Here is a 44993-nt window from a genome sequence, read left to right as displayed (position 1 = left end):
TTGCCATGCTCAGCCGCCCCATCTGCGCCCCCGCTCGTCCCCGATTCAGGGGAGCAATTTACGTGAGGCAACGGCTCAGCATCCGGTAACAATTAAGGCGAGGCAATGCGACTTCCTACCCAGATTGCCGCGCTACACGACACGGATAGCCGTGGAGGGAAAGGCAAAATGAGAGCCGTCGACCTGACGGGAGGCATAGAACTTGGTGCGGATTTGCTTAAGATGAGGCGTTCGGTTGCGATCTGTTTGCTTGTGGGGCGCTGTCATCGCACTCCTTCGGCGCATGTTGTAGGCAGTGTTTGGCTTGGAAAGAGATCTTGTGGAGCGATCACGGTCCATCGGCGCCTACCTAGCGGAACGCTTGCCCCACTTGGCGACGGTCTACCCCGAAATATTAAAGTCCAGCGCAGCTGCAGCCTTTGTCAGGCCACCTACGATGACACTCCGCACCATGGCCTCTCGCCCCTTCGGCGTCAAAGGCGCATCCTTATGGGTGCCCATCGATCCTCCGGGAGTGGGCTAGTCTAAAGCTTTGACAACTTTGCTCCCCCGTTTAGGGCCGGCTGGACAACCTACCGAAAGCTCACAGTAATGGTTTCACAGACATCCTACTCGAACCGGCTGACACCCAGGCGGCTCCTCTAAAAGCGCGCGTATGCGCGCAGCGATCAGCCGTGCTTCCCTGGGCCGCAGGTTGGGCTTGATGCAATCGAGTATTGCTAGCATCGCCCGAACTTCGTCGATGTTCAATGTCGCGACCATGCGATCTGATAGTCCCAGCGACTTATTGGCGGCACGGACCTGATTGGTTGCAACCATGGCAAGCGCTTGCGACCGCAGGGACGCGATATGCCGCTCGAATGTATGCATTTGTTGGCCTGTAGCTCCCTGTGGGCATGGTGTCGCAAGCGCTGGTGGCCAACCCCGTCACAAAGACTAGGGCTGGCCACCTTTGCTCCCAAGAGGCTCAAATTTCTCAAGGGCTACCAAGTAATATCTTCGAGAAGTAACATAGGGCACCTACCAAAATCGGTCGGTCCCGACCTCATCGGCGACTCTTTAAGCTGGGTCTTTGCCTCGAAGAAACTGGAGACACCAGCATGTCCAGACACCTGCGCGTTGCATAAGCAAGAATGATAAGCCAAACGCACATGAGAAACGCAAGAATGTTGGCGGAGTAAATCCAGGCGGAGCGCGATAGAAGCAGTCGTTGGATAGATAAGCCGAGACCTCGAAAGCCGCGACGCGGAGTACTGAGTTGAAGAATCCGGGAGGTTGTCGGCGCTGTCGTCGCCACACAGGGGCGAAGACAGTTGCATCATGACAACAGCGGACGGAATTCAGCCAGGCAATCTCCTTTCCCTTCCTGAGTGTTGCTGATGATTACCGGAATCAGTGCGGGCGCTCGACGTCGTTTGGTTTTGCTGGAGCAGATGCTGTCCCGTAAGCGCTTAGCCGGAGCCCTTGGTTCGGGATCGGGATAGCTGTGCGAAGAAGGCTCCGGGTTGGACGGAGGTTTGAGATGGGATTGGACAGCAAAAAGGACGTCCATTTAGACGGCCCGTCGGCGGGGTCGGTGAGCCGGTTGGAAGTTCTTGAAGGACCGTCGGGGCGCCGCGTGCGTTCGGAAGCGGAGAGAGCTCGGATCGTCGCCGAGAGTCTGTTGCCCGGTGCCCAGGTGGCCGAGGTGGCGCGCAAGCACGGAGCGACGCGCTGGCAGATCTACGATTGGCGACGGCGGCTTCGGCAACGAGGCGTGTTGCCGCCGTGCGAGGCGTCGCATCCGACATTCGCGCCGCTGGTCGTGGAAGGTGCGTTGGAGGAGCGTCACGTTCCGGCGATCAAGCTTGAGATTGCGATCGGTGATGTCGTTCTGCGGACGGATACGGCCATAGATGGCGAGCAGCTGTGCCGGGTGATCCGCGCGGTGCGAGCGTCACGATGATCGCGGCCGGTGCTGATCTGAAGATTTACGTTGCAACGCGGCCGATCGACTTCCGCTGTGGCCACGATGGGCTTGCGGCGAAGGTGCAGGAGATGCTTCGTCTCGATCCGTTCAGCGGGGCAGCCTTCATGTTCCGATCGAAACGAGCGGACCGGATCAAGATTTTGGTGTGGGACCGAACGGGCCTGGTGTTGGTTCACAAGCGCCTCGAAGGTTGCAAGTTCGTTTGGCCGACGATCGCGGACGGCGTGATGCGGATGTCGCCGGCGATGTTCGCGGCCTTGTTCGAGGGGCTGGATTGGAGGTTGGTCCGCCCGGAAGAAGCACGGCGCCCGCAGGTCGCTGGATAACTGCGGCAGAATGACTCGGCAGCTATTTTGAGCGTGGCACGCGCGGCGGCGATGTGCTCGAAATAGCACATGAGCATCGCGGCGCTGCGCGACGAAAACGAACGCCTCAAGGCGCCTTTGGCGCAAACGCAGGCGGCCTTGAGCGAGCATCAGGGGGCGCTGGCGGCGTCGGAGGAAGCCCGACGCCGGCTGGAGGTCATTCTCGGCGAATTGCGACGCGAGAAGTTCGGCGCGAAGTCCGAGAAGCTGCGGCCAGATCAGTATCACTTACCGCTGGAAGACGTGGAGATCGCGCAAGGCATCCTGGACGCGGCGCAGGAGAGAGCCGAGGCTGTGATCAACGGCCGATCGCGGAACGTGCCGGATCAAGGTCCTCATCGCAATCGCAGCTGCTTGCTGCCCATTTGCCGCAAGTGGAACGGATCATCGAGCCTGCGAGCACGCTCTGTCCGTGCGGTTGCGGCGCTATGGCGAAGATCGGCGAGGACGTCAGCAAACGCCTCGACGTGATCCCGGCGCAATGGCGGGTGTTGGTCACGCGCCGCCCGAAATACATCTGTCGCCGCTGCGCGGGCCCCGTCGTGCAGGCGCACGCACCGGAGCACGTCGTGCCCGGCGGGCTGCCGACCGAAGCGGCCATCGCGCACGTGATCGTCTCCAAATTTGGCGACCATACGCCATTTTACCGGCAGGCCGAGATCTATGCGCGCCAGGGTATCCGGCTTGATCGGGCGACGCTGGGCAACTGGTCCGGCCGCGCCTGCTTCCATCTTCAGCCCATCACGGACCACATGCGCCGCCACCTGGCCATGGCGGATCGGCTGTTCATGGATGAGACCAAGGCGCCGGTACTCGATCCCGGGCGCGGCCAAACGAAGAAGGGCTACTTCTGGGCGATTGCCTCAGACGACCGCGGCCACAGCGGCCCAAGTCCGCCGATCGTGCTGTTCCGATATGCCCCCGGCCGCAGCGGTGCCTTTGCGGAGCAGTTCCTGGATGCCTTTTGCGGACGCTTCCTGCAATGCGATGCTTATGACGGTTATGACCGGCTGACCGAAGTCGTTCGACCGCAAGGGCCGTGGACGCTCGTGCATTGCTGGAGCCATTTGCGCCGGCGCTTCGTCAAATTGGTGCGCAACAGAAAGTCTCCGATCGCCGAGGCGGCTGTTCGGCACATCGCGCAGCTTTACGCTATCGAAGCCATGGTGCGCGGCTCGTCGCCGGACAGCCGGTTGGCCGTGCGCAAGGAGCACTCGCTGCCCCTCATCGCGGCTTTAAAACCGTGGTTTGAGAAGCAGCTTTCCATGATCTCCAGCGGCTCAACGCTCGCCGAGGACATCCGCTATGCGCTCAATCACTGGCAGGGGCTGACCCGCTTCCTCGAAGACGGGCGTCTCGAACTCGACACCAACCCGGTCGAGAACGCCATCCGGCCGGTCTGCCTAACCAGAAAAAATGCGCTCTTCGCGGGCCATGAAATCGGGGCAGAAAACTGGGCTATGCTGGCGTCGATAGTCGCTACCTGCAAGCTCAACAGCGTCAACCCGGCTGCCTACATCGCTGAAACACTCGAGGCGATCATCGACGGTCATCCCCAGAGCAAGATCGATGATCTCATGCCGTGGCGATTCCGCAAAACGTCAAGCCAGCCTCAATCGGGTCACGGCTAAGCGCTTACGCTGTCCCTCCTCGCCCGCACTGCCAGTCGAACGGGCGGCACACGTTGCTGCACTCGACGATCGACCTCTATGCGCTGCAGCCGACCGTCCAGCATCTGACGCGGTCATCCCTGCATCGCCTCCAGCGCCACGGCATCAGCCGATTGCCGGACGCCGAAGGTGGCAAGCCCTCGAAGAAGTTCAAGGCTTATCCAATCGGCTATTTCCACATCGATATGGCCGAGCTCCAGGCCGCTAAAGGCATGCTCTACCTTGCGTCGCAATCGATCGCACCAGTTCGCCTTTGTGCAGCTGGTCAGAAAGACGGGAAGGACCTCAGCCTCGAGCTTTCTCGAAGCTCTGATCGCGGCCGTCCCCTAGAAGATCCACAGGGTGTTCACCGACAATGGGATCCAGTTCACCTTCCCGCGCGCTATGCGGACGGATATGTTCGATTTGCGATCCCAGGAAAACGGGAACGAACATCGGCTGACCAAGATCAAGCAACCTTGGACCAATGGCCAGCTCGAGCGCATGAACCGCACGATCAAGGAAGCGACCGTCGAACGCAACCATTACGATCGACAACGATCAGCTCGAAGCTCACCTTGCCGACTTTGTCACTGCTTACAATTGCGTCCGGCGCTGAAGACCCTGAAGGGCCTCCCACGCTACGAATAAATCTGCAAAAGCCGGACTTCCCAGCCAAAGCGATTCAAATTCAACCCGCTCCAGCAAATGCCGGGACTAACACCTAGACTTCTGGCCAGGCCCGGAGTTTCCACTCAGGCATTCGCTAGATGGAGAGAGCCTGCGCTTCCAGCGGTATCAACTCCGCGCAAGCAAAGCCATTGGCTCCTCTCTTTTTCTTCGACTGAGCATCCGATTGCACGACGAGCTCATAGCGACCGTTGCAGTTAGTTTTCTTCCGAGGAGGATGCTCAAAATGATCAGTGCCCCCCACCTCTTGTCGACTGGCCCCAGCGCAGGTGCGTGCACCTCGTTGAGCTGCGCGATGGCCTAAAAGTTCGATCGTGCGGGAAGCCAATCGCAACTTTTCCTTGCAGACGACTTCAGACAAGGCGATCTTACGTCTCGCGCGAGTACTTGCCCGTGTGGCCGCGAGGGAAGATCATGAAAGACAGCTCATCGATCGAAGCGATAAGGAAAAGAGCGACGATCTATGCTCGATTCTCAACCGATCTACAGAGCGAGAGATCGATTGAGGATCAGCTTTCACTTTGTCAGAGCTATGCCGAGCGCGAATGCTTAACTGTTGTCAGTACCCACGAAGATCGGGCTCGTTCAGGTGGGTCTGTCATGGGCCGCGAAGGCCTTCTGCGGATGTTGGACCAAGCGCGGGAGAGATCCTTTGACGTGGTGATCGTCGAAGCGCTCGATCGCCTCTCTCGCGACATGGAAGATCTCGCTGGCATTCATAAGCGGCTGTCATTTCTCGGGATCGAGATCCGGGCGGTCCACGAGGGCGTCGTTAACACGGTGCTGGTCGGCCTTCGCGGCTTGGTCGGACAACTCTATCGAGAGGACAACGCTCACAAGGTGCGTCGTGGCCAAGCGGGGCGCGTCAAGCAAGGTTTGGCCGGAGGCGGCCTGACATACGGTTATGCCGCGGTCGCCGGAAAAAGCGGCGAACGGGTCATAATTGAGGCGGAGGCGCAAGTGATCCGACGCATCTTTCAGGAATACGTAAGCGGTCGAACGCCTCGCGAAATCGCGCACGATCTCAACAAAGAGAGGGTATCACCTCCGCGAGGGCGCGCATGGAATGCTTCAACCATCAACGGTAACCTTGAGAGGGGTGCGGGAATTCTGCAGAACGAGCTCTATGTTGGGCGCCTCGTCTGGAACAAGGTTAGGATGGTGAAAGATCCGGACTCGGGAAAGCGCCTGTCACGACCGAATCCCAAGAGCGACTGGCAGGTAGCCGAAGTGTCGCATCTTGCAATTGTCAGTCCAGAGCTGTTCACAGCTGCCCAGCAACGCAAAGCCGAGCGCAGTCAAGGTCATCCCAGCCACCAACGTCGGCCTCGTCGGATGTTGTCTGGCCTGCTCCGTTGCGGTTCCTGCGGTTCGGGCATGGCAACGAATGGGCGCGACAAATCGGGGCGCGTGCGTATTCGCTGCTCGGCAGCGACAGAAAGCGGCACATGTGCTGATGGCAAAACTTTCTATTTAGACACAGTCGAGAGTGCGGTTCTCAGTGGGTTAAAGGACGAATTGCGCGCGCCGAAGGTTATTTCGGAATACGTACGCACGTATCTCGAGGAGCGGAAGCGCCTCGCGGCTTCATCAAATGCAAAACGGCAGCGCCTTGAGCAGCAGCTTGGGAAGTTAAACCGAGAAATCGAACGACTGGTGGATGCGATCGCGAAAGGACATGGCGATCCATCCGTTCTCGGGCCGCGATCGACTGCCTTAGATGCCGAACGAAAGCGGATATCTGAGGAGTTGCAGAGTGAACCGCTCGCCCCGACGGAAGTCGCGCTGCAGCCGGCAATCCTCAAACGATACGAGGAGCAACTCGGTCGGCTTGGAGAAGCGCTAGCACAAGGTGCCGGTGCAGGCGACGGAGAAGCCGCCGAAGCCATCAGAGACCTGGTAGAGAGGGTCACTGTGTTCCGCGATCCAGCGCGAGCTGGTGGTGTAGCCGTGGAGATAGCAGGCCGGCTAAATGCCCTGCTCGGGGAAAAGGTCTATCCCAACCAAGTCAAAGGATTGTGGGGAAAGGTGGTAGCGGGGGAGGGACTCGAACCCCCGACCCCAGGATTATGATTCCCGTGCTCTAACCAGCTGAGCTACCCCGCCACGAGTCGCTCGCGGTGGCCGAAACGGCCGATCTCGCGAACGCGCGGCATATAAAGAAGGGGGCGGCGGGAAGTCAAGCTAAGTGGTCGCCTTCCGCCTGCGCCAAGGCTTCGGTGCGACAAGTCGCCGAAAATATTGATTTTTCGTCGCTCCGGCCGTCTGGCCTGGCTTCTCCCGGCCATGACGGAGATTGGGGATACGGAACAGGTTATTTCGGCTTGACCGTGGGGTCGCCGCCGGGGCTGCCGGGAGGTGGGATGACGGGCATCTTGCCGTCCGTGCTCGGCGCCGGGGCATGCATTTCGGGGTCGACGCCGGCGGGCGGGCAGAGCACGCCGTCGGACTTTGCCAATTTGTCGCCGAGCGGTTCCCGCGATTGCCCTGTCGTGGTGCCGTCGGGCGCAGTGGCGCGGTTCGGGCGGTCCTGCGGTGCGCAATCGGCGGCGGCGTGTTGCGGGGATGGCGGCGCGGTCGCTTGCGGCGGCGTCGCCGGGGCGGGCGGGGCCTGCGCGATCGCGGGCGCAGAGGCTGCGATCACAAGGCCAGCCAGAATGATGTTTGATGTCGTGCGCATGGAAGGGAAACGCGCTGGACGGGCGCCCTGTTCCCTCGGCTGAACATTACGATTTGTGGTAGCGGATCAGCGAAAAGTGCCCCATTGGCGGCATTGGGCGGCGCTCGGCGAGTGTAACCCCGCCGTGTTTGGCGGCCCAGTTGACGAGGCGGTCCCACGGAAATTCGGGGCGCCAGCCGAGACGACGGGCGATGGGCGCGAACGCCAGCTCGAACAACTTTCGCGGGCCGCTTTCGGCCCCGATGTGGTTGACCAGGATCAGCTCGCCGCCGGGCCGCAGCACGCGCACGAACTCATCGAGCGTGCCTTCGGGATCGGGCACGGCGGTGATGACATATTGCGCGACGACGGCGTCGAACGCGTTGTCGGGAAAAGCGAGGTTCTTCGCGTCCATCACCGAGAGTACTTCGACATTGGAGAGGCGAAGGGCCCGCACGCGCGCCTGCGCCTTGCGCAACATCGGCTCGGAAATATCGACGCCGCAGATTTTTGTGGTGCGCGAATAGTCCGACAGCGACAGACCGGTGCCGACGCCGACGTCGAGGATGCGGCCGCCGATGCGATCAGCCTCCGCGATGGTTGATTGCCGTCCGGCATCGAACACCTTGCCGAACACGAGATCATAGACCGGCGCCCAGCGGCCATAGGCCTTCTCGACCCCGGCCCGCGAGATATCTGCTGCCATGCCCCTGCCCTTACGCGACACGAGAATTGATAAGTGATGAGATCGAAGCCAGCCCCGAAATTGGTCTAGCGCCTCTCCTGCTTGCGGGAGAGGTCGACACGCTCGCAAGAGCGTAGCGGGTGAGGGCTTTTTCCGCTCGCCACATATCGCGTGTGGAGAGAGCCCCCTCCCCAACCCTCCCCCGCAAGCGGGAGAGGGGGCGCACCGTCATTGCGGTGACGATCGGGCTCGATTTCATCGTGTTCAGCCGCGCACGGCTTCCGCGAGCGGGCGCGATGTGGCCGCGCCGACCTTCGCGGCAGCGCTCTGGATGAAGCCGCCGCCGAGCACGCGGGCCTGCCCTGAGGGCGCGTCATAGAATACGCAGGCCTGGCCGGGCGAAACGCCCTCTTCGCCGGCGACCAGCTCGACCTCGTAGTGACCATCAGCGCCGCGCAGCCAGGCCGGCTGGGGGCTGCGGGTCGAGCGCACGCGCACGAACAGCTCGAGGCCGTCGCCGATGGCGCGATCGATATCGCCGCCGCCGATCCAGTTGACGTCGCGCAGGGCGATGCGGTGCATCTTCAGCGCATCGCGCGGGCCGACGACGACGCGGCGGTTGGCGGCATCGAGGCGCACCACGAACAGCGGCGCGTGAGCTGCAATGCCGAGGCCGCGGCGCTGGCCGACGGTGAAATTGGCGATGCCGTGATGCTGGCCGAGCACGCGACCTTCGAGATCGACGATGTCGCCGGGATCCATCGCGTTCGGCCGCAGGCGGGTGATGATATCGGTGTAGCGCCCCGTCGGCACGAAGCAGATGTCCTGGCTGTCGTGCTTGTCGGCGACGGAGAGACCGAAGCGGCGCGCGAGCTCGCGCGTCTCGGGCTTGGTCATGTCCCCGAGCGGGAAGCGCAGGAAGTCGAGCTGTTCCTGCGTGGTCGCGAACAGGAAGTAGCTCTGGTCGCGGTCGGCATCGGCGGCGCACACCAGCGCGCGCGAGCCGTCGGCGCGGCGGCGCGAGGCGACGTAGTGGCCGGTGGCGAGCGCCTGCGCGCCAAGTTCACGCGCGGTCTTCAGGAGGTCGCGGAATTTGACGCTGCGGTTGCACTCGATGCACGGCACCGGCGTTTCGCCGAGCGCATAAGAATCGGCGAAGTTGTCGATGACGGACTCGCGAAAGCGGTCCTCATAGTCGAGCACGTAATGGGGAATACCGAGCTTGGCCGCGACGTCGCGCGCGTCGTGGATGTCCTGGCCGGCGCAGCAAGCGCCCTTGCGGTGGGTCGCCGCGCCATGATCGTAAAGCTGGAGCGTGATGCCGACAACATCGTAGCCCTCGGCCTTGAGCAGCGCAGCCGTCGTCGAGGAATCGACGCCGCCGGACATGGCAACGACGACCCTGGTATCCTCAGGACGGCCTTCGAGATCCAGACTGTTGAGCATGGGCCTAAGCTGACGTGACGGCGGCGTTTTCCCGCGATTCCTGATGCCCCAGACCGGGCCACTAGGGCGCTCCGGGAACTTGAGTTCCCGAAGGGCACTGGCTTGCCCGGTCGAAAGCGGCTGAGAGCACCCTTTAATATAGGTGGCATTCCACTGAAGCAATCACGCCCGTCCCCGGCTTTCAGGCAATTCTTGCCGGGCGGCAGAAATGATGGGGCCGCAAGGCGGCTGGCAGGAGTGGCCTCGATTCATCAATCTATTGATTTTGCTAAGTAAAATAGCTTTTAGAAGGACTGGCCCGCTCTTTGCTGACTTCCTGGTCCGAAGATGTTTTCAAGGGGTCGCCTGTGGTCGGTGTCACGTCAGACGTAGCGACAAGTGCGCAAGTCTCGAGCGCGCAGCAAAAGCCTGCCCGTTCCCAGACCCCCAAGGACACCGCGCCGAGCGACTCCTTTGGGGCGCTGGTCGACAGCAACACCCAAGCCATCAGCAACAGCGCGCCGTCCCCGAGCCAGGATCCGGCGCCACGACGGAGCGATTCGTCGTCATCCTCCTCGTCGGACAAGAGCATGCGCGACAGCTCCACGACCGACCGGTCCTCGCAGAGCAAGCCGACCGACAGCACGGATTCCTCGACATCGGCTACCAGCAACACCCCGGCCGATCCGACCAGGCCCCCCGGCAAAGCCAAGGATAAGGACAAGGCTGACGCCTCCGCTACCAAATCTGGCGACAAGTCCGACGGCACGAAGAGAGACAAGACGGACGGCACCGACGGCCTCGCCGCCGCGGTGGATACCTCCGCCGCTGCGCAGGCTGCCGCATCGTCGGCGGCTGCGCCTGATCCGACCGCGGTCCCGGTCGCCGCGCCCGCTGTGTCCACCGACCCGAATGCGGCAGCCAATCAGGCCGCGGACACCGCTTCCTCGCCGCTGACGATCGCAGCCGCCGGCATCGCCGCTAGCGCCTCGACCGCCGCACAGATCGCCGGCGCCAAGACGGATGCGACCGGCAAGACCGCCAAGAGCGGCGACGCCAAGACCACCGACGCTAAGGCCGCGCCCGCTAGGGCGACCGTTGCGGGCACCGATGCCACCGCAACCGATGTCACGGCGAAAGCCGCGCAGGTCACCGCATCCGACCAGGGCACGCCGAAGGTCTCGTTCAAGGCGGCCGCGACCGCGCAAGGCCAGACCGATGTCTCCAATATCGGCCAGGACGCCGGCAAGACGGCCCGGGCCGCGACCTCCGCACAAAACGCCGAGATCGCGGCGACCACGAGCACCGCCCCGCATCCGCAAGCCGCGAAGCCGCAGGTCGATAGCGCCGCCACCGATGCGAAGGCTGATACAGCCAATCGCACCGCTGACGCCGTGCCGGTCGCGGCGACGACGCACGCTCATGCCGATACGCAAGTCGTCGCAGCTACCGCGACCGACACCAGCACGCAAGCCGCCAACGCCGTGCAGGCGCCGCTGACCACCACGACCTCGGTGGCCACCGCTTCCACCGCGACGCTGACCGCGACCGCGGCGAATTCGGCGGCGGTGCCGATCAGCGGCATTCCGGTCGAGATCGCGGCAGCCGCCCGCGCCGGAAAGACCCGCTTCGATATCAGCCTCGATCCGGTCGATCTCGGCCGCATCGACGTGCGCATCAATGTCGATCGCAACGGCCAGGTCACCTCGCATGTCACCGTCGAGAAGCCGGAGACGCTGCAGATGCTGCGCCAGGATGCACCGCAATTGCAGCGCGCGCTCGACGATGCCGGCCTCAAGACCGGCAGCAACGGGCTCTCCTTCAGCCTGCGCGACCAGAATTCGTCGGGACAGAACACCGGCCAGAACAACGACAATCCCGGCAATGCCCGGCGGCTGATCATCAGCGAGGACGATTCTGCGACCGCCCCGCCCGTCAGCCGCAGCTACGGCCGTATGCTCGGATCGAGCAGCGGCGTCGATATCAGAGTGTGAGGAGTATTCGCCATGACCACCACGAATGCCGCCACCGCGCCATCAGTCGTATCAGGCACGACCGATGTGCCAAAATCCTCCTCGAATTCGAGCCTGAGCTCGACCACTGGCGCAACGCTCGCCGGCAACTTCCAGACCTTTTTGACGCTGCTGACCACGCAGCTGCAAAACCAGAACCCGCTCGATCCGCTCGACACCAACCAGTTTACCCAGCAGCTGGTGCAGTTCGCCGGAGTCGAGCAGCAGCTCAAGACCAACGACTCCCTCTCGCAGCTCGTCACCCTGCAGCAGACCACGCAGGCGACGCAGGCGCTGGGCTTCGTCGGCAAGACCGCCGTGGTCGACGGCACCACCGCAACGATGAAGAGCTCGTCAGCCACCTGGCATCTCAATGTGCCGACCGATGCGACCGTCGATATTTCCATCGCCAATTCCAGCGGCCAGACTGTATTCACCGGCAAATACACCGCCGGCGCCGCCAGCGACGTTCCCTTCACCTGGAACGGCCAGGGTAATGACGGCACGCAATGGCCCGACGGCAAGTACACGATCACCGCGACCGGCAAGGATGTCGCGGGCAACAATGTCGGCATCGCAGCCCAGGTGCAGGGCGTGGTCTCGTCGGTCGACCTGACCCAGTCGCCGCCGCTGCTCAGCATCGACGGCAACAGCTACACGCTGAGCCAGGTGAAGACCATCGTCGCGACCAGCAGCAATTGAGGAAGGTCACACTGCTTCCCACCCATGGTGTCATCCCGGCCTAGTGCGCAATTGCGCACGGGGGCCGGGATCCATAACCACAGGGAGCGGTTGTAGCGCGAAACTGGAACTCCGGGTCTTCGTCAAACTCCTGCCTGGGGTTATGGATCCCGGGCTCGCGCTCCGCGCGCGCCGGGATGACAGTCGAGACCCTGGCACCAGCGCGCCCGCCCGCTCATCCGTTAGTAGAGTATTTACGAAGACCCCGCTCGGCCGGCTGAAATTACCTTTTCAGCCCGCCGGGCCAGCGTCGTTGCAGCCAGTTTCAACGAGAATTGTATTGAAGCCTTAGGCTTAGCGGATTTTTAAGCCGGCACGCGTAGGGTTACGGCGTGAGTTCAGTGGTTGAGAGTTTGTGAGTACGCCATGACAGAACCCCATCGCCCGAGGGTAAAATACGTCATCGGGCCGGACGGCAGTCCGCTGACGATTGCAGATCTGCCCGCACCCGGCACCAAACGCTGGGTCATCCGCCGCAAGGCCGAAGTCGTCGCCGCAGTGCGTGGTGGACTTCTCTCGCTCGAGGAGGCCTGCAGCCGTTATACCCTGACGGTCGACGAATTCCTCTCCTGGCAGTTTTCCATCGACCAGCATGGTCTGGCGGGTCTTCGCACCACCCGCATCCAGCAATATCGCCAGTAAGCGACCCGGAAATCTGCTGCTTTTGACGAAAATCGGCCTCGCCCTGCGAGGCCGATTTTTTTCATGTTCGCTACTTTTGTCAGAGCTCTTAACGTTCGTTAACCATATCGAAACCATCACCTAGGCAATAATTGCCCACTCGTCCGCTCTTGGAATGCGGGTCGAATCTGTCGGGGCGGTTGCTTGCAAGGTCTTGCGGACTTTTTAAAAGGTATCGGCGCCGCCCGCTTCGGGGCGATGATCGCGGTCACCGCCGCGCTCATCGGCTTCTTTGCCTTTGTCATCATGCGAGTCACCACGCCGCAGATGACGACGCTGTTCACCGACCTCAGCATGGAGGATTCCTCCAGCATTATCAAAGACCTGGAGCGCCAGGGCATTCAGTATGAGCTACGCAATGATGGCAGCATCATCATGGTGCCCAAGGACAAGGTCACTCGCCTGCGCATGAAGCTCGCCGAGGGCGGCCTGCCCAAGGGCGGCGGCGTCGGCTATGAAGTCTTCGACAAGTCGGACGCCCTCGGCACCACGTCTTTCGTCCAGAACATCAATCATCTGCGTGCGCTGGAAGGCGAACTCGCCCGTACCATCCGCGCCATCGACCGGATCCAGGCCGCCCGCGTCCACCTCGTCCTGCCCGAGCGTCCGCTGTTCGCGCGCGAGGCGCCGGAGCCGTCCGCCTCGATCGTGGTGCGGGTCCGCGGCTCGCTCGAAGCTCAGCAGATCCGCGCCATCCGCCACCTCGTCGCTTCCGCCGTCAACGGCCTGAAACCGCAGCGGGTGTCGATCGTGGACGAGGCCGGCCAGCTGCTCGCCGACGGCGCCGCCACCGATCCGGAGCAGGCCGCAGGCGACGACCGGCGCATCGCCTTCGAAAAGCGGCTGCGCAAGGAGGTCGAGGACATCGTCTCCTCCGTGGTCGGTTCGGGCCGCGCCCGCGTCCAGCTCTCCGCCGATTTCGACTTCAACAAGATCACCCAGACCTCGGACAAGTTCGATCCCGAGGGCCGCGTGCTGCGCTCGACCCAGACCCGCGAAGAGAGCAGCCTCACCGCCGACACCAATGGCCAGGTCACCGTCAACAACGAACTCCCCGGCAACCAGCAGAACAGCGGCGTGCCGGCGAAGGACCAGACCAAGAAGTCCGAGGAGACCAACAATTACGAGATCTCCCGCACCACCAAGACCGAGGTGACCGAGGCTGGCAGGGTCAACCGCATCTCGGTCGCGGTGCTGGTCGACGGCATCTACACCAAGAACGACAAGGGCGAGCTCGCCTATCAGGACCGCACCAAGGAGCAGCTCGACCGCATCGCCACCCTGGTGCGCTCTGCGATCGGCTTCGACCAGAAGCGCGGCGACCAGGTCGAGGTCGTCAATCTGCGCTTTGCTGACGCGCCCTCCACCGCCCCGATCGCAGAGCCCTCCGGCTTCCTCGGCATGCTGCAGTTCACCAAGGACGACATCATGTATTTCGTCGAGCTCGGCGTGATGATGCTGCTCGGCCTCGTCGTGATGTTCATGGTGATCCGCCCGCTGGTGAAGCGCATCCTCGCCTCCGACGAAGTCGCCGCCGCCATATCAGGCGTGCTCTCCGGCCCCGCCGCCTCCGAAGAGGCCGCGCCTGCCGCCGGCCAGGCGCTGATCCCGGGCGGCGCCGCCAGCGCGATCGACGTCGCCACCATCCAGGGCCAGGTCCATGCCCAGTCCGTTCATCGCGTCGGCGAGCTCGCCGAGCGCAACCCCAACGAAACCGTCGCCATCATCCGTCAATGGCTGACGGAGCCCACCAAGTGAACCTTAGCCAAGTGAATCAAGCAGTGATCTGACATGGCCGCCTCCTTGCAAAACGCCAACTCGAACGACATCACCAGCGTGATCTCCACGCTCGGTCAGCGCGCCGGCAACCGGACCAAGGACGGCAAGGGCCCCGAGCAATTGACCGGCCCCCGCCGCGCTGCGATCCTGATGCTGGCGCTCGGCGAGCAATATGGCGGCAAGATCTGGAGCCTGCTCGACGACGACGAGGTTCGTCAGCTTTCGCTGGAAATGTCGACGCTCGGCACCGTCGAAGTCGACACGGTCGAGGACATGCTGCTCGAATTCGTCTCGCGCATGTCGGCCTCGGGCGCGCTGATGGGCAATTTCGACGCGACCGAGCGCCTGCTCCAGCAATATCTGCCGCCGGAGCGCGTCAACGGCATCATGGACGAGATCCGCGGCCCCGCCGGCCGCAACATGTGGGAGAAGCTCTCCAACGTGCAGGAAGAGGTCCTCGCCAACTACCTCAAGAACGAATATCCGCAGACCATCGCCGTGGTGCTGTCGAAGCTGAAGCCGGAGCATGCCGCGCGCGTGCTCGGCATCTTCCCCGAAGACCTCGCGCTGGACGTCGTCAACCGCATGCTGAAGATGGAAGCGGTGCAGAAGGAGGTGATCGAGAGCGTGGAGAAGACGCTGCGCACCGAATTCATGTCGAACCTGTCGCAGACCCGCCGCCGCGACGCTCACGAGGTGATGGCGGAAATCTTCAACAATTTCGACCGCCAGACCGAAACCCGCTTCATCACCTCGCTCGAAGAGGACAACCGGGAATCGGCCGAGCGCATCAAGGCGCTGATGTTCACCTTCGACGACCTCGTGAAGCTCGATTCCGGCTCGGCCCAGACGCTGATGCGCAACGTCGACAAGGACAAGCTCGGCGTGGCGCTGAAGAGCGCCAACGAGGACGTTCGCAACTTCTTCTTCGGCAGCATGTCCTCGCGCGCGGCCAAGATGCTGCAGGACGACATGGCGGCGATGGGACCTGTGCGGCTGCGCGACGTCGACGAGGCCCAGGCGCTGCTGGTCAATCTCGCCAAGGACCTCGCCGCGAAGGGCGAGATCATGCTGACCAAGAACCGCGCTGACGACGAGCTGGTGTATTGATGGGCGCCCCCGCCAAATTCCTGTTCGATACCGACTTTGCCGCGCCCGACCGGACGCGCGAGAAGGCCGCAACCGCGGCCGAAATCGCGCAGAAGGTCGCGGAAGCCGAAGCGCGCGCCTACCAGGACGGCTTTGCCGCAGGCCAGCGCGAGGCCAAGGCCGAGAGCGACCGCCGCGTCGCGCTTGCGATGGAAGAGATCAGTATCGGTATCCGGGGCGTCGCGTCGGGCATCGGCAACATCGAAACGAAGATGGAGACCGAGGCGGTCGAGGTCGCGATCGCGGTGGCGCGCAAGCTCTGCGCCGACCTGATCGACGCCGAGCCGCTCGGCGAGATCATGGCGCTGGTCAAGGATTGCTTCTCGCACCTGGTCGCGACGCCGCATCTCGTGGTTCGCATCAACGACGCCCTCTATGACAGCGCACGCGAGAAGATCGAGCGGCTCGCCAAGCAGAGCGGCTTTGAAGGACGGCTGGTGATCCTGGCCGAACCTGAAATTGCCACCGGCGACTGCCGGATCGAATGGGCCGATGGCGGCGTTGTGCTGGAGCGCAGCGCCATCGCAGCCAAGATCGACGACATGGTCGGACGCTATATCGCGTCCCGCAAGGGGAACTAAGCCATGAGCGACACCGACGGACAGGTCCCGCTGCCCGATCTCAACGGCCCGTTGCCGCCCACCGGCGCCGACGTCGGCTACAACGAGGACGAATATGCGGCGCGTGTCGCGGCCGACCTCGAGGCCGTCTTCGACGTGCCGGTGCAGGTCTCGGCGGTGCTCGGCCGCTCCAAGATGGATGTCGGCGAGCTCCTCAAGCTCGGGCCCGGCACCGTGCTCGAGCTCGACCGCCGCGTCGGCGAGGCCATCGATATCTACGTCAACAACAAGCTCGTCGCCCGCGGCGAGGTGGTCCTAGTCGAGGACAAGCTCGGTGTGACCATGACGGAAATCATCAGGACGGAACGCGGTTAACGCAACGCAGGGAATGAAGCGCGGCAGCGCGACCAGACGGACAGGAGACTGACATGCGGCTTCTCATCGTTGGCACATTGAAGGGCCAGCTCACCACCGCCACCAAGATTGCGATGGACAATGGCGCCACCGTGACGCATGCCGAGGATCACGAGCAGGCGATGCGCGTGCTGCGCAGCGGCAAGGGCGCCGACCTCCTGCTGGTCGACGTCGCCCTCGACATCCGCGACCTCGTGATGCGACTGGAGGCCGAACACATCCACGCCCCGATCGTCGCCTGCGGCATCACCAACGACGCCCGCGCCGCGGTCGCCGCCATCCACGCCGGCGCCAAGGAATACATCCCGCTGCCGCCGGAGCCGGAGCTGATCGCAGCGGTGCTCGCCGCTGTCGCCAACGATTCACGCGAGCTGGTCTATCGCGACGACGCCATGGCGCGCGTCATCAAGCTGGCCCAGCAGATCGCTGGCTCCGACGCCTCGGTGATGATCACCGGCGAATCCGGCACGGGCAAGGAGGTACTGGCCCGCTACGTCCACACCCGTTCGGCCCGCGCCAAGCGTCCCTTCATCTCGATCAACTGTGCCGCGATCCCCGAGCATCTCCTGGAGTCCGAGCTATTCGGCCACGAGAAGGGCGCCTTCACCGGCGCGGTCGCCCGCCGCATCGGCAAGTTCGAGGAGGCGACCGGCGGCACGCTGCTGCTGGACGAAATTTCCGAGATGGACGTCCGCCTGCAATCGAAGTTGCTCCGCGCTATCCAGGAGCGCGTGATCGATCGCGTCGGCGGCACCAAGCCGGTCCCGGTCGACATCCGCATCATCGCGACCTCCAACCGCAACCTGGCGGATGCCGTGCGCGAAGGCACCTTCCGCGAAGACCTGCTGTTCCGCCTCAACGTCGTGAATCTGAAGATCCCGCCGCTGCGCGAGCGCCCCGCCGACATCCTCGAGCTCGCCCAGCACTTCGTGAAGAAATACGCCGAAGCCAACGGCGTACCGCTGCGCCCGATCTCGGCGGAAGCCAAACGCGTGCTCTCCGCCAACCGCTGGCAGGGCAATGTCCGCGAGCTCGAAAACACCATGCACCGCGCTGTGTTGATGGCGCAGGGCGACGAGATCGGCGCCGATGCGATCATTACGCCGGACGGCGACCGCCTTGACCTCGCCAAGACCGCGCCGGCCGTGGCGCATGCGACCATGGCCGCCGAGCAGGTGACGCGTGCGCTCGTGGGACGCACCGTGGCGGACGTCGAGCGCGACCTGATCCTGGAGACGCTGAAACACTGCCTGGGCAATCGCACCCACGCCGCCAACATCTTGGGAATCTCGATCCGCACGCTGCGCAACAAGCTGAACGAATACGCCGACGGCGGCATCCCCATCACTCCGGCGGGAACGCCGGGCGAACATTCGCGGATGCCGATGATCGGGGCGTAGGGATCCAGTAAAGGTGGAGGATGAGAATGCCCGGGCACAGTCCGGGCATTTTGTTTTTGCCAAATGGTAGCCCGCATGGGGCGAACACATGGCCGCACCGCATCTCGCGACTAGGTCACCGCCACGCCAGGCCCTATAACCCCGCGTGACACCCACGCGAGGAAGCACATGTCTGAAGCTCAAATCACGGATTGGCTGGCGTCGCAGAAGCAGGCGATGATCGATCTGCTCCGCGACGTCGTGAACATCGATTCCGGGTCCTATGACAAGGAAGGCGTCGATGCGGTCGGTGCGCGGTTCGAGCGGCATTTTTCCGAGCATGGCATCCCGTTCCGGCGCGAGGCCAACGCCACGTTCGGCGACGCGATCCATGCCGAGGTGACGAAACCCGGCAGCAACGAAAAGCCGGTGTTGTTGATGGGGCATCGCGACACCGTGTTCGGCAAAGATGAAGCCAAGCGTCGCCCCTTTACGATCCGGGATGGTCGCGCCTACGGTCCCGGCGTCGCCGACATGAAGTCCGGCCTCGTCATGAACGTGTTCGTGGCGACCGCCTTCCATAAATTCGGCGGCAACCCGCATCCGATCAAGGTCCTGATCACGTCGGACGAGGAGATCGGCTCGCCATCGTCGCGCCCCGTGATCGAACGCGAAGGGCGCTCCGCGCGTGCCGTGTTCAATTCCGAGCCGGGCCGCCCCACGGGCAACGTCGTCACCGGGCGCAAGGGCGGCATCTTCATGCATATGGCCATCACCGGCAAGGCGGCACATTCCGGCGCGAACTTTGCTGCGGGCGTCAGCGCGATCGGCGAGCTCGCGCACAAGATCGTTCATATCCACGCGCTGACCGATCTCGACAAGGGCATCACGCTCAATGTCGGCCTCGTCTCGGGCGGACAGTCCGTCAACACGACCGCGCCTTACGCCGAGGGTCAGATCGACATGCGCTATGTCGATCCGGCCGACCGCGCGAGGGTGATGGCCGCGATCGAGAAGATCGTCGCGACATCTTTCGTTCCAGGCACCAGTGCAACGCTGACGATCAAGGGCGAGTTCGTGCCGGTCGTGCAGAGCGAGGCCTCTAAGGCGCTGTTCGAAGGCTATCAGGCCGCCGCAAGGCAGGTTGGCCTCACGACGCTCCAGGGCGAGTTCTCCGGCGGCTGCGCCGATTCCGGCTTCACCGCCGCAGTGGGCACGCCGACCATTTGCGGCCTCGGGCCGGTCGGTGGGCTCGCGCACACGCCGGAGGAATATCTGGAGCTCGACAGTATCGTGCCGCGCGCGCAGGCCCTGGCGCTGGCGATCCTAAAGGGATAGTCAGCCTCGCACTCCGTCATGCCCGGGCTCGACCGGGCATCCACGTCTCTCGTCAATCGCAGTTGCGCGTGGATGGCCGGGTCAAGCCCGGCCATGACGAGGAGAGAGCCTTACGAATAGCTCGGCGCGTCTGGCTTGCGGAAGATGTGGATGGGATCGCCGGGCACGAATTGCTGGCCGCGGAACATCGCATAGGCATAGAGCACGAGATAGGCGATCGCCAGCGCGCCGACGGCATAGAAGGCCCAGGTCCCGACGCGTTTCATCGTTCGCTCCATTGCCGTCGCGGCGCAACGGCTCAGGGCGCTTCTAGAGCGATGACGCGGAAAAGGCCAGCCTGCGCACGCTTGCGGCGATCAAACGCCGCGGCGGCTGCGGGCGGGAACGCTGATCTCGGCGAGCCTTGCGGCGTCTTCGTCCTGGTCCACCGCCACATACTGGCCGTGCCAATAGGCAAGCGCCGCTGACCGCGCCGAGTTCTTGATGTTCCTGACGCGGCCGATGACGATGCCATGCGAGTGCCGCTCGATGATGTCCTCGACCTCGCAATCGACCGCGGACAGGGCGCCGACCAGCAGCGGCACGCCGGATACGGCCGTGACCCACTGGCTGCCCGCGAAACGATCAGCCCCCTTCAAGCCACCCCTGCCGGCAAAACGTTCGGCGACATCGAGCTGATCGGCGGCGAGGATATTCACGCCGAACGCACCGTGGCGGCGGATCAGCGGGAAGGACGAGGCATCGCGGTTGACGCTGACCAGCAGCGTCGGCGGATCGACCGCCAATGAGGTCACGGACGTCACCGTCATGCCGGTGATGTCCTTGCCCCGTCCGGCGGTGATGACGCTGACGCCGCCGGTGAGGTGGCGCATGGCGCCGCGAAAATCGGCGGACGAGACGGCGGTTTCGGTCATGAGCTCGCGAGGGACTAGATTCATGGCATTCTCCCCGAACTGGGGTTTCCGTCTATTTAGGTACGATCATCCGCCGACAAAAGATGGCTCAGGATCGAGCCTTCAAGGCCGGCAAGCTCGACCGAGCCCCGCTCGCGCGGTCTGCTGGCGTTAACCATGACGTCATGGGCAATCCGCCCCTCCTCGATCACCAGCACCCGATCGGCCAAGGCGACTGCTTCGGAGACGTCGTGGGTTACCAGGATGGCGGTAAAGCCCTGGTCGCGCCAGACCCGCTCCAGAAGCCGCTGCATCGAGATCCGGGTCAATGCATCCAGCGCACCGAGCGGCTCGTCAAAGGCGAGCACACGCGGCCGCGAGACCAGCGCGCGGGCGAGCGCGACGCGCTGCTTCTGGCCGCCCGACAGCACCGACGGCCACTGGTCGCGCTTGTCGGCGAGGCCCACTTCGGCAAGCGCTTTTTCCGCGCGCAATTGCGCATCACTGGTGGCACGGTCGCGGCCGAGACCGACCTCGACATTGGCCAGCACCCGCGCCCAAGGCAAGAGCCGGGGCTCCTGAAACATCACGCGGATGTCTTCCGCCTGGACTTCGTCGCCAAAGCTGATGCTGCCGGCGTCAATCTTTTCGAGGCCGGCGATGAGGCGCAGCAGCGTGCTCTTGCCGCAGCCACTCTTGCCGACGATCGCGACAAACTGGCCGACCGGGATGTGCAAATCGATGCCGCGCAGCACCTCATTGTCGCCGAAGGACTTGCGCAAGCCGCGGATGCTGAGCGGCAGGCCGCTGGTGTGAACCGGCCGCTCCTCGCGTGCCGCGCGGGCATGGGGTACGAAATTGGCGCGGCTGGCGAGTTCGCTCTCGGAAAAGGCCGCACGAAGCGCTGTCTGCATTGTCACTCTCAACGTTTCTGGAAGGCGGGGTGCCAGGCGAGCGTCGCCCGCTCCAGCACGCGGGAGGCGCTGTCGGCGAGCTTGCCGAGCAGCGCGTAGATCAGGATCGAAAGCACGACGACGTCGATCAGCATGAACTCGCGCGCCTGCATCGCCATGTAGCCGAGCCCTGAGGACGCGGCGATGGTTTCGGCGACGATCAGGGTCAACCACATGATGCCGAGCGCGAAGCGGATGCCGACGAAGATCGAGGGCAGCGCGCCCGGGAAGATGACGCGGCGGAACAGTTCGCCATCGCTCATGCCGTAGATGCGGCCCATCTCGATCAGCTGCGGATCGACGGTGCGAATGCCGTGCAGCGTGTTGAGGTAGATCGGGAAGAATACGCCGAGCGCCACCAGGAACAGCTTTGCACTCTCGTCGATGCCGAACCAGAGGATGACGAGCGGGATCAGCGCCAGATGCGGCACGTTGCGCACCATTTGCAGCATCGTGTCGGTGAGCCTGGCCGAGAGCTGCGACAAGCCATTGGCGAGCCCGAAAGCGAAACCGATGCTGCCGCCAATCAAAAAGCCGATCGAGGCGCGCCAGAACGAGACCCAGATGTTGCGGATCAGTTCGCCGGAGAGCAGCAGCTTCCAGCCGGCGAGCACGACGTCGCTCGGCGCCGGCAGCACGCGGGTCGGCACGAAGCCGGTCACGGTCGCGACCTGCCAGATCGCGATAATGGCAAGCGGCAGGATCCACTGGATCAGGCCATCCATCCGCGTCAGGCGGAAGTTGCGGGGAAGAGAGACACTGTCGATCAGGCTCATGATTGCGAAACCCTGTGCTGCGGACGGTAGTCGCTGCCGACCGACTCGCCGAACGGGCCGCCGTTGAAGTGCAGCCTGGTCACGTTGCTCGGCTGCTCCAGCGACAGCAGCGGGAAGACCAGCTCGGCGAACCGATAGGCTTCCTCCAGATGCGGATAGCCCGACATGATGAACGTATCGATCCCGATGTCCTGATACTCCTTGATACGCGCGGCGACCGTCTGGGGATCGCCGACCAGCGCCGTGCCGGCGCCGCCACGCACGAGGCCGACACCGGCCCAGAGGTTCGGAGCGATCTCGAGCTTGTCGCGCTTGCCGCCGTGCAGCTGCGCCATGCGCTGCTGGCCGACCGAGTCCATGCGGGCAAAGTTCTTCTGCGCGGCCGCGATGGTCTCGTCGCTGACATGCTTGATCAGCTCGCCCGCCGCACGCCAGGCCTCTTCGTTGGACTCGCGAACGATCACATGCAGCCGGATACCGAAGGAGAGTTTGCGGCCCCGAGCGGCCGCGATGTCCCTCACCTTCGCCACCTTCTCGGCGACCAGCGCCGGCGGCTCGCCCCAGGTGAGATATTTGTCGACGGTGTCGACCGCGACGTCGATGCCCGCGTCCGACGAGCCGCCGAAATAGAGCGGCGGCCGCGGCGACTGCACGGGGTGAAACAGCAGCTTGCCATCCTCGATGCGGATGTGCTTGCCATCGACATTGACGGTCTTGCCCGCGAGCAGGTCGCTATAGACGCCCAAGAACTCGCGGGTGACTTCGTAACGCTCGTCATGGCCGAGGAAGATGCCGTCGCCCTTGTTCTCGACGGGATCTCCGCCGGTGACGACGTTGACGAGCAGCCGGCCGTTGGTGACGCGATCGAGCGTCGCGGTCATGCGTGCGGCGACGGTCGGCGATTGCAGGCCCGGGCGCACGGCGACGAGATAGCGCAACCGCTCGGTGAATGGCGCCACGCTCGAGGCGGCGATCCAGGAATCCTCGCAGGACCGCCCGGTCGGCAGCAGCACGCCGTAATAGCCGAGTTGGTCGGCGGCCTGCGCGATCTGGCGCAGATAGTTGAAATTGACCTCGCGGCCGCCGATGCCGGTGCCGAGATAACGGCCATCGCCGTGGGTCGGAAGGAACCAGAGAATGTTGGCGTTTGCTTGCTTGCTCATGACTTTGCTCATGACCCTGACTTCCGAGCCACCTCGGAGATATTGATGGATTTGGGGATCAGGCCCAGCGCGAAGAACGTATCGGCCACCTGCTGCTGGTCGGCGACGACGGAATCCGTGATCGGCTTGATGCCATAGGCCTGTCGCTTCAGCGCGACCTCCACCACGGGCACCGACAAGCCGATCGCCGGAGCGAGCTGCTCGGCCACGGCATAGATGTCGCCCTTGGCCCAATCGTCGATCGTGCTGAGTTCGGCGAGCACGATGTCGACGATCTCGGGGTTATCGCCGAGGAATTTCCTCGAGGAGAAATAGAACTGGTAGTTGGCAACGACGCCGCTGCCGTCGGCGAGCGTGCGCGCGCCGGTGGCGGCTTCCGCCGCCGCCTGGAACGGATCCCAGATCACCCAGGCATCGACCGCACCACGCTCGAAGGCGGCGCGCGCATCGGCCGGCGCGAGGAAGACCGGCTCGACTTCCGAGTATTTCAGTCCCGCCTTCTCCAGCGCCTTGACCAGGAGATAGTGGACGTTGGAGCCCTTGTTGAAGGCGACCCTCTTGCCCTTGAGATCGGCGACCGATTTGAGCGGGCTCTCCTTGGGCACCAGGATGGCTTCGCCTTTCGGCGCCGGCGGTTCATAGGCGACGTACTGGATCGGGGCGCCGGCGGCCTGCGCGAAGATCGGCGGGGCTTCGCCGGTGTTGCCGAAATCGACCGCGCCGACGTTGAGCGCTTCGAGCAGCGGCGGACCGGAGGGGAATTCGGTCCACACCACCTTGTAACCGGCCGCAGCCAGCTTCGGCTCCAGCGTGCCCTTGCTCTTGAGCAGCACCAGCTTGCCGTATTTCTGGTAGCCGATGCGGACGATCTTGTCCTGACCGTAGGACGTGCCGACCGCCGCGGCGACGATGCCGATCGACAGCACGATGGCCGCGATCAGGCGCTGACTGATACGCCTCATGTTCAAGCCTCCTGAATTGGGGAGATGGATCGGCACGGTCAGGCTGCCGGGTTGCGCCAGACGATGTCGCGGATGACGATCGGCTTCGGAATCAGGCCGAGCTTATAGAAGCGGTCGGCGACGCCCTGCTGCGTCGTCACGATGTCGTCGGTCAGGGGGCCGATCACGAAATTCGCGCGATCGGCCGCGACCGTCTGGATGTCCAGTGGAACACCCGTGATCGCCGCCAGCGACCTTGCGACCTCGTCGCGGTGCTGTTCGGCCCATTGGCCTGTGGCGGTGGTCACGCCGACGATCTGTTGCAGGATCGCGCTGTGGTTCTGCGCGAACTCGCGGTTGGCGATGTAGAACGAATTGGTCTTGGTCACCTCGCGCGCGTTGATCAGGATGCGGCCGTTCTGCTTGGTCTCGCCGATCGCAAAGTATGGATCCCAGATCGCCCAGGCCTCGATGCTGCCATTGGCGAAGGCGGGACCTGCGTCCGGCGGCGTCAGATAGACCGGGGTGATGTCGGCGTAGGTGAGCCCCGCCTTCTCCAGCGTCTGCACCACGAGATTGTGGGCGCTGGAGCCCTTGGTGAAGCCGATGCGCTTGCCCTTCAGGTCAGCGATGGAACGGATCGGCGAATCCTTGGGCACCAGGATGCCCTGGCCGTTGGTGATGGGCTGGCCGGCGGCATAGACGATGGCGGCACCGGCGGCCTGCGCGAACACCGGCGGCGAATCGCCGACCGCACCGTAATCGACGCTGCCGACATTCATCGCCTCCATCATCGGCGGCCCCGATGAGAATTCGACCCATTTCACCTCGATGCCCTGGGATGCGAAATGTTTTTCCAGCGTCGCCCGCTGGCGCGTGATGACCAGCACGCCGGTCTTCTGGTAGCCGATACGAATTTCCTTCAGCACGCCCTGCGCACGGACGCGCGGCGGGAACACCGACGCGGCTGCTGTGCCAGCGGATAGTTTCAGAAAGTCACGACGTTGCATTACAGGCTCCCGGCCGCGTGCGGCCGTCATCGTTGATGTTTGCAGGATGATGGTGCGGAGCAGGAGACGTGTCGAGACGATCAGGAAAATAGCGATACGAGCACTGCGCGCGTGGCGAGATTCATGATTAATCTTTCAAGCGCGCGCGATGATACAGGGGGATTTTTTCCGCACGGGAAAGCGAGAGCTCGCACCAGAGGAACGAAAACGCGAAAACAACCCCATGCACAGTAGCCGGAGCAGGCAAACCACAACCTACGAATTATCCGAAATTCTCTTTGACCCGTCGGGCAAAACAGGAGCATGATGGCATCATGACGGCGCTGGGATGGAGCGCGGAGCTGCGTCCGCCGGACTCGCTGTCATTCCCGCGAAGGCGGGAAATCCGGTACGCCGCGGCTCATCGACTCAACCACACCTGTCCCGGAGTGCTGGATCGCCCGGTCCTGGTGCGCAATTGCGCACTGGCCGGGCGATGACACCGCAATTGCGGCAAGGGCGCGCTCTTCAAGCTAGTGCACCCACCTCACCGGCAGGTTCTGCAGCCCGCGGAATGCCCAGCCGCCGAACCGCACCGGCTCATCGTCGGCGATCTCGATGCGGCCGGCGCGTGCGAACAAGGTCGGCAGCGCGACGTCGGCGATCATCGCGCGCGAGGCGAAGGCGCCGGCGCAGAAATGCGGGCCGGCGCCGAAGGCGACGCTCTTCGAGGTATCGCGCCGCACGTCGAATTCGTCGGCGCGCTCGAAATGCTTCTCGTCCCGGTTGGCAGAACCGAACATCAGGAACACGCGCTCATCGAGCTCGAAGGAGACGTCGCGAATGGTCCACGGCTTGGCGATGCGCCGCGGCGACATGCCGATCGGCGAGATCCAGCGGGCATATTCCTCGAACGCCTGCAGCCAGGTCACCTCGCCCCTGCGCACGAGATCGAGCTGCTCGGGATGGGTCAGCAACGCCCACACGGTGCCGGCGATCGCCTTGCGCGGCTCGTTCTGACCGCCCGAGATCGCCAGCTTGACGTTGGCGCGCACGCTCTCCATCGGCATGCCGGAGGCGAGCAGCACGCCGAGAATGCTCTGATCCGGGCGCTTGCGCATCACCGGCAGGATGTCGTCGATGGCGGCATCGATGCTCGACGTCGCGGCATGACAGCGCGCCTCGATCGCGGGATCGCCGCCGTAATTGGCGATGCCCTCGATCATGCCCTGCGACCACGCATCCATGTCCGCAAAGCCGATGTTCGTGAGGCCGGTGATCGACTTCAGGCACTCGCCGGAGAACGGCAGCGCGAAGTCGCGCATGAGGTCGATCCGCCCGGGCTCGATCGCATCGAGAATGCGGTCGGCATGGGCCTGGAACAGCGCCGTCCAGTGCGCCTTCACCGTCTTCGGCGACACGGTCGGAAACATGGCCCGCCGCTCGATTTGATGCGCCTCGCCGTCCTTGCGCATCATGTTGTGGCCCATCAGCCGGTTCATCAGGCCGGCGGGCTGGTGCGAGGAGAACACGTCAATCTGCTTCTCGGAGATCGAGATGTCGTCCCGGCTGGTCAGCAGCGTCGAGCCGAGCTGCGGCACGAAGGCGATCGGCGCCTCCTTGCGCATCTTGGCAAGCATCGGATAGGGGTCGGCCCAGAACGCGGCCGGGTCGATGTCGATGCGCGGCGCGGTGCTCAAGGCGGTCTCCCCGGGTTTCTCGTCGCTTTCAGGCAAGACTAACGAACTCGGCCGCTGGTGTCTGTCCCTAGCGATGGGGACGGGCAGCTTGGGGTGTCCGAGCCGAGATCGATGCGGCGGCAGACATTGGGGCGAGGGTTCGACAAGCGAGACTAGCCGTTCAGGTCCCTCTCACCGGGGATTGGGCGGCAATGTCTTGTGAATGTGGGTGGCCGCGATCGCCGCGTGGCCGGTGCCGACCGCGATCTGGTGAAGATCGGAAACGACATCGCCCGCCGCGTAGATGCCCGGCACCGTCGTCTGCTGATGCGCGTCCACCTCGAGGCATCCCACATCATTGCACTCGGCGCCAAGGCGGCTTGCAAGGCTCGAGCCGGCCTTGCAGCCGAGCGCCGGATAGAACACATCAAACGTCGTTTCCCCCTCATTGCACACGGCAACGATGCTCCGCTCTTCGATGCGCAATCGATCGGGAGCGCGGATCAGCCTGATGCCGGATGCGCGGAGATCCTCCTCGTCGAGGACCTCGTCGTCCGAGAGAACGAGAGCGACATCGCGCGAGTAGCTGCGCAGGAATTTTGCCTTGTTCACCGCGCCAGTGCCTGCGCCATAGACGCCGATGCGCTTGTCGGCCGCCTCGAACCCGTCGCAAACGGGGCAGTAGCGGATCAGGCCGCGATGCACGGCCTCATCGTGCCCGTCGATCTCGGGTTCGATATCGACGATGCCGGTGGCCAGAAGAACGCTTCGCGTCAATGCCGTGCCGCCCTCGAAGCTGGCCTCGAACAAATCGCCGCTTCGAGCAAGACTGTCCACGCGGGCGCTGATGAGCGAGATGTTGTAGGAGGATGCCTGCGTGCTCAGCAAGACAAGGAGCTCATGGCCGGAAATGCCGGACGGGAAGCCGGGGTAATTGCGGCTCCTCGGGATCCATTCTGCCCGGCTGCGGCCGGCATCGAAGACCGCGACCGACCGCCTATAGCGCGCCAGATAAAGCGCGGCGGTGAGCCCGGCCGGCCCGCCTCCGATGACGAGGCAGTCGAGAACATCGGGTTCATCAGAAGAAGGCATCATAGGCGCTTTCGGTCAGGCCACCGCGCGCCGAGCAGCCGGAGCGCGCACCTTGCTATCAAACGCTCAGCACTAATCTCGTTCCCAGCGCTAGATGAGACTGAAGGTGTTCCCCGGTTTCGCCGTTTAGTGCCCTCCCAGAGACGGCAGACTCGGAGCGCCACGACCGCGCATACTGATAGGTCCGAGCGTTCGCTTTTGGGCCATGAGGGGACACGCTCGGGGGAAGGCTGGGGTAGCTGATCGCGCCCCGAAGCGCACCTGATCGAGCTAAGAGCAGTTTGCAGCTCGCGATCAGGTTGCTAGCATCACGCCATGCTATCGCCGTTGATTTTGGTCAAGATACCGTTCATGTGCCTTCGGAAGATGATTATTTTGCTGCGAACGCTTGCGCGGTTCTTGGGAAACGAAATCTCCGAGTGCCGCTCGGGGAGATCATCGTACCTCAGCACGTTCACACGAGTCGAATTGACGCGAGGAGTATACTTCCTTGTGTCAGTTCCGGAGGCGGAAGTGGAACTGGTGTCAGTAGGCAGCGGGGGCTCCGAAGTCATACAGTCATTTGCGCTCTCGATCGATGACGCGAAGAAGATCTTTCAATCAATCGAGCGCGCGTATCATCATCGAGATTTGGCGGAAATTGAGCTCGGCGAGTTATGGTGGAAGACGGACTGTCGCGTTCGATCGAATCCAGAGCAAGTGTCGATCTCGTTCAAACGAGGCTGGGAGCGGACGCGGACGAATGTCAGACGGCATGACCTCGCGACGGCAATAGCCAACTTTAACGGTCTGTTCGGGATCAATTAGACACGGTTGCCGGTAGGTCAGCCCCTGGTCCATCTGGAAGTTGGGGCGCGTCTGACGGAGGTCCGCTCCTCGCGCCAGAACGGACCAGATTTGCTCAATCTGAGTTCTTCGCATTTTGACCCATAGCCTTGCGGATCGCTGATCGTAGGCGCCGTAAATTCTGGCCACTGCAACGCGAGGCGCACCACCGGATCATGCGACCAGTTTGGATTTCGATTGGCGACGCCGCTGTAACCCGGCTTGTAAATCATCTCAATCAAGTCGCGAGGAATCTCGTAGCTGTGCGACGCAAGCGTCTGAGTCACGAAATCGGGACCCTCGTCTGCCTGTGGAGGCGTCGTCATTCCTCCAAGTATGAAGGATATGAAACCGGCGCTAAGGCTGCTTCCCCTCATAAGCTGCACCATGCGGAGCTTTCTCGCTCTTCGCTGCTTGCAAGTATTCGCAACTCCCAACGATTGTTGGGGCACTGCAAGCTCCCCCATCGACCTTCGCCAGCTTAGTTCGCGATAACTACTAGATGATCTGTGGCCATACCGACGAAAATCGGACTTGATCATCTGTCCGCCAGCGGGGGCAGACCGGACCTGATCGAGCAGCGGCAAAGCCCGCGAATGATCCGTTGCAACCGCGAGTTGTGATGCTATAAGCAGCTAAGGAATCGCTCTGCGAGAGGATGCCATGTCAGAAATCAAATATATCAATCCAGCCGGATTGGAGACTCCGCCGGGATACTCTCACATCGTCGATGTCAGAGCTAGTCGGCTGATATTCCTCTCGGGTCAAGCAGCTCTTGACGCTCACGGAGAGCTGGTCGGGGGTAGTGATCTCGAAGCTCAGGCCGACCAAGCATTTCATAATGTCTCCCAGGCTCTTGCATCCGTCGGATGCACGGCGGCGAACCTAGTCAAGCTAACTGTGTTCGTACGAGACATGAACACATTGGCCGCATACCGGCGCGCTAGAGATCGGTTCCTGAAGAGCGTCGAACCGGCGGCTGCCCCCGCCATCACGCTAGTAGAAGTCTCACGCCTTTTTGCGGATGGTCTCTTGATCGAAATCGAAGGTGTTGCTGCCGCCTGATGCCGTATGACTGTTCGTCCGCCTGTAGCTCGTTGCGGACTCTAACTGAGCGCGCCGACACGTCCGCCTCCGAGAGTTGAGCCGCCCGGGGCATACTGGCTTGCTGAGGGCAGCTTTCGACCATTGCGGAAGTGGCGGGCGCGACGCATAGTTCTCCAACCATGCTGCCGGACCTCATCGAAATAATTCCGCCGCGCCGCCGGACCGATGCAACCGTCGTCCTGCCGGGCTCCAAGAGCCTCACCAACCGTGCCTTGATTTTGGCAGCTCTTGCGAACAATGAGGTCGTCCTGCGCGGTGCCCTCTGGAGCGAGGACACGCAGGCGATGGTGAACTGTCTCAAGCGATTGGGATTCCGTATCGAAGTCGCGGATGATCCAGCCGAGCCGGCCAACTGCACCCTCAAGGTTCACGGATGCGGCGGAAAAATCCCCAATGCCGGCACGCCGGCGCAGCCGCTTGAGCTTTTCGTCGAGAATGCCGGCACGGCTGCGCGCTTCTTGCCGCCACTCTTGTGTCTCGGCCAAGGCACCTGGCGCGTGAGCGGTGTCCCGCGCATGCACGAGCGGCCGCAGGCCGCCCTCATCCATGCCTTGCGCGAGCTCGGCTATGACATCGACAGCGCAAACGACCGCCTCCCCGCCGTCATTCACGGCAGCGGCCCCCGTCCCGGCGCAACATGCAGCGTGAGTGTCGAAGAAAGCTCGCAGTTTGCGTCGGCATTGCTTCTGTCTGAACGGATCGGGGGCTGGAAAGTGCGCGTCACCGGCGGCAACGAGGATGAATTACCGTATGTCGAGATGACACGGCGCCTGGTGAACGACTTTCCCTGGGACGGAGGCGTGTATGACGTCGAGCCAGATGCGTCCGCTGCCAGCTATTTCTGGGGGGCTCATTGGCTTCTGCGTGACAGTGGGAGCCGTATCACCGTAAGGCCCGCCCCCACCAGCGGCATGCAGGCCGACCAGAAATTTCGTCATCTCGTGCTTGAACAGGCCTGGCAGCCCGTCTTGTCGCGCAGCACAGACCTTGCCGATAGCATCATGACTGCCATCGTGCTCGCGCCCTTTGCGCCATCCGCGACGCGGTTCGTCGACCTGGGTCGGTTGCGGGTCCAGGAATGCGAACGGGTCGAAGCCCTGCGGACCGAGCTCATCAAATGCGGCGCGCGCGTGGAGGAGATTGGCGACGCGCTCACGATTGATCCCAGCCCCCTGTGCGGGGCAGAGATCGAAACCTACGGTGATCATCGGATCGCAATGTGCTTTGGCATGTTGGGGTTGCGGGTGCCTGGAATCCGCCTGCGAAACCCCGCGTGCGTGCGCAAGACCTTTCCCAACTTTTTTGCCAAGCTCGCCGAGCTCGGCGCCGGGATACAGCATGCTTCGTCGGGCACGCGCCTGTTCGGCGACGACCTGCTAGGTTAAATGGCGCCGGGGAATGCTCTCATGCATCCGCCGCAATGTCTGCTTTCAAAGGTGAAAACAGACTCGTGCCGCGATGATGAGTACATACCATCAGTTCGGCCTCGATGCCCCCGCAAGCAGGCGCAGCACGATCGCAAACAATTCGTTCTGCGAGGAAATGCCGAGCCGCTCATAGGCACGCTTGCGGTAGGTCAGGGTCGAATGCAGGCTGATACCGAGGTCTTGCGAGATCGCCTCGGAGCTGAAGCCGAGCAGGATGCGGCGGCAGACCTCCTGCTCGCGCGGCGTCAGCGCGGAGAGCGGCGCGCACATCGCAAACAGCGCGGCGAGCGACTGGTCCGGCGTCGGCGTCGCGGCCTGCTGGAAATGACGCGCGACGCTGGCAGCAATCGCCGGCGCGATGGCCTGAAGCCGAGTACGCGCGGCGTCGCCGAAGCGTCCCTGCGCCGTGATGCGGTAGAAATTGACGTAGAAGCAGGTGCCTCCCGTCCAGATCGCGGTCGCGCATTTGTCGACGATATCGAAGTCGTTGAAGAAGATTTTCCGGTAGCGCGCGCCGTACATGCGCGGCGCGAAGCTCGGCAGCATGATCGGCGCGTCGGCCTCGGCCTCGAACAGCGCATCGCGATTGGGATCGGCTTCGTGGAACTGGCCGGCATAGGCGGCACCGAGATCGCCGCCGATCGGGATATTGCCGACATCGAGCAGGCAGCTCGCAGCACCGGCGCGCGTGAGCGCAAACACCATGCAATGGCCGACGCCGGCCCGCCGGCGCAGCGCGTCGATCAGGACATCAGGGAAATCGGGCCGGCCGATGGCGAGGACCGCCGGCGCGACATCGCCGGCCGCCGATTTTGCGCGCACCACCCGAGACCGCATCGCTTCCTCCGCAAGCCGTTGTTTTACGGGAGCATAGCAGCGAGGTGATCTCTGCGGAAGGCATGGGATATTCAGCCCACCGGCCCCAGTGTCCAGTCGTCCCCTGAGAGCGGGCTGACTCGCACGTCCCTGATGACTCCGCGCTCCAGGCTTGGATCGAAATGGCGCATCGTCCGCTCGTTCAAATCGATGACGCGGCCGGGCCTGAGCGGTCCCACGTCATTGATCTTGACGATGACCTTCTTGCCGACCGCCTCGACGAGCGCATATTTCGGCTTCACACCAAATTGGACGCCACCGAATTTCCGGCGCAAAGTCGTCTTGATGGCCGCCGTCCAGGCCGAGGGATCATAACGTTCGCCGGAGGCTGTGCGCGGACCGCCCTCCTCCTTGCCGGGCCTGAACGGATTGTACATGGATGCCGCGCCAACCACCGCATTCCCGGAGGCGGTATCGGCGACGGTGTTTGCGTGACCCCCACGCGTTTCACACTTGGCAATGGTAACAGACACGGCAAGCGCGACCAGGGCGCCGCAAATCGCGGCGCTCGAGCGGAACAGCATCATAACTCCTGTGATTTTTTCGTCGTCCGGTTCCCGACACCGCAAACAACGCAAGCGAACGCGGACGCGTTCGTGAAGCCTGCACCGGAGTTTTGCGGGTTCGTGCCAACCCCTTGGCGATGGAACCGTGGTGCGAACCTTCAGTGGTTCCCACGCAGTGTTTTAAGTTGTCGCCGTCTAAAACAGAGAATGCGTCAGCAGCATGACTTAACGAGCAATCTTATTCTGCCGCGGCCTTCGGTGCAGCGACATTGATCGCGAGCTTGCCGTAGCGATCCGTAAAAGCCAGGGTGTCGATCTCTTCGAGCTGAATCTCGCCGCTCATCACACCTTGCTTCCACGCCGCCTGCACCGGGTCGTTCTGGAACTCCGGCATCACCTCGCGTCCGAACAGCTCCAGCGATTGGCAGATGTGCTCGTGGCTGTTCTTGCCGGCCTGGTTGAGCAGGATGACCTGGTCGATATGCGACGACTGGAAGCGCTTCAGCTTCCTGCGGATGGTCTCGGGCGAGCCGATCAGGCCGCCACGCAATGCCGCCTCCTGCGCCTCCGGATTGTCTCGCTTCCACTTAATATACTCGTCCCACATGTTGACGGTGTAGGGCGCGGGCCGCTGGCGATTCTGCGAGGCGCCGTAGAAGCGCAGTGCGAACTGGAAGAAGGTGGCGCCGTCGGCGCGCGCACGCGCCTCCTCGTCGGTCTTCGCGCACATGAAGAACGACACCAGCGCCATGTTCGGGTTGATCTCGTAGTCGGCCAGCTTGGTGAGCCGCTTGGTCATCGCATTGTAGTAAGCATGAACCCAGGCATGTGCAGCATCGGCGCTGACGAACTGGAAGCCGAGCGCACCGAAGCCGTGACGGCCGGCGCGCTCGATGGTCGGCAATTGCGAGCAGGCCATCCACAGCGGTGGATGCGGCTTCTGCACCGGCTTCGGCACGACGTTGCGCAAGGGGATATCGAAATATTTGCCGTGATGCTCGCTTCCTGCGTCCCTGAACATCGGAAAGATCGCGGCGACCGCCTCTTCGAACACCTCCTTCTTGGTCTCCATGTCGCGGCCGAACGGCGTCAGCTCGGTGATCGAGGCGCTCTCGCCCATGCCGAATTCGCAGCGGCCGTTGGAGAGGAGGTCGAGCACCGCGACACGTTCGGCAACGCGCGCCGGATGGTTCGTCGTGAGCTGGAGAATGCCGTGGCCGAGGCGGATGTTCCTGGTACGCTGGCTGGCGGCGGCGAGGAACGATTCCGGCGACGGCGAGTGCGAATATTCTTCGAGGAAGTGATGCTCGACCACCCAGGCATGGTCGTAGCCGAGCTGATCGGCGAGCTCCATCTGCGAGAGCGCGTTCTGGTAAAGAGCGAGCTCGTCGCCGGCCACCCAGGGCCGCGGCAGTTGCAGCTCATAGAAGATGCCGAACTTCATGACGCCTCTCCCAAGTTTTCTGCCCGCATGTTTTTTGTTGCGGGCATCTTAATGGGTGGGGCGACGCTGTCTACGCAGTCGCAATTCCGCTGCGCGGGAGAACGCGCTTTTCGGCGCGGCGGCCATTCAGCACCGCGCCGATGAAGGTAAAGCGAACCAGGAGATGATAGCTCGCCAGCATCGGCGGAACCGCGACGATGAGAATGATCGCGAACTTGACGAGCCCAGGCCAGTCTAGCTGTGACAACGCGACCTGCAACGCCATCACGATCGGCAAGTGGATGATATAGAGCCAATAGGACGCGTCGGCGAGATAACGCCAGGTCGGGCTGAAGCCGGACATGAAGCGGAGCGCGAGACCGAGCGCGGCGAATGTCGTGATCCAGATCGCGGCCGCATAGAGAACGGCGGAGACGAGCCTGAGCGTCGCGAAGCTATAGGGCAATTTCGGCGCGCCCGGCGCAGACAACATCACACCCGCGAGCACGAAGCAGATCAGGATCAGAACGATTGCGAGCACGAGATGCGGGAGCCAGCGCCGCTCGATCAGCCGCAGCAGATCGGCCTGCCGATGCAGCAGCCAGCCGACGCCGAAGGCGAGGCCAAAACAGATCCAGGCCTGCGCATTGGTGATGAGCGATTGATCCGGCGTCCTCACCTCCATCGAATAGCCCCATCTCGGATCGAGCCAGAGCGCGACGAAGATCGGGATCGCCAGAACCAGCGGCGCCAACGGATTGCGGATGGTCCGCGCGAAGAGGCGGTCGATGAGCGTTCGCAACGAGCCGGATACATCAAGCCAGGCGATCGCCCCGCGCAGCAGCAACATGGTGACATAGAGCTCCAGCAGAACGTAGAGAAACCAGAGATGGGTCAGGCGGAAATTCGGCAGTGCCGGCATCCAGCCGGGCGCCCCGTGCGGCGGCCCACCATTCGGAAAGTTCGCCGCCCAGGTGACTACAAGCACGATGGGCACATACACGAGCGGCCAGCCGATCAAGAGCGGCAAGGCGATCCGCTGCAACCGGTCCTTGACGAAAGCCCAGGCTGCCTCTGCGATGAAAGCTCATGCGGGCGAAGAAGCCCGCCATCACGAAGAAGGTCGTCATCCGGAAGACATGGATGGTGAAGGTCAGCAGGCCCAGCAGCAGGCTTGGGTGAGTGTCCTGGATCGGCCAGATCCGGGGCGTGATCGGCACGAACGACATGGCCGCGTGCAGGACAATGCCGAGCAGCAGGGCAATGCCCCTGACAGCATCGAGCGCGTGAAGCCGTTCGGGTGCGGAATTGACAGCGCTCGAAGGGGACATGGACAGGCTCTCATTGGCTGGACAGGGCGTTTCTGCCGCACAGTCTGCCCAATCGGGCCAGTTTCTCTCGCCCGATCCAAAAATCGGCTAGCCGATTTCTCGACGTGGCTCGCTGATGCCGACCTTATCCTGCAGGCTCAGCGCCTCGCGCCGGAATTCGGTCGGGGTGACGCCGGTCTCCGCCTTGAAGGCGCGGTTGAAAGGTCCGATCGACTGGAAGCCGGCATCCATGGCGATGGTCAGCACCGGGACTTCTCTTTGTGTCACATCTGATAGCGCCAGCCTCGCATCCTCGATGCGGTAGCGGTTCAGGAACGCATTGAAGTTGCGATAGCCGAGCCCCTCATTGATGGCCTGGCGGAGCCGGTGCTCGGGAACGTCGAGCCGGGCCGCGAGCGCCCCGATCGCAAGGCCTTCCCGCCGGTAGGTTCGCTCCACGGTCATGAGGTGGTCGAGGCGCCGCAGCAGGATGGGATCGACGACGACCCGGGGATCCACGACGACCCGGGGATTGACGGGGACGCGGCCTGTGGGCGCGCGATCGGCCTCGCGCCTGCCGCTGGGCGCAATGGCCGCCGTGGCCTCCGGCACGGCAGGCTGCATCGCAGCCAGTCCAGCCATGATCGCCACCACGAACAGGACGAATGCGGTCGGAAGACTGCCGGGCGCGCCGGGGACCAGAACCGGAATTGCAGCGAAGCCGGCGCCAGCGACTGTAACGATGAGCCCGACATTGATCGCCAGCATCGCCAGCCGTAGCCGGCGGCGCCGCGCGACCAGATCGGCGCGCCATGTCCTGATCGTCTGGACCGCCGCTGCGAGAGCCAGTGCCAGATTGAAAAGCGCAAGGCCTCGACCGCCGGCCCCGGCCAAAGCGGGCCAATAGAACCAACCCAGCGTGAGCACAAAGGTGAAAGCCACGATGCCGAGCCACAGGGCACCGTGCCATCGCCTGAGCACGAAATCATCGTCGAACGCCGCGCGCGCCCACAGCCAGAACACGGTGGGTTGCGCGGTCATGATCGGCAACACCCACCACCATGCCGATTTGGGAAAGTATGGCGCGGTGGTGATGGCATAGAACACGCCGCCGGCAGACAGAGCCATGCCCAGCAAAGCCTGCTGGCTGGTCGCGCGACGCTGCAGCGTCACGAGAATGATCAACAGGAACACGCCGCTCGTTGCGCCGCGCAGCCCGAGATCGATGGCCGTGAGCCCCATCACGCGATTCAGTCTCCATTCGAGAGCTCAACTCTCGCATTGCCTTCGCGCGTGCACAATCCAAAATTGCGCTTGCGCCTGCGACATCAGCAACTTGAGCGGTTGATCCAGATCAACGCGTCAGCCGGCCTGCTGCACCTAAGATACAGCAAGGCAACGGCCCGGATGCCGTCCCGATTCCCCATACCATTTCAGAGAGACCGAATATGTCGGCCCCTGACGACGCGCCTTCCCGCGTGCGCCGTAAGCGCATGGAAATTTTTGCGTTCCTGTTCCTGACCGCGATCGTGATGCCCGTTCTCGCGGTCGGAACGGTCGGCTCCTACGGCTTAGGCGTCTGGATCTACCAGATGTTTGCCGGCCCTCCCGGTCCGCCGCCCTCCCCGCATTGATCCCGACAAGCGAAAAGACAGGCATCATGGCACACGCCACACTGAACCGCCGCGCACTGATCACCGGCCGCGTGCTCACCACCGACCGCGTCATTCCGCCCCCGGGCGCCGAGATCGCCAGCATCCTGGTGCAGGCCCGGCCCGAGCGCCTCGACGCGCTGGAAGCCGAGATTGCCGCGCTGCCCGGCTGCGAGATCCATGGCCGCGACATCAGAGGAAAACTTGTCGTCGTGACCGAAGCGCCCGACGCCGGCAGCCTCGGCACCATGCTCAACACCATCCAGTCACTGCGCGACGTCTATTCCGCAGCGCTGGTTTTTCACGCCATCGAAACCGCCTGACGGCCGGGAGAGCCATCATGACATCGCCAAAGCTCGACCGCCGCCAGATGCTCAAGCTCGAGGCTGCCGCGATCGCGGCCGCCGCTGCCGGCATGCCGGCCCCCTCGCTCGCCGCCAATCTCGTGACCGAGCGCGACTCCTCCGAACTGAAATGGGACAAGGCCGCCTGCCGCTTCTGCGGCACCGGCTGCTCGGTGATGGTCGCGACCAAGGACAACCGCGTCGTCGCCACCCACGGCGACATCAAGGCCGAGGTCAATCGCGGCCTCAACTGCGTCAAGGGCTACTTCCTCTCCAAGATCATGTACGGCCACGATCGCCTGACGCAGCCGATGCTGCGCAAGACAGGCGGCAAGTACGACAAGAACGGCGACTTCACGCCTGTCACCTGGACCGAAGCCTTCGACATCATGGAGCTGAAGTGGAAGGAGGCGATGAAGAACCGCGGGCCGAACGGCGTCGCCATGTTCGGCTCCGGCCAGTGGACGGTCTGGGAAGGCTATGCGGCCTCGAAGCTGTTCAAGGCCGGCTTCCGCACCAACAACATCGACCCCAATGCGCGCCACTGCATGGCCTCCGCCGTCGCCGGCATGATGCGAACCTTCGGCATCGACGAGCCACCCGGCTGCTATGACGACATCGAGGCGACCGACGCCTTCGTGCTGTGGGGCTCCAACATGGCGGAGATGCATCCCATCCTGTGGACGCGCGTGGCCGACCGCCGGCTGTCCGCGCCGCATGTCCGCGTCGCCGTGCTCTCGACCTTCGAGCACCGCTCGTTCGACCTCGCCGACATCGGCATGGTGTTCAAGCCGCAGACCGACCTCTACATCCTCAACGCGATCGCCAACCACATCATCGGGACCGGGCGCGTCAACAAGGAGTTCGTGGCCGCCCATACCATCTTCCGGCGCGGCCAGACCGACATCGGTTACGGCCTGCGGCCCGAGCATCCGCTGCAGAAGAAGGCGACGGGCGCTGCCAAGGCCAACGACTCCACCGATATGACCTACGACGAATACGTCAAGTTCGTCTCGGACTACACGCTGGAAAAGGCGGCGGAGATGTCCGGCGTGCCGCTGAACCGGCTCGAGGCGCTGGCCGAGCTCTATGCCGATCCCAAAACAAAAGTGGTTTCGTTCTGGACCATGGGCTTCAACCAGCACACCCGCGGCGTCTGGTGCAACAATCTCGTCTACAACATCCATCTTCTCACGGGAAAGATCTCCGCGCCCGGCAACAGCCCGTTCTCGCTGACGGGGCAGCCTTCAGCCTGCGGCACCGCGCGCGAGGTCGGCACCTTCTCGCACCGCTTGCCCGCCGACATGGTGGTCACCAACAAGGAGCACCGCGCCAAAGCCGAACACATCTGGCAGCTGCCCGAGGGCACCATTCCCGACAAGCCCGGGGCGCACGCCGTGCTGCAAAGCCGGATGCTGAAGGACGGCTTGATCAACGCCTATTGGGTGCAGGTCAACAACAACATCCAGGCCGGCCCCAACGCCAACGAGGAGACTTATCCGGGCTTCCGCAACCCCGACAATTTCATCGTGGTTTCGGATGCCTATCCTTCCGTCACCGCGCTCGCCGCCGACCTGATCCTGCCCACCGCGATGTGGGTGGAGAAGGAAGGCGCCTACGGCAATGCCGAGCGGCGCACCCAGTTCTGGCACCAGCTCGTCGCTGCGCCCGGAGAATCGAAATCGGACCTCTGGCAGCTGATGGAATTCTCCAAGCGCTTCAAGATCGAGGAGGTCTGGCCCGAGGAGCTGATCGCCAAGAAGCCGGAGGTGCGCGGCAAGACGCTGTTCGACGTGCTCTACAAGAACGGCCAGGTCGACAAGTTTCCCGTCTCCGACATCGAGGCGGGCTATCTCAACGACGAGTCCAAGGCGTTCGGCTTCTACGTCCACAAGGGTCTGTTCGAGGAATACGCCTCGTTCGGCCGCGGCCATGGCCACGACCTTGCACCGTTCGACACCTATCATCGCGAACGCGGGCTGCGCTGGCCGGTGGTCAACGGCCAGGAGACGAAGTGGCGCTTCCGCGAGGGCAGCGACCCCTACGTCAAGCAGGGGACCGACGTGCAGTTCTACGGCTACCCTGATGGCAAGGCGCGCATCTTCGCGCTGCCTTACGAGCCGCCGGCGGAATCGCCGGACAACGAATATCCGTTCTGGCTCTCGACCGGCCGCGTGCTGGAGCACTGGCATTCCGGCACCATGACCCGCCGCGTGCCCGAGCTCTACAAGGCGTTCCCGGAGGCTGTCTGCTTCATGCATCCCGACGACGCGCAGGACATGAAACTGCGCCGCGGCGACGAAGTGAGAGTGGTGTCCCGCCGCGGCTTCATCCGCGCCCGGGTCGAGACGCGCGGCCGCGACCGGCCGCCGCGCGGCCTCGTGTTCGTGCCGTGGTTCGACGAATCCAAGCTGATCAACAAGGTGACGCTGGACGCCACCGATCCGATCTCGCTGCAAACCGACTTCAAGAAATGCGCCGTGCGCATCGAGCGAGTGAACATGTCATGATGAAACGATCCGCAATCGTGCTGCTGGCGTTCGCGATCGCAGCCGGCGCGAGCTCACTGACCGCACAGACGGTCTCTTCCAGCCTGCGCGGCGCGACCCCGCTCAATGACGAGGGGCCGGCGCCGCCGATGCTGCCGAACCGCAACACGTCGGAGCGGGAGTCGCGCAATTATCCCGAGCAGCCGCCTGTCATCCCGCACAACATCGACGGCTATCAGGTCGACCTCAACGGCAACAAGTGCCTGTCCTGCCACGCGCGGGCGCGCACGGCGGAATCGCAGGCGCCGATGGTGTCGATCACCCACTTCATGGACCGCGACGGCCAGTTCCTGGCCTCGATCTCGCCGCGACGCTTCTTCTGCACCGAGTGCCACGTGCCGCAGAGCACCGCAAATCCGCCGGTGAGCAACGATTTCACCGACATCGACACGCTGCTGTCGCGCGCAAGCCCCGGTGGCCGGCGATGACGACGACCGCTGACGAACCAAAGGCGGAGCTGACGGGAAAGCGCGGCTTCGTCGCGCGAAGCTGGGACTTCCTGGGCGAGCTTTGGCAGGTATTGATCCGGCCGAGCACGGTCTTCGCGCTCGGCACGCTGGTGCTCGCAGGCTTTGCCGCCGGCGTGATCTTCTGGGGCGGCTTCAATACCGCGCTGGAGCTGACCAACACCGAGAAATTCTGCACCGGCTGCCACGAGATGAAGGACAACGTCTACGCCGAGCTGAAGTCCACCATCCACTTCTCCAACAGGTCGGGGGTGCGGGCGACCTGCCCGGACTGCCACGTGCCGCACAACTGGACCGACAAGATCGCGCGCAAGATGCAGGCCTCCAAGGAAGTCTGGGGCAAGATCTTCGGCACGATCGACACGCGGGAGAAATTCCTGGATCACCGGCTCGAGCTCGCCGCCCATGAATGGGCGCGCTTCAAGGCCAACGATTCCCTGGAATGCCGCAACTGCCACAGCGCCGATTCCATGGACATCACCAAGCAGTCGCCGCGTGCTTCGGTGGCGCACCAGCGCTTCCTGTTTTCAGGCGAAAAGACCTGCATCGATTGCCACAAGGGCATCGCCCATCACCTGCCCGACATGCGCGGCGTTCCGGGTTGGCAGTAGGGGCGAACGCGACCGGATTCGCCCCGCTTGAACCAGCGGGGCGAATGGTTAGTTTTGAGGAATGACGAATCGCCTCGATTCCGTCCCTCCTCAAGACAGACATGGCCACGTTCACCCCGCATCAGGATGCCGCTCTCAAGGCCGTTGGCGACTGGCTCAAGGCCAAGCCCGGCAGGGGCGGCACGCCGCCGATTTTCCGCCTGTTCGGCTTTGCCGGCACCGGTAAGACCACGCTGGCGCGGCACATCGCCGAGGGCGTCGACGGCGAGGTGAAATTCGCCGCCTTCACCGGCAAGGCGGCGCTCGTCATGCGCAACAAGGGCTGCGACGAGGCCTCGACAATCCACTCGCTGATCTACCGCGCTCGCGAATCCGGCGAGGAGCAGCCGAGCTTTGAACTGTGGGACGATGCCCCGGCGTCGAAGGCGAAGCTGATCGTGATCGACGAATGCTCGATGGTCGATGCAGAATTGGGCCGCGACCTGATGTCGTTCGACTGCCCGCTGCTGGTGCTCGGTGACCCCGCGCAGCTGCCGCCGATCCAGGGCGGCGGTTTCTTCACCAACACCGAACCGGACGCGATGCTCACCGAGGTGCACCGCCAGGCCCAGGACGATCCGATCGTGCGGATGTCGATGGACGTCCGCGAGGGCCGCGAGCTCGACATCGGCCGCTACGGCGAGAGCGAGGTGGTGTCGCGCAAGGAGCTCGATCCCGATCGCGTCATGGGCGCCGACCAGGTGCTGGTCGGCCGCAACAACACCCGCCGCGCGTACAATATGCGGGTGCGGCAGCGCCAGAACATCGAGGACGCATTTCCGGTCGCCGGCGACAAGCTGGTATGTCTGCGCAACAACCGCAAGAAGGGCCTGTTCAACGGCGGCCTGTGGCGCGTGAAGTCACGCAACACCTCGCGCTCGAAATCGCGCATCCTCTCGATGCGGCTCTCGCCGGACGAGGATTTCGGCCACAAGGTGACGAAGGTCTCGGTGCGCGCCGATTGCTTCGAGGGCGGCGTCGAGCAGATCGCCTGGGAGCAGCGCAAGCCCTATGACGAGTTCGACTACGGCTACGTGCTGACAGTGCACAAGTCGCAAGGCTCGCAATGGGACGACGTCGTGCTGTTCGACGAGAGCTTTGCGTTTCAGGACAGCCGCGCAAGGTGGCTGTACACGGGCATCACGCGGGCGGCGAAAAGGTTGAGTATCGTTGTGTGAGGCTGCTTACCTCGTCATTCCGGGGCGGCCCGAACCCGGAATGACGAGATTCCGGGTTCGATGCTTCGCATCGCCCCGGAATGACGAATTGAGTGGCTCCGCAACCCAATTCGCCACTTCCCCACCCCGCCAAGCCGGGCCGCGGGTAGCGGCTTTTTTTCACGGAGACGTGTCGCTCTCCCTGTAACAATCGCCCGGCCCGTCCGTATCTGAACTGTCTGAAAATGCCGGGCAGGCTGTTCGCCCGCCCTCAATCGCCCTAGACTGTCAGGCCTTCCGAAAGAGGATCCGCCATGCGCCGCTCCATCCTGTCCCTGCTCGCCGCCACCGCTGCCTTATCGCTGGGCTTTGCCGCACCGGCACTTGCCGCGGAAGACGCGGTCGTGATCCCAGCCCCTGCCGTTGACGCGGCATCCGCGAGCGGCATCCAGACCGCAGTGCTCGCCGGCGGATGTTTCTGGGGCGTGCAGGGCGTGTTCCAGCACACGGCCGGCGTCGTCAACGCCGTCTCCGGCTATGCCGGCGGCACCAAGGCGACCGCCGACTATCAGACCGTATCGACCGGCCGCACTGGCCACGCCGAGTCGGTCGAGATCAAGTTCGACCCCAAGAAGATCTCCTACGGCAAGATCCTCCAGATCTACTTCTCGGTGGCGCACGACCCGACCCAGCTCAACCGCCAGGGACCGGACACCGGCACGCAATATCGCTCGGCGATCTTCACCACCTCCGACGAGCAGAAGAAGATCGCGGAGGCCTATATCGCCCAGCTCGACGCCGCCAAGGTGTTCAGCAAGCCGATCGTGACCAAGGTAGGGGCACTGGAAGCGTTCTATCCGGCCGAGGCCTACCACCAGGACTATCTGACCCTGCACCCGAACCAGCCTTACATCGCCTACAACGACATCCCGAAGGTCGAGAACCTGAAAAAGCTGTTCACGGATAACTACATTGAGAAGCCGACGCTGGTGAGTGCCAGCAAGGCCACCAACTGACCGCAAGATCACTGGAAACAACGGGAGACCCATGCCCGACGCCAAGACGAAAACCACCGACAAGGTCATCAAGAGCGAAGAGCAGTGGCGCCGCGAACTGACGCCGATGCAGTACGCGGTGCTGCGCGAGAAGGCGACCGAACGCCCCTTCTCCGGCGAATATGAGCACGACCATCGTGCCGGCACCTATGTCTGCGCCGGCTGCGGCAATGTACTGTTCGAGTCCGATGCCAAGTTCGATTCCGGCTGCGGCTGGCCGAGCTTCACTGCGCCCGCCGTCGAAAGCCATATCGACGAGGAGCGGGATACGACGCACGGCATGATCCGCACCGAGGTGCTCTGCTCCAAGTGCAGCGGTCATCTCGGCCACGTCTTCCCCGACGGACCGGGACCGACCGGCCTGCGCTACTGCATCAATTCGGCTGCGCTGAAGCTGGAGCCGAAATAAGGTTGCGCCCGCCGGGTTCCGCCATGGAACCCGGCGGCTCAATGTGCTTTTCTTGTCTGGCGGTGCAGCCGTTGCGTGCAATCCGGCGGCCGCCGGGGAGGATGCCATGTCACTCGGGACCATCCTGATCATTCTGGTGATCATCTATCTGCTGGGCGGCATGTCCGGCCGGTTCGGCGGCTATGGCTATGGCATGGGCCATTCCGGCATGGGAATCGGCGGCGTCGTTCTCGTGGTGCTGATCGTCCTGCTGCTCCTTGGCAAATTGTAAACCATATAAGTCATTGAAGTTATTTTATTTATTTCCTCAGCGGGGCTGCCATGCAGGGATTCATCATCTCGCATCGCGGGGGTCGCATTTCTGTCAGATCGGCTTATATTAGGGGACGAAAATGACATGTGGCGGGCCCGCTCGATTGCGGCCCCTGCCCTCCCCAAACCCCACGCGCTTAAAGCCCCAGAGAAGATCACGAGGTCTTTGACCATGCGTCCACTGCGTCCGTTCAACTTCAACACTTCCGCCGAGCTCTTCCCCGCTGCCATCCGCAAGAAGAAGCGTGCGGGCTTCACCTATCGCCGGTTCGGCACCGCGGCCGAGGCTGTGCAGTTCGCGATGGAGCAGTTGCCGACGGATTCGCTGAACGGCGCCTATCTCCAGGTCGAGGAAGCCCGCTTCGACCAGAACGGCATCCGCTCCCTCTATGAGAGCGAAGCCTTCCCGCTGCCCCGCCGCCCCAAGCCGGCGCCGGCCACCGACGCCGACGCGGCGTAAGTTTTCGCAAAGTCCATGTGCGCAGGAAGCGCGATGGCCGAAAGGCTGTCGCGCTTTTTGCGTTTTGGTTCTGCCTCTTCCGCTGTGGAGGCAAAGCGGCGACGCTCGTGCCCCGGACGCAGCGCAGCGCTCCTTCGGCGATGCGCTGTAGAGCCGGGGGCCCACGATCTACGGGCCCTAAGGTACCCTGGGTCCCCGCTTACGCGCTGCACCTTGTCCGGGACACGAAAGAGGGAAGCCAGAGGAGACAAAGAGGAGATTACATCCGCGGCTGCTTGTCGAGCCAGCGGCGCAACAGGCGCACGTTGCGCATGTTGGCGCGGAACATGACGTCGAAGGCATCGCCGGCGAACGGCACCATGCCGACTACTCCGTCGACTGCGACATTGCCGAGCATCCGCGCGGTGATGTACCAGGGCGCGCCGAGCGCGCGGGCCTCGCGCACCAGCCACACCGAGATCGCGGTGGTGATGATGTCGCCGA

General features: G+C 63.4%; 42 protein-coding genes, 1 tRNA gene and 3 pseudogenes (1 of these 46 running past the window's edge). 26 read left to right on the top strand and 20 right to left on the bottom strand.

Going from position 1 to position 44993, the window contains the following annotated elements; all coding sequences use genetic code 11:
• Window positions 1-1522: 1522 nt before the first annotated feature.
• From tnpA to BM374_RS34225, 5 genes and pseudogenes are all read left to right on the top strand, one after another.
• A complete protein-coding gene (gene tnpA, locus BM374_RS34245; protein ID WP_092302915.1) occupies window positions 1523-1945 on the top strand; it encodes an IS66-like element accessory protein TnpA in 423 nt (140 codons plus the stop codon).
• The gene (gene tnpB / locus BM374_RS34240) at window positions 1942-2295 is read left to right on the top strand and encodes an IS66 family insertion sequence element accessory protein TnpB (protein ID WP_092302913.1); all 354 of its coding nucleotides are present in this window, start codon (window positions 1942-1944) and stop codon (window positions 2293-2295) included. The genes tnpA and tnpB overlap by 4 nt, the downstream gene beginning before the upstream one ends.
• 69 nt (window positions 2296-2364) lie before the next feature.
• Window positions 2365-3965: pseudogene (gene tnpC / locus BM374_RS34235) on the top strand (IS66 family transposase).
• Window positions 3856-4703: pseudogene (locus BM374_RS34230) on the top strand (integrase core domain-containing protein); the annotation flags it as partial. The pseudogenes tnpC and BM374_RS34230, both read left to right, overlap by 110 nt.
• A gap of 384 nt (window positions 4704-5087) precedes the next feature.
• Window positions 5088-6746, top strand: coding sequence for a recombinase family protein (locus BM374_RS34225; protein WP_092302933.1), 1659 nt, complete (start codon window positions 5088-5090; stop codon window positions 6744-6746).
• Here BM374_RS34225 and BM374_RS34220 read toward each other — a convergent pair.
• From BM374_RS34220 to mnmA, 4 genes are all read right to left on the bottom strand, one after another.
• A tRNA-Met gene (locus BM374_RS34220) sits at window positions 6703-6779 on the bottom strand. The genes BM374_RS34225 and BM374_RS34220 overlap by 44 nt on opposite strands.
• Window positions 6780-6987: 208 nt before the next feature.
• Window positions 6988-7353: a hypothetical protein gene (locus BM374_RS34215; protein ID WP_092302911.1), complete on the bottom strand. Its 366-nt coding sequence runs from the start codon at window positions 7351-7353 to the stop codon at window positions 6988-6990.
• A gap of 46 nt (window positions 7354-7399) precedes the next feature.
• Entirely contained in the window at window positions 7400-8038 is a 639-nt protein-coding gene (locus tag BM374_RS34210; RefSeq protein WP_092302909.1) for a class I SAM-dependent methyltransferase, read from the bottom strand.
• Between the two features lie 243 nt (window positions 8039-8281).
• Window positions 8282-9463, bottom strand: coding sequence for a tRNA 2-thiouridine(34) synthase MnmA (gene mnmA / locus BM374_RS34205; RefSeq protein ID WP_092302907.1), 1182 nt, complete (start codon window positions 9461-9463; stop codon window positions 8282-8284).
• A gap of 347 nt (window positions 9464-9810) precedes the next feature.
• On the opposite strand from mnmA, the gene BM374_RS34200 reads away from it, so the two are divergent.
• The 9 genes from BM374_RS34200 (at window position 9811) to BM374_RS34160 (ending at window position 19495) form a co-directional block, all read left to right on the top strand.
• On the top strand, window positions 9811-11436 hold the full coding sequence (locus tag BM374_RS34200) for a flagellar hook-length control protein FliK (RefSeq protein ID WP_092302905.1): 1626 nt from the start codon (window positions 9811-9813) through the stop codon (window positions 11434-11436).
• A 12-nt stretch (window positions 11437-11448) separates the two neighbouring features.
• Window positions 11449-12156: a flagellar hook assembly protein FlgD gene (locus BM374_RS34195; protein WP_092302904.1), complete on the top strand. Its 708-nt coding sequence runs from the start codon at window positions 11449-11451 to the stop codon at window positions 12154-12156.
• 405 nt (window positions 12157-12561) lie between these two features.
• Window positions 12562-12837, top strand: coding sequence for a CtrA inhibitor SciP (gene sciP / locus BM374_RS34190; RefSeq protein WP_002714638.1), 276 nt, complete (start codon window positions 12562-12564; stop codon window positions 12835-12837).
• 183 nt (window positions 12838-13020) lie between these two features.
• Window positions 13021-14634: a flagellar basal-body MS-ring/collar protein FliF gene (gene fliF / locus BM374_RS34185; RefSeq protein WP_092302902.1), complete on the top strand. Its 1614-nt coding sequence runs from the start codon at window positions 13021-13023 to the stop codon at window positions 14632-14634.
• 33 nt (window positions 14635-14667) lie between these two features.
• Window positions 14668-15765, top strand: a complete 1098-nt coding sequence (gene fliG / locus BM374_RS34180) for a flagellar motor switch protein FliG (RefSeq protein ID WP_092302900.1) — start codon at window positions 14668-14670, stop codon at window positions 15763-15765.
• Window positions 15765-16385, top strand: a complete 621-nt coding sequence (locus tag BM374_RS34175) for a FliH/SctL family protein (RefSeq protein WP_092302898.1) — start codon at window positions 15765-15767, stop codon at window positions 16383-16385. The genes fliG and BM374_RS34175 overlap by 1 nt, the downstream gene beginning before the upstream one ends.
• A 3-nt stretch (window positions 16386-16388) precedes the next feature.
• Complete coding sequence (gene fliN, locus BM374_RS34170; RefSeq protein WP_092302896.1) at window positions 16389-16739, top strand: flagellar motor switch protein FliN; 351 nt, start codon at window positions 16389-16391, stop codon at window positions 16737-16739.
• Between the two features lie 53 nt (window positions 16740-16792).
• Window positions 16793-18178 carry a sigma-54-dependent transcriptional regulator FlbD gene (gene flbD / locus BM374_RS34165; protein ID WP_092302894.1) on the top strand — a complete coding sequence of 462 codons (1386 nt, stop codon included), beginning with the start codon at window positions 16793-16795 and terminating at the stop codon, window positions 18176-18178.
• Window positions 18179-18346: 168 nt separating this feature from the next.
• Entirely contained in the window at window positions 18347-19495 is a 1149-nt protein-coding gene (locus tag BM374_RS34160) for a M20 family metallopeptidase (RefSeq protein ID WP_092302892.1), read from the top strand.
• A 110-nt stretch (window positions 19496-19605) separates the two neighbouring features.
• On the opposite strand, the gene BM374_RS38975 is transcribed toward BM374_RS34160, so the two are convergent.
• From BM374_RS38975 to BM374_RS34120, 9 genes are all read right to left on the bottom strand, one after another.
• Complete coding sequence (locus BM374_RS38975) at window positions 19606-19761, bottom strand: hypothetical protein (protein ID WP_177248732.1); 156 nt, start codon at window positions 19759-19761, stop codon at window positions 19606-19608.
• A 90-nt stretch (window positions 19762-19851) separates the two neighbouring features.
• Window positions 19852-20433 (bottom strand): flavin reductase family protein, encoded by a 582-nt coding sequence (locus BM374_RS34155; RefSeq protein WP_092302890.1) that lies wholly within the window; start codon window positions 20431-20433, stop codon window positions 19852-19854.
• Between the two features lie 32 nt (window positions 20434-20465).
• The gene (locus BM374_RS34150; protein ID WP_092302888.1) at window positions 20466-21302 is read right to left on the bottom strand and encodes an ATP-binding cassette domain-containing protein; all 837 of its coding nucleotides are present in this window, start codon (window positions 21300-21302) and stop codon (window positions 20466-20468) included.
• Window positions 21303-21310: 8 nt separating this feature from the next.
• Window positions 21311-22117 (bottom strand): aliphatic sulfonate ABC transporter permease SsuC, encoded by an 807-nt coding sequence (gene ssuC / locus BM374_RS34145; protein ID WP_092302886.1) that lies wholly within the window; start codon window positions 22115-22117, stop codon window positions 21311-21313.
• On the bottom strand, window positions 22114-23280 hold the full coding sequence (gene ssuD / locus BM374_RS34140) for an FMNH2-dependent alkanesulfonate monooxygenase (RefSeq protein WP_244552797.1): 1167 nt from the start codon (window positions 23278-23280) through the stop codon (window positions 22114-22116). Before ssuD ends, ssuC begins: the two co-directional genes overlap by 4 nt.
• An 8-nt stretch (window positions 23281-23288) precedes the next feature.
• On the bottom strand, window positions 23289-24242 hold the full coding sequence (locus BM374_RS34135) for a sulfonate ABC transporter substrate-binding protein (protein ID WP_092302882.1): 954 nt from the start codon (window positions 24240-24242) through the stop codon (window positions 23289-23291).
• 38 nt (window positions 24243-24280) lie between these two features.
• Entirely contained in the window at window positions 24281-25231 is a 951-nt protein-coding gene (locus tag BM374_RS34130; RefSeq protein WP_092302880.1) for a sulfonate ABC transporter substrate-binding protein, read from the bottom strand.
• Between the two features lie 512 nt (window positions 25232-25743).
• The gene (locus tag BM374_RS34125; protein WP_092302931.1) at window positions 25744-26910 is read right to left on the bottom strand and encodes a cytochrome P450; all 1167 of its coding nucleotides are present in this window, start codon (window positions 26908-26910) and stop codon (window positions 25744-25746) included.
• Between the two features lie 171 nt (window positions 26911-27081).
• Complete coding sequence (locus BM374_RS34120) at window positions 27082-27984, bottom strand: NAD(P)/FAD-dependent oxidoreductase (RefSeq protein WP_244552796.1); 903 nt, start codon at window positions 27982-27984, stop codon at window positions 27082-27084.
• A 1485-nt stretch (window positions 27985-29469) separates the two neighbouring features.
• Between BM374_RS34120 and BM374_RS34110 the strand changes: the two genes are divergently transcribed.
• Together BM374_RS34110 and BM374_RS34105 are read left to right on the top strand one after the other, a co-directional pair.
• Window positions 29470-29871, top strand: coding sequence for a RidA family protein (locus BM374_RS34110; protein WP_092302876.1), 402 nt, complete (start codon window positions 29470-29472; stop codon window positions 29869-29871).
• Window positions 29872-30032: 161 nt separating this feature from the next.
• Window positions 30033-31298, top strand: a complete 1266-nt coding sequence (locus BM374_RS34105) for a 3-phosphoshikimate 1-carboxyvinyltransferase (protein ID WP_092302874.1) — start codon at window positions 30033-30035, stop codon at window positions 31296-31298.
• A gap of 90 nt (window positions 31299-31388) precedes the next feature.
• Here the strand turns inward: BM374_RS34105 and BM374_RS34100 are convergent, their stop codons facing one another.
• The 6 genes and pseudogenes from BM374_RS34100 to BM374_RS34080 all read right to left on the bottom strand — a co-directional run bounded on the left by BM374_RS34100 (window position 31389) and on the right by BM374_RS34080 (window position 36697).
• Entirely contained in the window at window positions 31389-32177 is a 789-nt protein-coding gene (locus BM374_RS34100; protein ID WP_092302872.1) for a helix-turn-helix transcriptional regulator, read from the bottom strand.
• 71 nt (window positions 32178-32248) lie between these two features.
• Window positions 32249-32743 (bottom strand): septal ring lytic transglycosylase RlpA family protein, encoded by a 495-nt coding sequence (locus BM374_RS34095; protein ID WP_177248731.1) that lies wholly within the window; start codon window positions 32741-32743, stop codon window positions 32249-32251.
• A 217-nt stretch (window positions 32744-32960) separates the two neighbouring features.
• The gene (locus tag BM374_RS34090) at window positions 32961-34166 is read right to left on the bottom strand and encodes an LLM class flavin-dependent oxidoreductase (RefSeq protein ID WP_092302870.1); all 1206 of its coding nucleotides are present in this window, start codon (window positions 34164-34166) and stop codon (window positions 32961-32963) included.
• 70 nt (window positions 34167-34236) lie between these two features.
• Complete coding sequence (locus BM374_RS34085) at window positions 34237-35166, bottom strand: acyltransferase family protein (RefSeq protein WP_349510009.1); 930 nt, start codon at window positions 35164-35166, stop codon at window positions 34237-34239.
• Between the two features lie 109 nt (window positions 35167-35275).
• Window positions 35276-35374: pseudogene (locus tag BM374_RS40165) on the bottom strand (hypothetical protein); the annotation flags it as partial.
• A gap of 189 nt (window positions 35375-35563) precedes the next feature.
• Complete coding sequence (locus tag BM374_RS34080; RefSeq protein WP_092302868.1) at window positions 35564-36697, bottom strand: AraC family transcriptional regulator; 1134 nt, start codon at window positions 36695-36697, stop codon at window positions 35564-35566.
• Between the two features lie 206 nt (window positions 36698-36903).
• Between BM374_RS34080 and napE the strand changes: the two genes are divergently transcribed.
• The 10 genes from napE to BM374_RS34030 all read left to right on the top strand — a co-directional run bounded on the left by napE (window position 36904) and on the right by BM374_RS34030 (window position 44510).
• On the top strand, window positions 36904-37089 hold the full coding sequence (gene napE / locus BM374_RS34075; protein ID WP_092302866.1) for a periplasmic nitrate reductase, NapE protein: 186 nt from the start codon (window positions 36904-36906) through the stop codon (window positions 37087-37089).
• A gap of 26 nt (window positions 37090-37115) precedes the next feature.
• Window positions 37116-37430: a chaperone NapD gene (locus BM374_RS34070; RefSeq protein ID WP_092302864.1), complete on the top strand. Its 315-nt coding sequence runs from the start codon at window positions 37116-37118 to the stop codon at window positions 37428-37430.
• A gap of 17 nt (window positions 37431-37447) precedes the next feature.
• Window positions 37448-39961, top strand: coding sequence for a nitrate reductase catalytic subunit NapA (gene napA / locus BM374_RS34065; protein ID WP_092302862.1), 2514 nt, complete (start codon window positions 37448-37450; stop codon window positions 39959-39961).
• Window positions 39958-40428 (top strand): nitrate reductase cytochrome c-type subunit, encoded by a 471-nt coding sequence (locus tag BM374_RS34060; RefSeq protein WP_177248730.1) that lies wholly within the window; start codon window positions 39958-39960, stop codon window positions 40426-40428. Before napA ends, BM374_RS34060 begins: the two co-directional genes overlap by 4 nt.
• On the top strand, window positions 40425-41078 hold the full coding sequence (locus BM374_RS34055; RefSeq protein ID WP_092302859.1) for a NapC/NirT family cytochrome c: 654 nt from the start codon (window positions 40425-40427) through the stop codon (window positions 41076-41078). Before BM374_RS34060 ends, BM374_RS34055 begins: the two co-directional genes overlap by 4 nt.
• 101 nt (window positions 41079-41179) lie before the next feature.
• Window positions 41180-42295 carry an ATP-dependent DNA helicase gene (locus BM374_RS34050; RefSeq protein ID WP_092302857.1) on the top strand — a complete coding sequence of 372 codons (1116 nt, stop codon included), beginning with the start codon at window positions 41180-41182 and terminating at the stop codon, window positions 42293-42295.
• Window positions 42296-42588: 293 nt separating this feature from the next.
• Window positions 42589-43290: a peptide-methionine (S)-S-oxide reductase MsrA gene (gene msrA, locus BM374_RS34045; protein ID WP_092302855.1), complete on the top strand. Its 702-nt coding sequence runs from the start codon at window positions 42589-42591 to the stop codon at window positions 43288-43290.
• A 31-nt stretch (window positions 43291-43321) separates the two neighbouring features.
• Window positions 43322-43738: a peptide-methionine (R)-S-oxide reductase MsrB gene (msrB, locus tag BM374_RS34040; RefSeq protein WP_092302853.1), complete on the top strand. Its 417-nt coding sequence runs from the start codon at window positions 43322-43324 to the stop codon at window positions 43736-43738.
• 106 nt (window positions 43739-43844) lie between these two features.
• Window positions 43845-44009 carry a DUF3309 family protein gene (locus tag BM374_RS34035; protein WP_177248729.1) on the top strand — a complete coding sequence of 55 codons (165 nt, stop codon included), beginning with the start codon at window positions 43845-43847 and terminating at the stop codon, window positions 44007-44009.
• A 213-nt stretch (window positions 44010-44222) separates the two neighbouring features.
• The gene (locus BM374_RS34030) at window positions 44223-44510 is read left to right on the top strand and encodes a hypothetical protein (protein WP_092302849.1); all 288 of its coding nucleotides are present in this window, start codon (window positions 44223-44225) and stop codon (window positions 44508-44510) included.
• 259 nt (window positions 44511-44769) lie between these two features.
• Here the strand turns inward: BM374_RS34030 and BM374_RS34025 are convergent, their stop codons facing one another.
• Window positions 44770-44993, bottom strand: partial view of a DUF4112 domain-containing protein gene (locus BM374_RS34025; protein WP_092302847.1) — the final stretch only. 307 nt of this gene lie beyond the right edge of the window; the window shows 224 of its 531 coding nt (coding positions 308-531); its start codon lies off the right edge, out of view; the stop codon is at window positions 44770-44772.

The sequence above is a fragment of the Bradyrhizobium sp. Ghvi genome, from assembly GCF_900115265.1.
Lineage (GTDB): Bacteria > Pseudomonadota > Alphaproteobacteria > Rhizobiales > Xanthobacteraceae > Bradyrhizobium.
This window is presented reverse-complemented; position numbering and strand designations above follow the sequence as displayed.

Excerpts from the sequence above, each read along its gene's own strand:
- BM374_RS34210 (WP_092302909.1), bottom strand. The coding sequence starts at position 8,038 with ATGGCAGCAGATATCTCGCGGGCCGGGGTCGAGAAGGCCTATGGCCGC.
- BM374_RS34080 (WP_092302868.1), bottom strand. The coding sequence starts at position 36,697 with ATGGGGCTCACGGCCATCGATCTCGGGCTGCGCGGCGCAACGAGCGGC.
- BM374_RS34150 (WP_092302888.1), bottom strand. The coding sequence starts at position 21,302 with ATGCAGACAGCGCTTCGTGCGGCCTTTTCCGAGAGCGAACTCGCCAGC.
- flbD (WP_092302894.1), top strand. The coding sequence starts at position 16,793 with ATGCGGCTTCTCATCGTTGGCACATTGAAGGGCCAGCTCACCACCGCC.
- fliG (WP_092302900.1), top strand. The coding sequence starts at position 14,668 with ATGGCCGCCTCCTTGCAAAACGCCAACTCGAACGACATCACCAGCGTG.
- BM374_RS34110 (WP_092302876.1), top strand. The coding sequence starts at position 29,470 with ATGTCAGAAATCAAATATATCAATCCAGCCGGATTGGAGACTCCGCCG.
- BM374_RS34100 (WP_092302872.1), bottom strand. The coding sequence starts at position 32,177 with ATGCGGTCTCGGGTGGTGCGCGCAAAATCGGCGGCCGGCGATGTCGCG.
- BM374_RS34095 (WP_177248731.1), bottom strand. The coding sequence starts at position 32,743 with ATGATGCTGTTCCGCTCGAGCGCCGCGATTTGCGGCGCCCTGGTCGCG.
- BM374_RS34060 (WP_177248730.1), top strand. The coding sequence starts at position 39,958 with ATGATGAAACGATCCGCAATCGTGCTGCTGGCGTTCGCGATCGCAGCC.
- msrB (WP_092302853.1), top strand. The coding sequence starts at position 43,322 with ATGCCCGACGCCAAGACGAAAACCACCGACAAGGTCATCAAGAGCGAA.
- sciP (WP_002714638.1), top strand. The coding sequence starts at position 12,562 with ATGACAGAACCCCATCGCCCGAGGGTAAAATACGTCATCGGGCCGGAC.
- BM374_RS34050 (WP_092302857.1), top strand. The coding sequence starts at position 41,180 with ATGGCCACGTTCACCCCGCATCAGGATGCCGCTCTCAAGGCCGTTGGC.
- BM374_RS34155 (WP_092302890.1), bottom strand. The coding sequence starts at position 20,433 with ATGAATCTAGTCCCTCGCGAGCTCATGACCGAAACCGCCGTCTCGTCC.
- BM374_RS34035 (WP_177248729.1), top strand. The coding sequence starts at position 43,845 with ATGTCACTCGGGACCATCCTGATCATTCTGGTGATCATCTATCTGCTG.
- tnpB (WP_092302913.1), top strand. The coding sequence starts at position 1,942 with ATGATCGCGGCCGGTGCTGATCTGAAGATTTACGTTGCAACGCGGCCG.
- BM374_RS34195 (WP_092302904.1), top strand. The coding sequence starts at position 11,449 with ATGACCACCACGAATGCCGCCACCGCGCCATCAGTCGTATCAGGCACG.
- mnmA (WP_092302907.1), bottom strand. The coding sequence starts at position 9,463 with ATGCTCAACAGTCTGGATCTCGAAGGCCGTCCTGAGGATACCAGGGTC.
- BM374_RS34105 (WP_092302874.1), top strand. The coding sequence starts at position 30,033 with ATGCTGCCGGACCTCATCGAAATAATTCCGCCGCGCCGCCGGACCGAT.
- napE (WP_092302866.1), top strand. The coding sequence starts at position 36,904 with ATGTCGGCCCCTGACGACGCGCCTTCCCGCGTGCGCCGTAAGCGCATG.
- fliN (WP_092302896.1), top strand. The coding sequence starts at position 16,389 with ATGAGCGACACCGACGGACAGGTCCCGCTGCCCGATCTCAACGGCCCG.
- tnpA (WP_092302915.1), top strand. The coding sequence starts at position 1,523 with ATGGGATTGGACAGCAAAAAGGACGTCCATTTAGACGGCCCGTCGGCG.
- BM374_RS38975 (WP_177248732.1), bottom strand. The coding sequence starts at position 19,761 with ATGAAACGCGTCGGGACCTGGGCCTTCTATGCCGTCGGCGCGCTGGCG.
- BM374_RS34120 (WP_244552796.1), bottom strand. The coding sequence starts at position 27,984 with ATGATGCCTTCTTCTGATGAACCCGATGTTCTCGACTGCCTCGTCATC.
- BM374_RS34030 (WP_092302849.1), top strand. The coding sequence starts at position 44,223 with ATGCGTCCACTGCGTCCGTTCAACTTCAACACTTCCGCCGAGCTCTTC.
- BM374_RS34225 (WP_092302933.1), top strand. The coding sequence starts at position 5,088 with ATGAAAGACAGCTCATCGATCGAAGCGATAAGGAAAAGAGCGACGATC.
- msrA (WP_092302855.1), top strand. The coding sequence starts at position 42,589 with ATGCGCCGCTCCATCCTGTCCCTGCTCGCCGCCACCGCTGCCTTATCG.
- BM374_RS34160 (WP_092302892.1), top strand. The coding sequence starts at position 18,347 with ATGTCTGAAGCTCAAATCACGGATTGGCTGGCGTCGCAGAAGCAGGCG.
- ssuD (WP_244552797.1), bottom strand. The coding sequence starts at position 23,280 with ATGAGCAAGCAAGCAAACGCCAACATTCTCTGGTTCCTTCCGACCCAC.
- BM374_RS34215 (WP_092302911.1), bottom strand. The coding sequence starts at position 7,353 with ATGCGCACGACATCAAACATCATTCTGGCTGGCCTTGTGATCGCAGCC.
- BM374_RS34070 (WP_092302864.1), top strand. The coding sequence starts at position 37,116 with ATGGCACACGCCACACTGAACCGCCGCGCACTGATCACCGGCCGCGTG.
- BM374_RS34135 (WP_092302882.1), bottom strand. The coding sequence starts at position 24,242 with ATGAGGCGTATCAGTCAGCGCCTGATCGCGGCCATCGTGCTGTCGATC.
- BM374_RS34090 (WP_092302870.1), bottom strand. The coding sequence starts at position 34,166 with ATGAAGTTCGGCATCTTCTATGAGCTGCAACTGCCGCGGCCCTGGGTG.
- ssuC (WP_092302886.1), bottom strand. The coding sequence starts at position 22,117 with ATGAGCCTGATCGACAGTGTCTCTCTTCCCCGCAACTTCCGCCTGACG.
- BM374_RS34130 (WP_092302880.1), bottom strand. The coding sequence starts at position 25,231 with ATGCAACGTCGTGACTTTCTGAAACTATCCGCTGGCACAGCAGCCGCG.
- napA (WP_092302862.1), top strand. The coding sequence starts at position 37,448 with ATGACATCGCCAAAGCTCGACCGCCGCCAGATGCTCAAGCTCGAGGCT.
- BM374_RS34055 (WP_092302859.1), top strand. The coding sequence starts at position 40,425 with ATGACGACGACCGCTGACGAACCAAAGGCGGAGCTGACGGGAAAGCGC.
- BM374_RS34175 (WP_092302898.1), top strand. The coding sequence starts at position 15,765 with ATGGGCGCCCCCGCCAAATTCCTGTTCGATACCGACTTTGCCGCGCCC.